Raw genomic sequence first — 57,671 nt, forward strand, 5'->3', positions numbered from 1 at the left:
ATTCAAGTCGTCGAACGCGGAGGCGGTAGAGGAGGAGTGCGATGGTGGTGATTAGAAGAAGAAGCAGCAGGAGAAACCAGAGGGTGCGATAGAAGGGGGGACGCACCGAGAAGGCAATCTGTGCGCCGGTTTCGTTCCATACGCCATCGTTGTTTGCTGCCTGCACGCGAAAGCGATAGTGGCGCGGAGGGAGGTTGGTGTAGTAGGCGATACGGCGTGAACCGGCTTCGGTCCATTGCTTGTCGAATCCCTCGAGGATGTAGCGGTAGCGGATCTTAGCGGGAGCTACGTAACTGAGGCCGGCGTATTCGAACGCAAACCTGGTGTGGCCGGGGGTGATATTGTTCTTTGTTGCTTGCAGTGGAATGTTGACGCCGTCTACCGTGAATTGTTCGAGGACGACTGGAGGAGGAATGAGGTTCTCTATGAGGTGGCTGGGATCGGTGACGACGACCCCTTTGCGGGTGGCGAACAGGAGTAGTCCTTCTGTGGTTTTCCACGTAGAGGGATGACCTGCGCCGAAGGCTTCCTCGGTTGGCATGCCATCGGCGCGGCCATACGAGACGGGATGAGGGTCGCAGGTTGACGACGAACCGCATTTGATAAGAGCTGAAGCTGAGACGCGCGTGATGCCTCGACCTGAAGTTAGCCAGAGGTCGCCTCGGTTGTCTTCGAGGATGGAGTCGATGGTCTGGGGTAGATCGTCTCGATGCAGCGACGTGAAGTCCGTGGTGGACATGACGCTGAGTCCCGCGGCTTTGGTTCCGATCCACAGTGTGCCGTGTGGGTCTTCTGCGAGAGAGGTGATGGTGTTGCCGGAGAGCCCATCTTTTGTGGTGAAGGTGGTGATGGTGCTGCCTCGAAGGCGCGAGAGTCCATTGAGGGTTCCGATCCAAAGATCATGTTCGGGGGAGGCATGAGAGCGGAGAAGAGCGCCTACAAGGTCACTTCCTAGACCGTCCGATTCGGTGAGAGTGACGAACTGATTGTTCTGCCAGTGCGCAAGGCCGCGGCGGGTGCCGATCCAGAGTGCACCGTCATCGTCGCTCAGGAGAGAACGAACGAGGTCGTCAGGTAGCCCGTCGGCAGAGGTGTAGGTTCGGACCTTCGCGCCGTTGATGTTGTTCAGGCCATCTGGGGTACCGACCCACATGCTACCGTTTTCTCCTGGGGCTAAGGCCAGGATCGTTTCGCTGAGAAGGCCGGTGTGGGTGGAAAGATGCTGAACGTTTCCCGCTTGCCAGCGGTCGAGGCCGTCGCTGCTCGTGCCTGCCCATAGAGCGCCGTCCGATGCCTGTGTGATGGCTGTAACGGGGAGATCGGAGAGGGCAGGAATGGCGCGGAAGTTTTTGCGCCTCAGGATTTGGAGGCCGCTGGTCTCGGTTCCTACCCAGAGATTGCCCTCTTCATCCTGCATGAGGGAGAGGATGCTGTCGGAGCTGAAGGCCGGGACGGGTTGTGGATGGCTGTTGATTTTGTCGAGCGTGAAGAGCCCTTTGCTGGTGCCTATCCATAGTTGCCCTTGCGAGTCGACGAGAGAAGACTGGATGCGTGCAGCTGGCAGGTCGCGGCCTATCGGAAGAGTGTGGTTCTGGCCATTTTGCAGGACTGTGATGCTGGTTCCGGTGCGCAACCAGAGGCTGCGGTCGGGGAAGAATCCGATGCCTGTAACGTCTTTTTGCGTAGGGGTAGAGCTGAGTGGTTGAGGAAGAACTCGGCCGCTTTGATAGTGAAAGATTCCGGAGTTTGATGCGATCCAGACGCTGCCGTCAGGGGCCATGGCGATTGCAGATGGGGCGGCGGAGGGCGGAAGGGGGAGGGTGGTGAAATGCTGGCCGTCAAAGCTACCGAGGCCATCTGTGGTGAGAATCAGGAGTGTGCCATCTTCTGCTGCGGCGAGGTTGGTGATGCGGCTAGTGGGCAATCCATTCGCAGCGGAGTAACGGCGAAACGCTCCCGCCGAGTATTGAAGGAGACCGTCGGAGGTTGCGATCCAGAGTGGGTTGGTGTGACTCTGGGCAAAGCAGCAGATGTCGTCGCTGGTGATTTCGTCAGTGGTTTCGTGATTGAAGACTTTGAAGTCGATGCCGTTGAAGCGGGCTACCCCGCCTTCGGTTGCGATCCAGATGTAACCGTCGGTGGATTGGAAGACCTGATGGACGCTGTTTTGCGGGAGGCCGTTTTCTGTGGACCAGGATTGATAGCCGAAGTTATCCAGAGACTGCGAGTGGGCGGTGAGAGAGAGAGCGGCGATTCCGCATGAGATCCAGATGAGGGAAGAACACACGACGAGATGGAGGCGCGAGAGCAAGTTCATGCGGAGGGTCGATGAGTGCGAAGGCATGATGGCCGGGTCGCTTCAGCTTGGATGATACGTCTTCCTGATCCAGGAGTGGTTCTTGTTACTTTCTTTTGTCGCGGCAGGAGTGAAGGTAGGCGACGAGGTCATCTACTTCAGCTGTCTTCAGGATGTCGGCGAAAGATGGCATCTCGTGTCCACCCTGAACGATCTGCGTTCTGATCTGAATTTTGTTGAGCGTGCGTCCTACTCCGGAGAGATCGGGACCTTTTTCGCCGCCCACGTTGCGGATCGTGTGGCAGTGTTGACAGCCGTTATCTATAAACAATACTGCTCCGCGCTGCTTCGCGGACTCGGCGAATGCCGGGAGACAGGAAGCGGTTGCGAGGACAAAAAACAGTGCTGAGCGCAGCAAATTCATTGAGCAGATGTTCTGTTGTGGGCGGGCTCGGGGGCAAAATCTGTATGCGTGTGCCAGGGGACGGTCTCCGATGCGACTTCGTTGTGTTTGCGCAGAAACTCGAGCGCGTAGGTGCTGGCTGTGGGATCGTCTTTTTGATCTGCGAACATGGCGGCTTCGTGTGAGGCTTTTTCTTTCATGCCGAGACGGCGGTAGACGATGGAGAGAATGTAGTGGGCGGCGAGATCGTCGGGGTCGATGGATTGGAGCGTCTCATACTCCGCGCGAGCTTCGTCGTACTTGCGCTGCTGATAGAGGGAGAAGCCAAGCTCCCTGTGGGCGTCGCGTGAGTTTGGAAATTTTGCGATGACCTCGCGGAGATCGGCGATGGCGCTGTCGACCTGGCCCTGGTTCCGTTCGACTAATGCGAGGTAGTACAGCGCGCGCGAGTTGTGCGGGCTGAGAGCAAGAGCTTTGTTGAGGCTGACGCGGGAGGCTTCATAGCGCTCCCACTGGAAGTTGGCGACGGCGATGTTGGTGAAGGCGTCGGCGTAGTCGGGACGGAGGTGGGCGACCTGCTCGAAGGCGCGGACGCTCTCTGCGTACTGCTGCGCGTCCAGCAGGGCGATGCCGTAGTTGTTCCATCGCATCCAGAGTTTGTTGTCCTGAGGGTCGACCGCGGGGGGATTCTCGCCGAGGGTGAAGGTGCGTGTGCGCTCGGACATAGCAACGACCGGCATCTCGTAGTGCTTGCCCATTCCGAAGTCCATGAAGTGCTGATCGAATCGGCGATAGTTGACCCGTGCGGTGACGGTGAGGGGGCCGGTTGCGTCGGCGGGTACTTTGAATTGGTAGCGGACGAGCTGGGATCGGCCTGAAGCGATGGTGTTGTTGTAAGCCACAACGCGATTATCCCAGACCTGGTGGAGATCGTTGATGGTTCCTTTGGTGTTTACGAGGCGATTGGTGAAGCTGTGTGCGCGGGGGTCGAGGTCGCCATTGGGCTGGATCGCGCCGGAGTGCATCAGGGTGCGACCGGAGGCGTCCTCGGCTTCGAATTCGACCCAGCTCTCATACATGTCGCGCTGCTCGGGTACGTGGCTGTGTGCGATGCCTTTGTTCTGAATGATGATCGTGGCGGTGAGGAGGTCGCCGGGCGAGACGGTGAAGCTATCGTTGCCGAGAGGCGCGATGATCTTGCCACTGTTTTTCTCGAGGCCGAAGATATCGACGTTGAAGACGCCTGCTTTGAGGAAGGCTACGGTCTTCTCCATCTGGGTGTCGTAGTTGTAGAACTTGGGAAGGACGGTGTTCGCGCCTAGCCATCGGTGAGAGGCCAGCTTGCCCTCTTTCGCGCCAGAGTCGGAGGTGGTGAGATCTTCGCGGGTCATGTGGCAGGTCTGGCAGGTGGAGACTTGATCCTTTACGTAGAAGGGAAGCGGCGACTGTTTTGCGAAGGAGGAGAGCTGCCATTCGTCGGAGAGGAAGATTGCGCGCTGCCATTTGTAGTCGTTCAGTTGTTTTGGAAGAGCGGCCTTGTGACACGCAGCGCAAAAGTTGCTGGTGCGATAGAAGTCTTTCATGACGGCTTTGGAGTGGCGGTCGAGATGGGCGAGGATCTCCTTGTCGGAGACCTCGCCGTAGATGGGTTGACTGTTGTCGTCGAGCAGAGCTGCTGGCTGCGCGAGAACGTAGCTGCCTGTGCCGCGGGCGTCAACCTTCTGGATGGAGTGACAGACGGTGCAGGTGATTCCGTCTTCGTCGAACTTTCGATTTACTGGTGAGCCTTTGGTTAGTGCGCCTGAAACGAGGGCGATTGGATTGTGGCAGCCTTCGCAGTGGCGGGTATATTCAATGCCCTTTTCCGCGGTGAGCAGGTTTGTGTTTCGGATGTACCAGGGGGCGCGAAAGGAGTTGGCATGAGCGGACTGACGCCACTCGGCGTGCGCCTCCTGATGGCAGTGACTGCAGTATTTGGCAGTGGGGAAGGCTTTGGGGTTGATGAACTGGCCGGTGTCGGTGGTTGCATTCGACGGGAGGAAGGGCTGATCGGTGCCGAATCGAAAGTTGTAATGCTGTTTGACTGATTCGGTGTAAACCTCACGTTGCGTGGGGGTAGTGAGGGCGTCAGAGGCGTGGGTCCCGTCGCCTTTCAAGGCCAGGAAAAAGGAGGCGATTGCGCCGCACAGCACGGTACAGAAAAAAATGCGAACGATCCGGCTGTAAGGCAATTTCATAGCAATGGTGAATTCTATTGAAGCTGTACGACTATTAGCCATCGTCCTACGGGTGGGTAGAGATCTCAATCGAAAGGTTGAGTGGCGGGGAGATGGAAGCCGTTAGAATCTACTTCCTTTCCCTTCTGTCAGGGTGACGATCTGGTCAACCTTGGTGACTGCGAACTTTTCTTTGGTTCCGCTTGGCCAGTGAACTTCAACGGAGTCGATGGTTGCGATGTCGCCGAGGCCGAAGTGGACACGGGGGTCGTGGGTGGAGGCGAAGCTCCCGCCGGAGGTTACGTCTCCGCGTTGTTTCTGGCTTCCCGCGGTGAGATAGACCGTGGAGCCGATGGCGTCTCGAGGGCTCTTTGGACCGCCTATCAGTTTCAGTTCGATCCAATGATGATTGTCTCGCGAGACGTTGCGAAGCAGGCCGGGATGGCCGTCCAGGGCGTTGATGACAACATCCAGCCTGCCGTCGTTGAAGAGGTCTCCGACGGCTATGCCGCGGCCAACGTAGAGGCTTGCGAGCGCGGTGCCTTCTACCGCAGGTTCAACATCAAACTTCTTGCCGTCGATGTTGTGAAAGAGGAGTGGGCGTTCGGCCCAGGTGGTTCCCCAGGATGTGCGATCGACTTGAGGATACACGTGGCCGTTCGCGACCATCAGATCTTTCCAGCCATCGTTGTCGAAGTCGAGGAATGCGGTGCCCCAGCCGAGAAACGGAATTGTGGGTTCTGCGATGCCCATCTGGTAGCTGATGTCGGTGAAGTTGGCGTCGCCATCGTTGCGGTAGAGCGGGTTGTAGTCGTCGGAAAATGTGGTGTTGTAGATGTCTAGCAGGCCGTTGTTTCGGTAGTCGCCAGTGGCGATGCCCATGGAAGCTGTTTCGCGGCCATTCTCATTGAGCGCGTATCCGGAGGCGTAGCTTGCGTCCTCGAAGGTGCCGTCGCCCTTGTTGATGTAGAGGTAGTTCGGCGTTGAATCGTTCGCGACGAGAAGGTCGGGCTTGCCGTCGTTGTTGACATCGACGAAGACAGAGGCAAGACCATAGTAGCCGTTTTTGTCGGAGACACCGGCTTTCTCGCTGACGTCAGTAAAGGTGCCGTCGCCATTATTGTGAAAGAGGTGGTCTGACTCTCCTTTGAGACCTCGGGGACCGCACATTACCTTCTCGCCGCGAAACTGGCAGAAGCTGTAGGAGACTTCTTTGCCGCCAGATCCGGGCTGATTTGCGAGGTCATAGTGAACGTAGCCGGGAACGAAGAGATCGAGCCTGCCGTCGCCGTCGTAGTCGCCCCAGGTGGCGCCGGTGGACCAGTTGCCGAGAGTGACACCGGCTTTCTCGGCGACGTCGGTGAAGGTGCCGTCGTGGTTGTTGTGGTAGAGGCGGTTCTTGCCGAAGTTGGTGATGTAGATGTCGGGCCAGCCGTCATTGTCGTAGTCGGCTATGGCGACGCCGATTCCCCAGCGATCATTGGTGACGTGTGCCTTCGTGGTGACGTCAGTAAAAGTGCCGTCGTGGTTGTTGTGGAAGAGAGCAGCGTGGGGTGTTGTTGCTTTGCCGCTGATGGCGTCGTAGGTGGAGCCGTTGACGAGATAGATATCGAGCCAGCCGTCGTTGTCGTAGTCGATCAGTCCGACGCCAGAGCCGATTGTTTCGATGATGAATTTTTTTTCGGGCGTGCCCATGGTGTGGGTCCATGAGGCTAGTCCGGCTTTTGCGGCTATGTCCTGAAAGATGATGGGGCCACTCTTTACGAAGCCCCCGGCGGTGATGGGTCTCTTCTCTTCGTCGAGGACTGCGGGATGAGCGCCACCGGTGTTTGATCCTCCTGTTGCCGGCGCCTGGCCGCCCTCTTGAGGCTTGTCAGACTGTGTGTCGGTCGAATGGGAGTTTGGGGACGTGGACTGGGCGATTGATGCCGCTGCGCTCAAAAAAAGCGCGGTGTAGAGAGCAAAGGTGATGGAAGGTGAACCGTGGCGAGAACGATGGTGAACGGTCACGAGCGTGTCCTTATAGTCTTCATAGTCTTCCAGTTTCGAATTCGCGGGAGAAGCTAAGTCCCTCGTCTGTGCATCGGTTTGCCGGATGGTTGATGCAGCCTCATGTTTACCATAGACCCTGGAAGGGTGGTTGAGAGTGTTGTTTGCACTGTCGCTATTTTTAATTCGCCGATGGCACGCGGCCATCTCCCTCGGTCAGGTTAATGATGCGATCCAACGAAGCGGGAGGGTCAAAGATCTCCATTTGGCCGTTGGGCCAGCGAATTTGAATGCTCGTGAGGTGCGTCTCCGCGCCGAGGCCGAAGTGAAGACGGAGATCGCTTGACGAGTTGTAACTGGAGCCGCCACGAACCTCGTCTACCCAGAGGCGCTTTGCCGATTTCAAGGTGACGCGCGCGCCAATGGCATCGCGGTTGGAGGATGTACCTATGAGATGAAGGCCGAGCCAGTGGTTCTGATTCTTCGCCAGGTTGACTAGAAGCATTGGGCGATCGCTCAGGTTGTTAATTACGGCTTCGAGGCGGCCGTCGTTGAAGAGGTCCGCGATTGCGAGGCCTCGGCTGGAGCGTGGGTCGACGAGCCCGGGGCCGGAGGTCTTGCTGATGTCGCGGAACTTTCCGTTGCCCTGGTTGTAGTAGAGGAAGCGAGGCTCGCGATAGGAGGAACCTAGTTTGGCGGAGTCGACCTCGGGATAGACGTGGCCGTTCGCAACGAGAAGGTCGGGCCATCCATCGTTGTCGATATCGGCGAACATGGCGCCCCAGCCGAGGGCATCGGTGTTGATGCCAAGACCTGCGGCGAAGGTCATGTCGGTATAGGTGCCGTCGCCATTGTTGCGATAGAGGGTGGAGGTGTCGTCGGAGAAGTTGGTTTTGAAGAGGTCGAGTCTGCCGTCGCCGTCGTAGTCGGCCGCGGTGGATCCCATTCCGGCTTGTTCGCGGCCGTCTTCGTTGAAGGCTACGCCGGCGTCGGCGGCTGTGTCCTTGAAGGTCCCATCGTGGTTGTTTCGATAAAGGATGGCGGGTGTGGAGTCGCAGGCGACGTAGAGATCGGGCCAGCCATCGTCGTCGTAGTCGAGCGTGGTGATGGAGAAGCAGTAGTGGCCTTGTGTTCGCTCGAATCCACTGGACTTGCTGACGTCTGCGAATTTTCCGCCGCCGAGGTTGTGGTAGAGGATGTTCGGTGCGCTCTCGAGGCCGCGTGGGCCGCACATGACGGGCACCCCCTTCCAGATGCATCCAGAGGTTTGGCCGGGTGTTGGAGTGCGAGCAAGGTCGAAGTGCACGTAGTTGGCGACGGCCAGGTCCAGCTTGCCGTCGCGATCGTAGTCGATGAAGGCGCAGCCGGTGCCCCACTCCTTGCCTGTACCGGCGACGCCTGCTTGCTCCGCAACCTCCTTGAAGGTTCCATTGCCCTGATTGTGAAAGAGGCGATTTTTGCCGTAGCCGGTGACGTAGATGTCGTCGAATCCGTCGTTGTCATAGTCTCCAACGCATGCTCCCTGGCCCCATCCAGTGGAGACCAGGCCTGCCTTTACGGTGACATCGGTGAAGGTTCCGTCGTGATTGTTGTGGAAGAGATGATTGGTGGGCTTTGCCTGGCCAGCAGCGGAGGTGGTGCCAGGCAGGTTGGTGCCGTTGACGAGAAAGATGTCGGGCCAGCCGTCGTTGTCGTAGTCGAGGATGGCGACGCCCGAGCCGGTGGCCTCGATGATGTAACGTTTGGATTCAACGCTCCCGTTGACATCGCGGACGGTGATCCCAGCCTTCAAGGCGACATCCACAAACCACGCCGGGGGAGGATGATCGGTCGATGGTGGATAGGGCTGCTGCTCTCCGAATGCGGTCACCGCAAAGAGGATGATGGCCGCGGTTTGAAGAAGGAGCCGAAGCTTCATGGCTTTGAGGCCGTCGCTGGAGTGGTCAATGCTTTGGATTGCGATGAGGCTCCCATGGCAACTGTCTTCAGGATCTTTCCGCCCTCTTGAATGACATAAAGATGATTTGCCGCAAGGTCTGTGAGCTTGTCCGTTGTGCCGGAGGGCCACTTGATTTCGACTGAATCAGCTTTAGCGGAGTGATCGAGGCCGAAGTGGATTCGGAGATCGTTCTGTGAGTAGTAGCTGCCGCCGCTTCGCACTTCGTCGATTTGGATAAAAGGTTTGGCGCTGTCTGGTGTTGTGGTTGTGACGCTGATCTTTGCGCCGATGCCGGCGCGGTTCGACTTTGTGCCTACGGTGCGGATCTTGATCCAGTTGCGGCCAGTCGTCGATTCGCAGCGGAGCAGCTGAGGAAGGCTGTTGATGCAGTTGACGGCGACGTCCACTATGCCGTCGTTGTCGTAGTCGCCGAAGGCGCAACCTCGGCCGGGGGCGGGTGTGGTGATGCCGGGGCCTCCTTGCACTGTCACCTCTTCGAACTGCCCGTTGCGCAGATTGCGGTAGAGGTATTTGTGTTCGGCGTAAGGCGCGTCGATGGCTGTTCCGTCGACCTCGGGATAGACGTGGCCGTTGCAGATGAAGATGTCGGGCCAGCCGTCGTTGTCCATGTCGAAGAAGCCGACGCCCCAACCGAGATAGCGAGTGTTGACGCCCAGTCCGGACATGTAGGTATGGTCATCGAAGTTTCCGTCACCGAGATTGACGTAGAGGGAGTCGGTGTCGCCTGCGAAGTTTGTCTTGACGATGTCGAAGCGACCGTCGCGATTGAAATCGCCAATAGAGACGCCCATGCCGGCCTGTGGCTTGCCGTCAGGAGAGTATGCGATGCCGGCCTCGATGGCTACATCTTTAAAGGTTCCGTCTTTCTGATTCTGGTAGAAGGTGGCGGCGGTGGAGTCGTTGGCGACGTAGATGTCGGGCCAGCCGTCGCCATCGATGTCGGAGACAGCTACGGATAAGCCGTAGGTGCCGATGGTGTCCCACATGCCTGCTTTTTGTGAGACGTCGGTGAAGGTGCCGTCGCCGTTGTTGCGGTAGAGGATGTTCTTGCCGCCTTGTAGACCGGGAGGGCCGCAGGCTACCTGAATGCCTTTGTAGGCGCAGCCGGCTGCTTCGGGGAGGGGAGCTGTCTTGATGTCGAAGTCGATGTAGTTGGCGACAAAGAGGTCGAGATGGCCGTCGCGATCGTAATCGATAAAGGCACAGCCGGAGTTCCAGCGCGTCTTCGATTGGAGCAGGCCAGCCTTCTCGGTAACATCGGTGAAGGTGCCGTTGCCATTGTTGCGATAGAGAACATTTTGACCGTAGTAGCTGACGAAGAGGTCGTTCCAGCCGTCGTTGTTGTAGTCACCGACACAGCAGCTCTGTCCCCAGCCAGTTCGGCCGACCCCGGCTTTGAGGGTGACGTCAGTGAAGGTACCGTCGCGATTATTTTTGAAGAGGCGCGAGATGGGCTCCTGCCCCTTGGGAAAGCCTTCGAGCCGCGTGCCGTTGACCAGGAAGATATCGATCCAGTCATCATGATCGTAGTCGTAGAAGGCGACGCCGCAGCCGGTGGTTTCGAGGAGGTATCGATTTTTATGTTCGCCGCCGTAGATCGTCTTTGCGTTGAGTCCGGACTGGCGTGCGACGTCGATGAAGCTGATGCCGAGCGGAGTGCCTGCGACGGGAGAGGGAAGGGCTTTCGGGGCGGGACGGGGTACGGCGTCGTAGGTGGGGCGCGATCCCATCTGTTGGGCCGGCTGAGAGGTCTGCGGCGCGGCCAGAGCCAGTACATCTTCAAGCGAAAGAACCAGTGCGGTGGTCGAAAGCGAGGTAAGAAAGTTACGGCGAGACCAATTCAAATGGACGCTCCTGAGGCAATGGCCCGGCACTGGTGTTCGAGGTTCTTTTTGCCGTGGTAATTGTAATCACAAAATCGGAAGGGATTGAAAGAGTCTTGAAATCGGTACACGGTATAGAGAAGCCTAGTCTGCAGAGAGAAAAACGGTTTGATTGCACTGTAGTACCGCCTCTATGGATGAGGAGAAGGATCCTCACCCGCGGAAGAAGTATTCGCGAGAAGCTTCTTGGCTTTCTGTCGTTCGAGGGCGGCATCGGCGCTTCGTCCCTGTTTGTCGAGAGCGTCGGCCAACGCGGAGTGTGCCTCGCTGTAGTTTGGGTCTGCTTCGACTGCGGTTTGCAATTGAAATATGGCATCGGCGGTCTTGCCTTGCTTGAGGAGGGTCTTGCCGCTATCGAGGGCAAAGTTGGCACGTTGGCGGCTGACGGCGATGCGGCTGAGGGATGCGGCCTTTTTGCGTTCGACTGCTGCGCCTTCGGAGTCTCCCTGCTGACTGAGGATGGCGGCAAGGCTGATGTGTGGACTGGGCTGGTTGGGCAGAAGATCGATGGCGCGTCGTAAGGCGGCTGCAGCTTTTTCGGGATCGTTGTTACTTTTGTAAACATTACCAAGGAGCGCCCAGGCTTCGCCGTTGCCGGGGCGTAGCGCGGTGGCGTTCTCCAGTTCGACCTGCGATTCTGCGAAACGTCCGAGCTGCATGTAGAGAACGCCGAGAGTGTAGGGCGGATCAGGCAGCTTGGGATCGAGTTGCTCGGCGCGCACGAACTCCGCGGCCGCTGCGGTTGGATCGTCTTTCAACTTCAACGCCAGTCCGAGATCGTAGTGGAGATGTGAGTTGTCGGGTTCGACCAGAAGACCTGCACGAAACTGCTCGACGGCGTGGTTGAGATCGCTTTGTTGAAGATAGGCGACGCCGAGATCCTGGCGCAGGGTGGGACTTTTCTCATCCAGCGCGAGGGCTCGGAGGTAGAAGAGGATGGCTCCCTTTGCGTCGCCTGTCTGTACGAGCGCGAGTCCGAGGTTCGTGAGTACGGCGGAGTCCTGAGGTCGCGCCGCAACAACCTCTTGAAAGAGGGGTATAGCTTCGCGGGGGTTGTCGTTCGCTTGCAGGGTGAGGGCGAGTTCGTATTTGATGTCTGTCGATGCCGGATCAACGACCAGCGCATGTCGCAGTACGGTAAGTGCCTCGTCTTCCTGATCGTTCGCTCGTAGGGCACGACCAAGTTGGAGTGCATACTCGACATTTCCTTTGGACAGGTCATTCGCTTTGGTGAGTTCGCTGACTGCGTCTGCGAGGTTGCCTTGATTGAGAAAGATGGAGCCGAGGTGATAGTGCGCGGATGCCAGCGATGGCTCCAGCGAGATAGCACGCTGAAACTGAACTGTGGCATCACTGTAGGTCTGCTGTTGTGCGAGGATGGTGCCCAGACTATCGTGCAGAGCAGCGTTATCAGGCGAATTATTGAGAGCCGCCTCCAACTTTTTTTGAGCGGTGGCAGGTTGTCCCGTCGCTGCGAGGGCGGCGGCGTAGGCGATGGAGGCTTGCGGCGTGAGCGCCTGTACTGCATCGCTCTTCGTTTCGTCGAGGAGCTGAAACATCTGTACTGATCTCTGGTATTCGCGAAGCTGAGAGTAAGCGATCGCCAGGTTGAGTGTTGCATCCGAGTTCTGCGGATCGAGTTTGTGGGCCTGTTCGAGTTGATCCGCAGCGTATGCGAGGTCTCCCTCAGCAAGTAGGACTGTGCCAAAGGCACTATGGCCGGCGGCAACCTCAGGGGCTAATTTGACGACTTTGGCAAACTGAATGTGCGCGGAGAGCAGATCATTACGGAGATAGGCTGTGGACCCGGCACGAAACGCTTGTTCAGCTTCCTTCACTCTGTCGGTCGGAGAGGTCTGTGAAGAAGCTGCCGGCGTGGAGTTCGTTTGTGCCTGCGCTAGCTGAGTAGTCGCGACGATGATACATAACAGAAACGAGCGTGTCTGGAAGTGTTGCATCTGAGCCCGATTGTAATCACGGATGGAGAGGAGTGGGGTTGCTTCTCTCAAGGGAAGTCTGCGCAAAGTCGACATAGTCGCGACCGACGTAAAGGCGATATCCGGTACCGCTGGGTGCGGGCAAGATCTGCAGAGGAGTCGGACGACGGAGGGTGGCGTCTTTGGCGGCAGGGGCGGAGAAGAGATCGTGGCCGCCGATGTCCATGACGACGAAGGTATTGCCGGCAACAAATCCGCAGCCATAGGCTCCTGGCTTGAGCGAATGCCCTGCGATATCGATGGATGCCTCTGTGATTAGATATGCCTGATATTTCTCCTGGACCGAACTGGAGTAGCCTGCGGTGTCTACGAGGGCGACTAGAAGAAGCGCGTCCTTTGCGAATTGCACGCCGCCCGAGTTTCTGGATTGAATGGGCGCGCTCTGCCCACGGAAAAAGACTGTGGCGGGCAGGAGCTTCGCTGCTTCTGAGGCGGTAAGCATCTTGGTTCCAACCATGGCGGCTGAATCACTCTGGTAGCGACCGGCCGTTGGGGATGCGGCGTGCACAGAGGAGATCGCGATGGCCAGCAACGAGATGGAGAACAGGGATTTACAAACCATGTGCGGCATCTTATCAGTCGCATCGTACTTCGTCGTTAGAGAACACGGCAGCATGTAGACTGGTGGTCTTTTGAGGTGGAGGAGTCGATGAGAGCTGCTTTTGCAGGGGTGGTCATGCTTGGGGGGATTGCGGCCGCCCAGACGGGGGCTTTGCGGCCGGTCGATGCGTTTCCTATGAACGACAGTGCGCTGGCGATTCGACGTCATGTTGAAGCCGGAAAGCCGTTTACTGTGGCGGGGACACGCGGCGTCATGGTGGGTCAGCAGGAGGGGACGTTTGAGGCGTGGGTGTTGCCGGTCAAGCTGCTTAGCCACTTCGCGATTCGAGCGGATGTTGAGGGCTATTCGGTTCCGATCGACCTGAATGGGGATGCGGCGGAGATCGAAGTTTCTCCTGACCATACTGTGATTACGTATTCGCACATTGCCTTCGCGGTACGGCAGATCATGTTTGCGCAGGACGATGCGGAGGATGGGACGGGCGCGGTGGTGATGTTTCAGATCGACTCGACGCGGCCGATGGATTTGACCTTCAGCTTTACGCCGGAGATGCGGCCGATGTGGCCACAACGCAGCCAGGGGGTTCCGTCGGCGGAGTGGGTGAAGCAGTCGGATGGCGGGTTCTATGTGCTGCATACTGACTTCCCCAATCTCGCGGGAGCTGTGGCGATGCCGAATACGCAGCCGGGGATTCTGGCTCCTTATCAGGAGAAGCCGCGGTTTTACCCGCTGGAGCTGAAGCTGCACTTCGATCCGAAGCGGGATACGAATCGCTACTTCCCGTTGTTGATGGCGATGGGAGATACGGTGGAGACGGCGACGAGCGCCGCGCTTCAGGGGAAGCTGGAGCGGTTGAATGCTACTTTGCCGCAGGCGTATGCGAAGCACGCGGCGCGATATGCCGGGATGAGAGAGAGCCTGACGGCGATTCGCACCCCGGATGCTGGATTGGACGACGACTTCGCCTGGGCGGAGATGTCGATTGAGCAATTGAGGGCGAAAGCGCAACCGAGTGGGGAGATTGCATTGGTCGCGGGATATTACTCGTCGGGCGATTCGGCGAGGCCTGGATTTGGCTGGTTCTTTGGGCGCGACAGCTTGTACACGCTCTATGCGGTGAATGGCTTTGGCGACTTTGGGTTGGTTCGCGACGAGCTTGAGTTCCTGATGGAGCGGCAGCGTGATGATGGGAAGATTATGCACGAGTATCCGCAGACTGCGGCTTACTTTGACTGGAAGAACTTCTCTTACGCTTATGCTGCTGCTGATTCGACGCCGCTGTTTCTGACGGCGATGCTGGACTACGTGCGGACAAGCGGGGATTTAGATTTTCTTCGGCAGCATCGAGAGATCGTTGAGAAGGCGTGGCGTTTTGAGACGACGCATGACAGCGATGGAGACGGGATCTACGACAACTCTCAGGGGACCGGGTGGGTGGAGAGCTGGCCGACCGGGATGCCGCTCCAGGAGATCTATCTTGCGCTGCTGGATCAGCAGGCTTCGGCTGCGACGGCGAAGCTGGCTGGGCTGCTGGGGGATCAGGCGCTAGCTGATGCTGCCGATGCGCGTGGTGTTGAGTTGGCGAAGAAGATTGAGACGGAGTACTACGATGCTTCGCGGCAGGCCTATGCCTTCAGTCGGAACACTGATGGGTCGCTTGACCGCGCTGCTACGGTCTATCCGGCGATTGCGTGGTGGAACGGCGGAGAGGGGCTGGCTCATCCGCAGGCCAGCTTTCAGCGGTGGGCTTCGCATGATTTTGCTACCGACTGGGGGCTGAGGGATGTGGCCGAGAGCGATCCTATTTACGATCCGATCAGTTATCATCAGGGGTCGGTCTGGCCTTTGTTTACGGGGTGGGTGTCAGTTGCGGAGTACCGCGCGGGACATTCTCTGGCTGGCTACGCGCACTTGATGCAGAATGCGGATCTGACGACGACGCAGGATCTGGGCGCGGTGACGGAGTTGTTGTCGGGTGCGTTCTTCCAACCTTTCGGCCGGAGTACGAGTCATCAGCTCTGGTCTTCGGCGATGGTGATTACCCCGACGTTGCGTGGTTTGTTTGGCATTGATGTGGACGGGCTTTCGAGTTCGGTTCATCTTGATCCGCATCTTCCTGCTGACTGGGATCATGCTGCGGTTGAGAGGCTTCATGCGGGCGCGTCTGTGTGCTCACTTGAGTATCAGCGTGAGGCGCGTGGTCTTGTGGTGAAGGTGAGTACGCTCTCGGGTCCGGCGGTTCGGCTGGCCAGTGTGGTGAAGGATTCGCGGGCTTCGGCGGAGGGTTCGTCGGTGGTCTTTGCGTTGCCGGCGATTGAGGTTGCGGTGCCGCATGGGTTGCCGCTGCCGGGAGCGCGGACGGCGCAGATGAAGGTGCTGAGAGAGGTCTCGGAGGCGCACTCGTTGAAGCTGGAGCTTGAGGCAGAGGCGGGGACGGTCGTTGAGCTAATGGTTCGGCGAAATGCGGCAAAGCTGAATCTCCATGTTGAAGGCGGGACGATTGTGGGTGCGGCAGCCGGCAAAGGGGCCGGGCTGGAGAAGCTGGTGGTGAAGTTTCCGCAGGGTACCGGGTACCAGCAGAGTGCTGTGACTTTGAGTTGGTAGGGTATGCGTGCTGCCAGCGATCTCGACAGATCGAGCAGGTGGTGGCCGGAAGCTAAAACAGGATGGATGGCAGCCAGGCGCCGGCGGGATCGTTATACAGCCCGGTGCTCATCAGCGTCATGGGCTGAACCACGCGGAGACCATTCTGCAGGCACCAGCGCAGCAGCGCGCTGTTGCGGGAGGGGACGAGGATTCCGGGGCCGGCAAAAGAGTCTACGGAGGCGATCAACGCCTGCATATCCGGATTTGTCTCCGACGTGGAGTGGCCAAAGAAGCCAAGATGGGTTGTGTATCCGGTAACGCGGCCTGCTCGTTCGACGACCTGGGCTGTGCCACGCGAGATGGCCTGTTTCAGCTCGACGGCACGGTCAAAGCCATGAACGCGATGAGAGAGCGAGTTGCAGGCATCCTCGTCGGCCGGGGTAGCGGGCCGCACCTCGCATCCGAGAAAGCTGCGTTCGCGAGTCTGTCCCTGAAGGCAGCAGAGCGGCTCACGGACGTCGAAGCCGCAGGAGGTATAGAGGGAGAGGGAGCGATTGTGGAAGGCCGCCTGGACCAACCGTACTCCGGCGGCTCCGCGATCACGGGCGCGATTCAGCACGGCCTGCATCAGCAGACGGCCAACCCCCCTATTCTGTACTCGAGGGTGAATCGTTATGGGTCCGACGCCGCGGATGATGGAGCGCTCGTCAAGGACGTTGCTGCCGACGATCTGGCCGTCGATCTCTGCCACAACGCAATAACAGTCAGGGTCTGAAAACATCGAGGAGATTGCACGTATCGCCATCTCAGGTTGGGGGAAGTCGGGTGGAAAACCATGAGCAGAGCTGATGGCGGTGAAGGCGTCATAATCGATCTGCCCACAGGTTACGGCATCCTCGGCTCTGGCAGGCCTGATAACGACAGACGTAGCTTTCGATGGCATCGTGAAACGCCCCGCTGCTTGATGCGAGAAGTCTACCAGCGCGGCATTCAGCGTACCCGCAAGCAGAAGCAAGCTTAGTTGTTGCTCAATCGCCGATTTACACGCGAGATGGCCGACCTGAACGCACTACTTTAAACCTTCGCGGAGCGCATCGGCCTTTTGGCGTCAACTAGCGTCTTGCCCTAAGAGATACGGGCTTCCAGTAGACTCCGAAGTCGGATCTTCGTTGCAGGCCAGTCGTTCATCGTAAAGGAATAATTCATCGTGTCGCGAACGAAACCATCGCGCATAATCGTGTGGCAACGCAAGACTCCGTCGCACACCGCGCCGAGTCGCTCCATGGCACGTTGTGATCGAACATTTCTTGCGTCCGTATTCAGCTCGACCCTGTTTGCCAGAAGCGTTTCGAAAGCGTGGTTGAGCAATAAATATTTTGCGGCCGTGTTGATGTGTGTTCGCCGGTAAGCAGCTCCTAACCAGGACTTTCCCACTTCAAGTCTCTTATGCTCCGGTACGACCCGGTAAAAGCTCGTTGTTCCGACTGCGGATTGACTCGTTTCGTTGATAATCGCGAAGTTCATCTCAGTGCCGCGCTCATTGGCATCCATAGCAGTGCCTATCCAAGCCTGCAGTTCGTCTCTCGACTCAAGGCGCGCAAAAGTCATGTACCGCCATATGTCCTCCTCTCCCGACCAAAGAGAAAGCTGGTCGAGATGAGAGTAGTCGATGGGAGCAAGACGGACGGAATAGCCCTGCAGAACCACCTTTTCGAGGGGCCATTGAAAGTGTCGGTCAGAAGAACATTGCATCAGAATGTTGACGACCTCCTTTACCTTTTATCACTCCCGTTCTCGCGTTTCGCTGGACAAGACCGGAGCGTCCGTTAAGACGACAATGGATATTTGGGAAGTAGGTCATTCCTCCCGGAGATCGATACCCATCAAACGCCCACATCGCCTGGAACATTCTTGATTCAACCATAGTCGCCGATGCACTCACTGAACAATTCGGGCTCGCGACTGCACGAGTGCGTGCTGATGAGCATATCGGCCAGTGTTTATTGGACCTCTGCGATCCAGGTTGCGTAGGGGGCTAAGGTGATTGGCTTGGTGAGCGGTGGGTGGTTGAGGGATGGGTCGTTGGTTTCGAGGGTGGCGGTTGCGCCTTTGGTTAGGCCGAGGGCGGCGTAGTCGTAGTGGAGGGTTTGGGGTTTGCCGGAGAAGTTCAGCGCTACGAGGACGGAGGGTTTGCCGGGTGGGCCCTGACGCAGGTAGGAGAGGACCTCTTCGTTTGGATTGAGGACTGTCATGCTGCCTGCGTAGAGGGCTGGATTGGTGCGGCGAAGCTCAATGAGGCGCTTGTACCAGTTGAGCATGGACTCGTGGTCGGGTGACTCGATGGCGACGTTGACGGTCTTGTAGTTGGGAGCTACAGGTAGCCAGGTGGCGGCTGCGGTGCTGAAGCCTGCGTTCTTCGAGTCGTTCCACTGCATGGGAGTGCGTTCGCCGTCGCGGCCCTTTTGTTTGGGCCAGCCGGTGATGCCTTCGGGGTCTCTTACGTCTTCTACACGGGTCGGAGTTGTGGTGACCATGCCGATCTCGTCGCCGTAGTACATCTGCGGGGTTCCTCGCGAGGTGAGGAGCAGAGTTGCCATCATGCGGGCGATGCGGGCCTTCATGGCGGGGTCGGCGAAGCCGATGCTGTAGCGGTCCCAGATGCGGTCCTGATCGTGATTGCCGAAGAAGAAGTAAGGCTGGCCGTGGGCCGGGTTGTTCTCTACCTCTTTGAGGAGCTCGCGGAATTTCGATGCGTTGAGTTCGTTGACATCGGCGACCTGGAAGTCCATGGGAAGCTGGACCTCGTCGTTGTTGGCGCCGTACATCTTGGAGAGTTCGAAGATGTTGGGCTCGTCCGCTTCACTGATGAGGACAGGATTGCCGGGGTATTGGTCGACGACCTTGCGCATCTCGCGGAGCATGTCATGAACTTCGGGGAGGTTGTCGGTGTATTTGTGAACGATGTTGGGGTCGCCGAAGGCGTTGGTGCCGGGTAGGATGGGATCGTCGTGGAGGTTGGGATCTTCGAAGAGGCGCGAGACGGCATCGACGCGGAAGCCGTTGACGCCCTTGTCCATCCAGAAGCGGAGGACATCCATCATGGCCTTGACGACTTCGGGGTTGCGCCAGTTGAGGTCGGGCTGCTGGACGTAGAAGTGGTGGTAGTAGAACTGCTTCGTGGTGGAGTCATACTCCCATGCCGAGTGGCCAAACCAGCTCTGCCAGTTGTTGGGCGGGATGGGTTTGCCGTCGGCGGTGAAGCCCTTGGGGTCGCGCCAGATGTACCAGTCGCGTTTGGGATTGGTGCGCGAGGAGCGTGATTCCTTGAACCAGACGCTCTGGTCGGAGGTGTGGTTGGGAACGTAGTCCATGATGACGCGGATGTTGCGGCGCTTGGCTTCGGCGGTCATGTGCTCGAAGTCGGCCATGGTGCCGTACTGGGGATCGATGGCTGTGTAGTCGGCGATGTCGTAGCCGAAGTCGATCTGCGGCGAGGGGTACATGGGGGTGATCCAGATGGCGTCGATGCCGAGTTGCTTGATGTAGTCTAGGCGGGAGGTGATGCCTTTGATGTCGCCGATGCCGTCGCCGTCGGTGTCCTGAAAGCTGCGCGGGTAGATCTCGTAGATGACGCCGTGCTTCCACCAGGGGTCAGCGGTCGTGTTTTTTTGATCTGCTGCGGGCGGAACTTGTTGAGCGGCGCTCTGCGCACGTGCGCTCGGTATGAGAGTACCGAGCGCAAGGGCTGCACAGAGGAGATGGTTGGTGATGATTGAGGTGCGTAACCGCGTTTCGTTCACTAGCGACCCCTTTTGCCGTGCTGGTGCTATTTGTTGGAGCCGATCTGTCCAATCCATGAGGCGTACGGCGGCAGTGTGATGTTTTCGAGGCTGGTGGTTTGTTTGAGACCAGGTGCATTGGTGAGGAGCGTGTTCACCGTCTTGCCGGAGATCTTCGCTTTGCTGGGATCAAGTGAGATTGTCTGCGGCTGATCGGTGAAGTTGAGCGCCACGACGATTGAAGGATGGCCAGCGACGCCCTCGCGAACGTAGGAGAGGACCGAGGGGTTTGACTCATCGAGCATCACCTGTTTTCCATCGCGGAGTGTGGGGTCGTCTCTGCGCATCGCAATTAATTGTTTGTGCCAGTTAAGGAGCGAGTCGGGTTCGAGCTCTTCCGCCTTCACGTTGATGGTTGAGTAGGTGGCAGGGACGGGAAGCCAGGTGGTGGATGATTCGCTGAACCCGGCGTTCCTGGAGTCGTCCCATTGCATGGGTGTGCGTTCGCCGTCGCGGCCTTTTTCTTTGGGCCAGCCGGTGACGCCGATGGGATCCTTTACATCTTCTTTGCGTGTGGGCGTCGAGGTGACCATGCCTAGCTCTTCGCCGTAGTACATGAGAGCTGTGGCGCGTGAGGTGAGAAGCACGGTGGCGAGAAGCCTTGCGATGGCCTGATTGTGGTCGCCGTCGCTGTAGCGATCCCAGCTGCGGACGTTGTCGTGATTATCGAAGACGAAGAGCGGTTGAGAGCCATTGAGCTGGGTCTCGGCTTCGTTGATGAACTTGCGAAAGCTCGCGGCGTCGAGCTTGTCGTGGTCGCCGTGGAAGCCGAGGAGCATGTCCATGGGGAGTTGCAGCTCATCGTGCTCCGCGCCGCCGTACCACTCATTCAGCGCGGCAGTGTCGGGGAGATAGGTCTCGCCGATGAGGACGCGGTTGCCGGGGTACTTCTCTACCATCGCGCGCATGCGCCGGATGACGCCGTGGACCTCGGGGAGATTGCTGGTGTAGATGTCTTTGAGGTTGGGATCACCCTGGGCATTGATGCCGCCGGTCTCGGGTTCGTTGCGGAGTTTGGGATCTTCGAAGAGGGTGGGGATGGCGTCGAGGCGGAAGCCGGCTACACCGCGGTCGAGCCAGAAGCGCATGGCGTCGAAGCAGGCTTTCTCGACGGCGGGGTTGCGCCAGTTGAGGTCAGGCTGCTGCTTGTAGAACTTGTGATAATAGAACTGATGGACGGCCGGGACCCACTCCCATGCGGAGCCGCCGAAGCCGGACACCCAGTTGTTGGGCGGGACGCGGCCTTCATGCTCGAAGCGCTTTTGATAGGCGGTGACGTTGGGGCCGTTGGCGGGGACGCCGTCGTTCCAGACATACCAGTCATGCCTAGGGTTGGAGCGGGAGCTGGCGGAGTCGATAAACCACTGGTGCTTGTCTGAGGTGTGGTTGAGGACCATGTCGAGGATGACCCGAATGTTTCGCTGTTTGCCCTCGGCGATGAGGTGATCCATGTCGGCAACGGTGCCGTACTGTGGGTCTACGGACTCATAGTCGGAGATGTCGTAGCCGAAGTCGACCTGGGGCGAGGGGTACATGGGCGCGATCCAGATGGCGTCGACGCCGAGGCCTTTGAGGTAGTCGAGGCGCTGGGTGATGCCGTTGAGATCGCCGACGCCGTCGCCGTTGGAGTCCTGAAAGCTGCGGGGATAGATCTCGTAGAAGACGGCGTGCTTCCACCAGGGGCCGTCGTTGTGTGCGGCGGTGGCGACGGGCGAGGGCTGCGGTGTCTGACTGAGAGCGAGGCTGCCGGAGACCCAAAGAGCGCTGGTGGCAAGGATTGCGAAGAGACGCAGCCAGCCTGAAGAGGATGTGTTGGGATGGCGTAACTTGGTGGTCAAAACAAGCCTCCGGGAGTTCGCAACACTATAGCATTTGGGATGCGAGCCGCGACCGATGGTCATGTCATTTCGATGGCGGTTTGAGCGGGGAGAACCTTCGCGACGGGGTAAAACGCAGCGCGTTTCGTTGCGGCCGGCTAGGTGAGTTTGTGGTTTGTCGAGGGATGGGTTCCACAGGAGCGGCGAAGGACTGTCTTCGTCTGCACGAGGATGTCGCGCGTGGGCAGGTCGGGTTTTTCGAGTCGCTGCAGCATGGTTGCGATTGCCATGGCGCCGATGTCGGCACAGTTCTGATGTTGTGTGGTGAGCGGCACGGGGAGGAGGCTCGCGTATTTCACGTCGTCGATTCCGACGATGCGGATCTCATCCGGGACACGTATTCCGCGAGCGGCGAGGCCCTGCATGATGCGGGCTGCGGTGATGTCGTTGGCGCAGACGATGGCGTCGGGGTGGCAGTCGTTGAGGATCGTCTGTAGAAATTTGGGATCTTCCGGATCACCGATACGAACGAGGTCCTGTTGCAGGTTGACCCCTCGCGCCAGGAGAGCCTCTCGATAGCCGGCGATTCGTCCGTGAACGGTGGAGGCAGAGAGACGCCTGGCGACGAAGGCGATGCGTCTGGCTCCGTGAAGGAGCAGATGCTGGGTGATGAGAAATCCTGCGCTGCGATTGTCGATACCGACGAGGTCGTACTTAGAACGCAGAGGATAGGGGGCGTAGCACCTGTCGAGCAGCACGACGGGAATGCCTGCGCGATCGAATGCAGAGGCAATGCGGCGGTTGACGATGTCTTTTTCGGGAGTGAATTCGAGCGGCGCGAAGAAGACTCCGGAGACCTTTTGCGCGATGTACTTGTGGCAGAGCTGTTCGGCCTCCTTCTGCTGCTGGGCGAACTCGCCCATGGAGTGTCCCCACAGGAGGGAGTGGGGCCTTGAGAGAGGCGACTGCATCATGCCGTTGCAGATGGGCTCGAAGATCTCGGTTCGGCCGAGATCGGGAATTAGAAGCCCGAAGACGTGATCGGCCGATGCAATGGGCGCGAGAACGTGGGTGCCTGAGCCGGGACGTCGCGATACGAGGCCCTGCAACTGGAGTTCATGGACGGCTTTCGCCACGGTGATGCGTGAGGCGTTGTAGCGCTTTCCGAGTTCGGTTTCACTGGGCAGACGGTCTCCGCGACGAAGGGCTCCGGTCTTGATGCCAGAGTGAAGATCCTCGAAGATCTCGCGGTACTTCGGTGTGGCGGACGACTCTTTCCTGCTGCCGGAGCTGGTTTGCGAGTCGGCGGAGGCTGACGATTTGTTCTCGGTTCGCGAGATCCCGGTGTTCTTCATGCAAGTCAATTCGGTCGGTTGAAGTGTGTGGTTAATGTATAGACAAATCGACATCCAGGCGAGCCGCGATTGGACTGACAGATCGAAGGTGGTCAACCTTTTGGTGGATATCGTTCTGCAACGAGAAGTCGAAGCGACTCTGGGAATGGGAGCTAACTGTTTGTTTTCAGATGATTTGTAGAGAAAATTTCCAGCCGTCGTGAAGTAAAGTTCTCCAGAGAGGTACGACCAATTCTAGATTTTTGTTGGAAGTCCTTCCAAAGGGTTGGTTTGTCAATAACTTGCAAAATAATAACTGTTCAAACTTATTGACATTGTCCGGGCGGCGCGAGTATTTTTCGGATCGATTCAAAAGGCCAATAGTTTTGGTTGTGACAAGGCGTTGTTGGCCTGACTTCGCGGTCAGGTTTGTATTGGTTTCGACTTTTGAAGTGATATTCGGCAGCACTTAGAGATGATTGCCAAACAAGTAAGCAAACGTGAAGCATTTTTGGAGGCTTGCAATGAGATTTGTGACGCGCGCAATGGTCGGGTTGCTCTTTGCTGCATGTGTTCTGGTGTCTTCGCCAGTCGCGTATGGCCAGGCGGTCTATGGTTCGATCTTCGGATCGACCGTGGACAGCACGGGTGCTGCAGTTCCAGGCGCGACGATTACAGTTGTCGACAACGCGAAGGGGACGTCAGTTTCCGTGCAGTCTAATGGAAGCGGCGAATTTACTGTTGAACATCTGATCCCCGACGTCTACGACGTTAAGGTTAGCGCGTCGGGTTTCAAGGGGTTTGAGCAGAAGGGCATCCTGATTACTGCTGACACCTCGATCAAGGTGGAGGCAGCGCTGACGGTTGGAGGATCCGATCAGACGGTTGAGGTAAACGCTGATGCGATTCCCCAGTTGAAGACGGACCGTGCGGATGTATCGACGACATTTGGGGCGAAGGAGATTACAGACCTGCCTATTCCAGACAGGAATTTTACGAATCTGCAGTTGCTTTTACCAGGCGCGCAACTGCTCGGGTGGAGTCATGCGGCGAGTGAGAATCCGCAGGGATCGAAACAGATCGAAGTAGACGGGCAGGCGTTTGCGGGAGTTGCGTTCCAATTGGATGGAACCGACAACCAGGACCCGATTCTCGGAATTATCGTGGTCAACCCAAACTCCGATTCGTTGTCCGAGACGAAGATCACAACGCAGAACTTCGACGCGGAGTTTGGCAAGGCAGTATCGTCGGTGGTGACGGCGCAAACGAAGTCAGGGTCCAACAACTGGCATGGATCGGCGTTCGACTATCGCGAAAGCAACGCGAACCTTGCACGCGAACCATTCTCGCAGGGCTCCGGCCAGCTTTCGGCGACGAACCCGTTCCCTCAGGGCTTGAAGAATCAGTTTGGCGGATCGATTGGTGGAAAGATCATCAAGGATAAGTTGTTCTTCTTTGGAGACTATCAAGGAGTAAGACAGAAGGTTGGTATAGCTAACGTGCAGACTGTTCCGACGGCGCACCTTGTCTCGACCTGCATTGGACAGGCCACCACCGTAACTGGACAGCCCGGATGCGATTTCAGCGAATATACTCCGGCAGTCGGACAGCTCTACCACCAAGTGAATGGCCAGTCTGTTCCGTACGCGAGCAACGTTATCCCCGCGTCGGACGTGTCTGTGCCGGCGCGGAACTTCCTCAAGCTTCTAGTGCCTTACGCTCCGAATACGCCTGGCTCTCCGGTAGCTGGAGTCACCGGTATTAAGAATAACTATGCAGGTAGCGGGACGGGCGGCTTCAACAGCGATCAGTGGGACGTTCGAGGTGACTGGACGGTCAACGATAGAACCCACGTTTTTGGCAGGTTCAGCCGCTTCACGGATACACTTACCGGCAAGACGATCTTTGGCGATGCTGGAGGATCGGGGTTTGGCTTGGGTGGTTACGGTGGCACCTCGCAGGGCGCAAACGACAGCGCAGCGGCGGGCGTAGACATTGCCGTGAACTCGAAGTTGGTTACCGACGTTCGACTTGGGTACTTCCGGTACAACATTGGGACATCGAAGTACGACGCGGGTACAAATCTGGCGACGAACATTGGAGCGCCGGGTTTGAATCTGGGAGATTCCACCACGAGTGGTTCACCGTCGTTTCAGCTAACGGAAGTGGGCAGCTTCGGACCGCCGAACAATAGCCAAACTCAAGGCCCGCAGTACGGTGCCGGGTTAAACGTGGACCGTTGCAACTGTCCGCTGACCGAGCGTGAAGACCAGTATCAGCTTGCGAACAACTGGACCAGGACGATAGGCAATCACAGCGTGAAGTTCGGTGTTGACCTCCGTTATGCACGCAACCTGAGGGTGCCGAGCGACAACGACCGTACTGGCCTTTTGTTCTTCGGTACCGGTCCGTCGTCAAACGGGGCCAATGGAACGACTGGCTTGGGATTTGCATCGTTCGTACTTGGCAGCCCAACTCAGTTTGAGCGGTATGTGAGTACAACGACGAATGCCAAGGAGTTTCAGAAGCGGGACTTTTTCTATGCCCAGGATACGTGGCGCGTCACTCCGAAGCTGACGGTCAACCTGGGCTTACGCTATGAGCTGTACTTCCCAGAGACCGTGAATGGCAAGGGAAACGGAGCGCTATTGAACCTGAACACTGGTTTTCTCCAGGTGGCAGGTTACGGCAACATTGGCAGCAATATGAACTACAGCCTGCCGGGTAATGCGTATAACCCACGCATCGGAGTTGCGTATCAGGCCACTCCTGCGACCGTGATCCGGGCCGGATATGGACGAAGCTTCGACATTGGCGTATTCGGGTCGATCTTTGGACACGCAGCAACGCAGAACCTCCCGGTGCTGCAGAACCAGACGATCACGGCTAGCGACACTGCCTCAGCGTTCGACCTGGCAGTAGGACCACCTCTGGCGACACCGGTTGCAGTACCAGCGAGCGGTCTGTTGCCAAATCCGGGCTCCCAGGTAACCTCACGCGCACGGCCGACAACGCTTCGTCTGCCGACACTTGATGCCTGGAATTTGAGCGTTCAGCAGTCGTTCTCCCCCACTTTGTCGATGACGGTCGCCTACGTAGGCAATAAGGGTACCCATACTTTCGGGGACATATCTGGGAATACAACCAATCCCAATGAGGCCGCAATCTCCCTGTCGCCAAGCCAGACCTTCAACGGGCAGGCGCTTCACTGGAATCCGAATCTACCCAAGTTTCCGGATGGCACAAGCCAGTACGTCAATGGCATCGGTCCCGGAGGCGCGGTCAATAACCAGAATCTTCTACGGCGATATTACGGCGGTTCGCTGCCCGCGTGTAGCGGTCCTTGCCTATGGACGAACGATATTACGGATTTCTCTGACAATCTCGATACTCACTACAATGCGCTGCAGATATCGGTAGCAAAGACGTATGCGCATGGTATCTCACTAAATGCCAACTATGCCTGGCAGCAAGCACTAAGCGACTCGGTAAACTACTCGTCCTGGGACAAGCATATCGTTGCGGGCCGGGACGGGGCGCTACGTCAGCAACAGATTATCGTTTACGGATTGTTCGAGTTACCGTTTGGCAGGAACAAGCTGTTGCTCTCGAACGCGAACCGAGTGGTCAATCAGATCGTGAGCGGGATTCAGATCAGTCCGGTGATCAACTACTCTAGCGGCTTGCCGTTCACCTTGACCTATTCGACCTGCAGTCAGCAGGTCCCGTCTGATGCGCCCTGTCGAGTAAACGGCGACACTCGCCAATTCCACTCCCGGGAGACAGGAATCCCGGGTAATAACCTTTTGTTTTATCAGCCTTATAATATCGATAGTGGCAACGGGCCTTTCTCGCGGCCGGGTCTCGACCAGATCGGCAATGTGGGACGGAACACGGTCTTCGGCCCGCATTTCTTCAACGCCGATCTGTCGATCCAGAAAAACTTTCTTATTCGTGAGAAGCTAACCTTCCAGTTGCGAGCGGATGGCTTCAACGCCTTCAACCATATCAATTGGGGCGCACCTGTCGGCAATGTGGACCAGGGAGGCTCGATTACGAACGGACCCTTCCCGAACAATTCGGCTAATCCGAGGCAGTTGCAGTTCTCGGGGCGTTTTCAGTTCTAGAAATAACATGGGTATAACTAAAGGGGGAGCTACGGCTCTCCCTTTAGTTTCGGTTACACTCGGTCCTGATCTTCTATGCCTCGCCTGCTCAAAGTAGTGTTACCGTGCTGCCTGTCTTTCTTTGTAGCGCTACCCCTGCTATCTGGACTTGCACAGAGTCTGTCCCAAAATGTACCTAAAGTGCAGGCGCCGGAGCCACTGGTGGCCTCTCCAGGAGCTTCGGCTATTGAAGCAACGCCAAGTCTTGCGCGGCTACGGGCAATGATTGATCGCGGGCTTGCCGTAGATGCACTAAAGCAGTTGGATACGCTGGCTGCAGAAAAGCCGGTGCAGGCAGGGGTCTATCGGGTGCGGGGGCTGGCGCTGTATTCGCTGAATGATTTTACGGATGCAGATGTTGCGCTTGCGAGTGCGTTGAAGCAGGACCCTCATGATGAAGAGTCGACGCAACTGCGAGGCCTGACGCTGTTTCGCATGGGGCGGCCTGCGGATGCGATTCCTCTGCTCGAGTCCACGTCCAGCTGGACAGCGCTGACCAAAATCGATCCCAACTATGTGCTCGCACTTTGTTATGTCGACACCAATCAGTTTGACAAGGCGCGTGCGGCATTCGCGACACAGTATGGGTTTGCTGCTGATTCGGCAGCGGCCTATCTTCTGGCTGCGCGAATGCTGCTGCGGAGAGATGGCCTGCCGGTGGCGCAGCAGTTTGCTGCGAAGGCGCTGGAGTTAGACCCGCAGTTGCCGCTGGCCCATTTACTACTCGGCGAAGTTGCGCTGGCCGGAGAGCATCTGGATACGGCGATTGCGGAGTTTGAGAAAGAACGGAGCCGTAATCCGCTGGATGGGAGCATCTACGATAGGCTGGGGGACGCGTATAGCCGGTCAGGGGACTATACGAAGGCTCAACAATCGTTGCAGCGTGCGCTGTTGCTGGAGCCAAATTCGACGGGGCCCTATATTCTGCTTGGCAAGGTTTTATTGAAGCGACAGGATGCTGCCAGCGCGTTGATGTATTTGGAACGTGCTGAAAAGATGGACTCGAACAACTACATCACGCATAGTCTGTTGGGACAGGCTTATCGATCGCTGGGCAGGACAGATGACGCGAGTCGAGAGACCGAGATCTCTCACAAGATACAGTCAGCGAACGAACCCAAACTGGAAACGCTTCATTGAAGACGAGGGTACGCTTGTCGTGGTTTCCTCAGGACGAGCTCGTTGCGGTGAGGGCGGCATTGATTGCATGGATGGTGCTGTCGAACGTCGCTCTTTCGCAAGAGCCACCAGATGCGTTGAAGAAGGCGGATGCGGCGTAGAGGGCAGGTCAGGCTGCGTTAGCTCAAAAAGACTTGAACGCGCGCTCAGGCTGACTTTGAACAGGTAGTCAAGCTCGCTCCGCAGGCTGAGCAGGGGCACAGTGCGCTTGGGGCAGTTCTCGTAAATCGGGGGCTTGTAAAGGCATTTATGAGCGTCGAACGAGCGCTGGCGATAAAGAGCGACGAAAGTACTGCGCAGATGAATCTCGCGATGGCGTATGAACAGATCGGTTTGCAGGAAAGGCGATTCCGTTATTTTCCAAATATGAAGCAGAGGCGCAGCTGCAGAAGCGCACGCTGCCGTCGTACGTCCTCGCCCTATATGCACGTTCTCTTGCGGCAAATCGCCAGGTTGGGCTTGCCGTGACAAAGATGAAGGCAGCGCTTGCCACAGATTCGCAGAATGCTGAGCTTCACGACGAGCTTGGTTAGTTGTATGCGCAGCAAAAAAGATTGGACTCACGCACGAGAGGAGTTTGTAATAGCCATTGAACGTAATCCCAGTCTTGCGGTCGCGCATTTGCATCTTGGGTTGGCGATGCGAGCTCGGGATGAAAAGGAAGGGATCTCTGGGGGATGCGACGTTTGAAGACCACACCTATCCCAGCGGTCTCGGCGAGAATACGCGACTGCTTGGATGGGGCGTTGGCTTTTTTGATATGGATAACGACGGGTGGCTCGACATCCTGATGTCGAATGCGCATGTTTATCCTGAAGTGGATAAGTCAAAGGCCGATCTAAAATACGCAGAGCATAAGTGTCTGTATCGGAACCTGCATAACGGCCGCTTTCAGGACGTCACGAATAAAGGTGGTCCGGGGATACTGGAGGATGTGCCGGCTCGTGGCTGTGTCTTTGGCGGCTACGACAACGACGGGGATCCTGGATATCGTCGTGAACTGTATCAATGCAGGACCACAGCTTCTGCGCTGCGATTCGACACTGAATCGTAACTGGATCAAGATCAAACTGGTTGGTGTGAAGTCAAACCGTTCCGGGATTGGAAGCCGGGTGATTGTGACTGCTACAACGACACCCGATGCTGCAAAGCCTTCGAGGCAGCTTGATGAGCTACGAAGTGGAGGCAGCTATTTTTCGCAAAACGATATGCGAATGCACTTTGGACTCGACCGGACCAAGAAGGTGGATATGGTGGAGATACGATGGCTTAGCGGGCAGGTGGATCAACTCAAAAATCTTGAGGTCAACCAGCTTTATGTCGTTCAGGAAGGCGGGAAGATCTTGAGGGCTGGCCCGCTGAAGGCGGCGAAACGGAAAGGTTAGACGCGGGCTTTCTTTTTGTTTGACAGCAGGGTGGAGAGAGTTCAAACTCAAGCACCATGCGACTAGCTCTTCTCAGTCTTCTGACAATTGTCTTGCTGCCGACGCCAAGCAAGGCTCAAGTTCCCGTCTTCAAAACTACTCCAGAGGACAGCAGTATCAACTTTTACGTTAAAGCCTCGGTAGCTCTGGTCGGTAAATTCGATAAGTGGGATGCTTCTTTGAAGTTCACCTCTTCGGATGTGACGACGGGGGTTCTGGATATCCGGATTGCGGCGGCTACGGTGAATACCGGCAGTGGAATGAAGGACAAAAAGCTGAAGAGCAAGGATTTTTTCGACGCTGAACAATCACCGTCGATTACGTTCCACTCAACGAAGGTGGTGCAGACTGGCCCTGAATCTTTTGACGTCTTTGGGAATTTTTCCATAAGGGGCGTGTCTAAACCTGAGACTTTGAAGCTGACAGTTTCAGGTAAAGGCACGGGTACCGGCGTTATCAAAGGGGCTATGGCGTTTGATCGCAAGGACTATGGGATGACAAGCGGGATACCTTTTGTGAAGATCGCCGACCGCGTTGAAGTGGATGTGGACCTGAAAGTAGAGCAGGTCAGCGGGCCTCGACTGGTCTATAAGCAGTAGACTCCCAGCGTTTATCTCTGGCCTTGCCAGGGGGTAGACCTTATCCCAAGCAGATCTCGCACGCACGCAGGAAACGGAAGCCTGTTAGAGTTCTTAGTCGAGGTTTCTTCGAACGGACGACCTACGAAAAATCGCGCAGCAGAGGGCTCTTACGAGACGCGCATTTCTGCGCTCTGCGGCAGTGACCGGTGCCGGCAGTCGATTGCTTGGCTTTGCTCCATGCGCGCTGCGAGGATGCCTCGACTGCAGAAGACGGTCGTCGTCACCTTTGGAGGGGGAGCGCGTGACGGTAGCCGCTGAGCGCAACACGCTCTGGTATGCAACTGAGGCGAAACGGTGGCTGGAGGCGGTTCCCATTGGGAATGGCCGAATTGGCGGGATGGTCTTCGGGGGCGTTGGCAAAGAGCGTGTTGCCCTGACCGAAACGACTGCCTGGTCGGGAGCAGCGAGCGAATCGAACGTGAACCCTGGGGCACTCCAACATCTCGGCGAGATACGCCAGCTCCCTTTTTCGGGGCGAGTACGGTAAAGCGCGGAAGATGTGCGAAGAACACCTTCTAAGCCACACGACCTCGTTCGGAACGAATCTCCCTTTGTTTGATCTTCTTTTGGAGTTCGAGGAGCCGGGGCGTGAAACGGCTTATCGGCGAGCGTTAGACCTCGAGACCGGAATCTTAGGGATCGAATATCGAGTGGGGCCGCATCTCTTCACGCGTGAGTCGTTCTGCTCCAACCCCGATCAAGTGCTTGTCCTGCATCTTGCAAGTCCCATCGCCGGACAGATCAGTTTTGCGGCGACATTCGATGGAATCAAGATTCCTGGTGCGGTGAATTCTCTAGGAGACGACACCCTTATCTTTCGGGGGAATGCCTTCGAGGGGCTGCATAGCAATGGGAATCAGGGCGTCTCGATAGAGTGCTATCTCCGTCTCCTGCACCAAGGGGGGAGATTTCGGCGGGAAAGGATTCGCTGCAGGTAAAAGCCGCAGATGCAGTTACGTTGCTGGTCGCAATCGCGACGAACTATGGTGGCCGCAACCCAGGGAAGATCTGTGACGAGTCTTTGCAGGCCGCAGCCGCAAAATCCTACGCTGAGCTCCGGAGGAATCATGTTGCCGATTATCGAGAACTATTTAGCAGGGTTCGGATCGATCTGGGATCTCGGAGTGATGCTGCCAATATTCCAACGGATCAGCGGCGGAGGTTGTTGGAAAGGGGAGCCAGCGATCCAGAGCTATGTGCGCTCTTTTTCCAGTATGGACGGTATCTGACGATCGCTGGCTCGCGTTTAAACTCTCCGCTTCCTCTCGCTCTGCAGGGAATCTGGAATGACGGGCTGGCGTCCAGTATGGGCTGGACCGACGACTTTCACCTGGACATCAATACAGAACAAAACTACTGGCTCGCCGAGGTAGGGAACCTCTCGGAGTCGCAAGCTCCACTCTTTGTTTTGATCGAGAAGCTGCGTCAGTCAGGCGGGAACATCCGGTATCTGGATTGCGCTTCAGATGTGGGAACACTTTCGCTTTAATCGAGATATGGAGTTTCTTCGGGAGCGTTTGTATCCCGTATTCAAAGAGTCGGCCGAGTTTGGAAGCGGAGAGGCTGCTCTCAATTGATTCCGACACTCTCCCGACGGCGCCCGGAACGCATTCTCCGATGAATCGGATGGACCAGTCACAAGCCAGCCGTGTTTTGGATGCTCCACCATATATGTAAGAAAGAACCTCGCACCTCATTGCTCTTTATCCGGAGAACCAGATATCGTCGGAAAAGACTCCGGCGTTGGCAAATGCCGCGCGCGTCACTCTGGAGCGGCGTATCCATCATCCGAAGTGGGAGGATACTGAGTGGAGCCGCGCCAATCTTGTGAACTACTACGCCAGACTCTGGGACGACGAAGCAGCCCATCAACATCTCATAGGTCTGCTCTCGAAGGCTACTGGAGACAACCTGCTGACCTACTCGCGAGCTGGCGTGGCAGGCGCGTCCCAGAATATCTTCGCGATCGACGGCAACACTGCCGGCGCTGCGGGTATCGCTGAGATGCTGCTGCAATCGCAGGGGGACTCGATCCATCTTTTGCCTGCGCTGCCATCGGCGTGGCCCACTGGCCGTGTCAGTGGTCTTTGCGCACGAGGCGGATTTGAGGTTGATATGAACTGGCGATCGAACCGGCTTACATTTGCTGCGATTCGTAGCAAACGAGGAGGAGATTGCACGGTTCGCTATGGAAAAACTTTGAAGCCAATTCACGTAGAAGCAGGTCAAACAGTACGTCTTACGGCGAGGTCGTTTGTGGCGTAGCTAAGACGATCGAGTCATGAACAGCAGGACGGTTAGGCACTTTATACGCAGACTTGGCAGCGAGAAGAGAGGGAGCGAGTCGATGAAGATTTGGAACTGGGGAATGAGAGATCTACGAAGCGACAAGGTTTTTTTCTGTGCCGCGCATTTGCTTCGAACCCGTTTTAGCTTCGGTGTCTTGATCTGGATAGCCTCTGTCAACATCGTTGCCCCAAGATTTGTCCAGGCACAGTCGAACGATGCAGCGATTCGCTTCGATAGCCGGACCCAGGTCTTTCGTATCGACGCAGCGGATATGTCCTATGTGCTCGGTATCAACGATAAGAAGCAGGTGCAAACGTTGTATTGGGGAAAGCGGCTTAGTGCAGCGGATAACTTTGCGATGGCACACTCCGATCCCGGGATGTCTTCTTTTGATTCCTCGATCAACACTACCCGGCAGGAGTTTGTGGCCTGGGGTGGAGATCTTTACGTTGAGCCCGATCTGAAGGTAACTTTTCCGGACGGTAATCGAGATCTGGTTCTGCAATATGTCTCCCACAATGTCGATGGGAAACGGTTGAAGATTCTGCTCAAGGACATCTCACGCGAGGTCTACGTCGAGTTGCAGTATCAGGTAGACGCAGCGACGGGAGTTCTTCGTCGATCAGCCCAGGTGCAGAATAGGACTTCATCTTCGTTGACGATTGAACAGATCGCTGCGGGCACCTGGGATCTGCCGCGCGGGACCGACTATCGACTGCGTTATCTGACGGGCCGTTGGGCGGGAGAGTGGAGCCTGCACGAGCAGCTGATTCAACCCGGAAAGACGATCCTTGAGAGTCGCCGAGGATCTACTGGTGATCAGAACAATCCGTGGTTTGCGATCGACCGAAATGGCTCGAACGATCAAGACAGCGGCGATGTCTGGTTTGGGGCGCTGGGATGGAGCGGTTCCTGGCAGATGAGCATCGAGCAAGACGAGATTCAGCAGATCCGCATTACGGGAGGGCCTAACAGCTTTGATTTTGGGTATAGGCTGGCTGCAGGTGAGCACCTTCAGTCGCCTAACTTTTATGCTGGTTATTCGCACGACGGCATTGGCGGTGCGTCGAGGCTGCTGCATCGCTTCGAGATCTCCAGCATCCTTCCGCATGGGCCTGACGCGAAGCTGCGGCCGGTTCTCTATAACTCCTGGGAGGCCACGGAGTTCAAAGTGGATGAAGCTGGGCAGGATACGCTCGCTGAAAAGGCCGCAAGTATCGGGGTCGAGCGCTTCGTTGTTGACGATGGCTGGTTTGGTCAACGCGCCAGTGATCGTGCCGGGCTGGGAGACTGGTATGTGAACCCAGTGAAGTTTCCGCATGGCTTGAGGCCTCTGATCGACAAGGTGCATTCGCTTGGCATGGACTTCGGACTCTGGGTCGAACCTGAGATGGTGAACCCGGACAGTGATCTCTACCGCAAGCATCCCGACTGGGTTCTGAACTTCACTGGCCGGCCTCGCAGTGAGGGGCGCAATCAGTTGATGCTCAACCTGGCGAGGCCGGATGTGCGCGCGTATGTCTTTCAGTTTCTCGACAAGTTGCTTGACGAAAATGATATTGCCTTTCTCAAGTGGGACTATAACCGCAATTGGTCCGAACCGGGATGGCCTGCGGTAGCGCCCGACGATCAGAAGAAGGTCTACATCAACTACATCCAGAATCTTTATTCGATTCTTGACGAGTTGCGCGCCAAACACCCCAAAGTAGAGATTGAAAGCTGCTCCGGCGGCGGCAGCCGAGTCGATCTGGGCATCATGCGATATACCGATGAGGTGTGGCCTTCGGATAACACGGATGCGTTTGATCGGCTGCTGATTCAGGATGGCTTCACTTATGCCTATGCGCCTGGTGTGATGATGGCTTGGGTGACCGACTCCCCTACGTGGGTGAATCAACGATCTCTTTCTCTTGAATACCGTTTTCTCTCATCGATGCAGGGATCGCTGGGTATTGGCGCAAATCTCAACAACTGGAAGGCTGACGATTTTGAGACGGCAAAAAGAATGGTGGAACAGTACAAGCAGATTCGGCAGACGGTGCAGCGTGGCTCGCTCTACCGGCTAATTTCCCCGCAAAAGGGAAGCGAGCAATCTGTAACCGAGACTGTATCAGAAGATCAAAACCATGCCGTGGCGTTTGCGTTTCTGCACTCCAGTCAAATGCTTTATCCCTTTCCGCGCATTTACCTTCGTGGGTTGAGGCCGGACGCTATGTATCGGATTGCGTCGCTTGATGGCAAGCTTTCGGCGGATACTCCAGCGGTGGCGAGTGGGTCTTTCTGGATGCAGTATGGGGTGGATGTGGAGTTGCGGGGGGACTTCCAGGCCGCCGCCTTCACTCTGGAAAAATTTGAGAGGTGAGCTTTTGCCGGATGAGAGGTGCGATTGTTTCGTACATTTTTTTGTGGGCTGGTATGTGGACGTTTTTGCAGGGGTTTTTTGCGAAAAGCGGGTGTTTTGAAATGGTTTTTTGATGGTGAGAACGTGGTGGAATGCGTGGTAAACGTGGTGTCTTGGCAGTCACTTTTTCGGGGTGGAAAAATGTGCCAGGTTTTGGAGATTTATTTTCTTGGGCTTCCCGTTTTGGGAATGCCGGGATAGCAGGTCCGGTTGATCCTTTGAAAGTGGCTATGCTGAGCGGCGTTGAGGTGGTGCTGTTGCGGGGGGCTGCATCGTGAATGAATGGATGGTGGCTGGTGTTACGGCACATGCTGTCTGATGTCAGGACCTTTGAATGTCATGGATCTTGATGGCCACGATGATCGTGACGGAGGTTGCGATGTTCAACATTCGTACTATGCTTTCGGCGACGTTGATCCTGGACGCTGTCCTGCTGGTTGCTTTGCCGGGGCGAGGATTGCAGGACCAGGGCAGGAATAGCATGGCTGGGATGGACATGAGTGGCGGCAAGGGCAAGATGGGGGATATGGCTGACATGAAGGACATGGGGCCGAGCATGGCTGCCATGGCCGGGCATATGGCCGTCACTCCCGTGTGGCCGGGGCAGCCGGGCGATGAGGCAAAGGCTAAGGACGTAGTGGCCCAGGCCAAGGCGGCGATGGAGCGGTACAAGGACTACCGCAAGGCTCTGGCGGATGGATACGTGATTGCGAATCCGAAGCTGGAACAGCCGCAGTACCACTTCAACAACGAGGCCAACGCGCGTGCGTCCGATCTACATTTCGATCCAAGCAGGCCGACGTCCTTGCTCTACCGACACACGGAGTACAAGCAGTACAGGCTGGAGGGGGTGATGTACACGGCGCGGCCGAACTCGACGGAGGAGGAGCTGAACGAGCGGATCCCGCTCAGCGTGGCGCGGTGGCATGAGCACATCAACTTCTGCGAGGCCCCGGCAGATCGCGTGAGGGACTACCAGGCTGCGCGTCCAAAGTTCGGCATGTTTGGATCGATCCATACCAGAGAGGCGTGCGAGGCCGAGGGCGGAATCTTCCATCCTTATATGTTTACCTGGATGATCCACGTCTTTCCGTATGAGAGCAACTTCAAAGACGCCTTTTCGATGAACGACGACGTGGCGCATGTGCATTGAGGCGCAGTCAGGGCTATTCGTTGGCGATCATCTCGCGGACTTCGGCGAGATGCTGCTGGAGCTGGGCGATCTTGTGAGGCCAGGAGCCTTCGGGGTCGGGATAGGGTTCTCCGGAGGCGTAGCGACGCTCGGCTTCGGCGAGGCCCTGGGTGATGTGGGCAAGGCGGTCTTGCAGGGTGGGGCCGCTCATGAGGAAGAGCCTATCACTTTGGCTGACCGAGGATGAGAGAGTTCTATTTTGAAAGGACGAGGGATTTGAGGTGGCTTCCGTCGTAGTAGAACTGGTTTGCGGTGCCTACCAGTTTTTCGTAGACGAAGGACTCTCGTGAGATGGTCACTTTTTTAGAGCCGTAGAGGTTCTGGTAGCTTCCGGGGTGGAGCTTCCAGACGACCATCGGGGCTGCGACCTGGGTGGGAGGGATGACAGATACGAGGACTGGTCTGTCTTTTTTGAGGTAGACGAGGGTGAGTTGTTCGAGCTGGCTGGTCTGCTCGCTTCCCTGCGTGGGGTTGCGCTGGATGAGGGCGACGAGGTAGGAGGTCTTGCCTTTGGGGTAGAAGTTTCCGGAGGTTACTCCCGGGCATTCGCCGGGGTGGTTGCCCTTCCATCGTTGCGGGTCTGTTCCGGCGAGGTCCCGGGGTTGCAGGATGGTCCAGTTGTCCTGCTGGACTGCGGCGCGGATGGATGAAGGGAGGTTGTTCAGGCAGTCCTCTGCGCGGGCGTGCGCTGAGAGGGAGAGGAGGATTGCGAAGAGGATGCCTTTTGAGATGCTCATGGTACTAGCTTCGTCTGCCCTGAGAGGTTTTAGCGATACTACCTTTAGGGGAGGAGACGGTTCGCGCCTACGGACGAATGCCCACGTCTTTGGAATCGAGATCGAGACGTGAGCATGCGGATTGAGGAGAGCGGTTGAAGTTATCCGTTCGGCCGGCCGACTTAGAGGTTTCGAGCTCTGTTGCCGGTGACGAGGCGAAGGAGCAGGGTGAGAAGGACTGCGCCGACGATGGCGACGATGACGGTGTAGATAAGGCCGCCCGATCCTGCATAGCCGAGCTTCTGCATGATGAAGCCACCAACGACGGCTCCGATGATGCCGATGACGATGTCACCGATTGCGCCGTAGCCGCTGCCCTTCATGAGCTTGCCGGTGAGAAAACCAGCGATGAGGCCAACAATGATCCACCAGATGATAAACATTTCGAACTCTCCTGAGAATTGAGATAGGGGCCCGCGCAGCTGTGTCGGAGTGGCGTTCGGATCGATACCTGCGGCTCACATCCGGGGGGTGCAATCTTTCAGAGGACATTCCGTTCCGGCGAGTTGTTCGTATGCAGTATTTTGTGCTCAGATTTGTTTCGTAAGTTTCGGAGAAGCTTATCAGTATCGGGGCTGAAGGGGAAGATAGTTAGAGGCGACACGCTTTGGAAGAGCGGCTAGCTATTTATCAAAGCTGGTCATTTATCCAGGCTGGTTCTCTATCGAATTGAAGGGTGAAGAAGAGATTTGCGCCTCCGCTGGGTGAATGTGCAAAGCTATACGGGAGAGGGCGATAGGTAATTTATGACGAATCCCTGGCTCCATTGGTGGACGGATTCGGCGTCACTGCTGCACCAGGCGACGTTTCCGCGCCTGACGCTGGCGTTGGTTCTCGGCGCCTGCATTGGAACGGAACGACAGTGGCGGCAGCGTGCGGCCGGGCTGCGCACGAATACGCTGGTGTGCTTTGGGTCTGCGGCGTTTGTCGATCTGGGTTCGACGATCGCGCCGGGAACGACGCAGGTGATCGCATACGTGGTCTCCGGCGTGGGCTTTCTGGGTGCGGGGGCGATTATGAAAGACGGCGGCAATGTGCGCGGATTGAATACGGCTGCCACGCTGTGGTGCTCGGCGGCTGTGGGTGCATGTGCCGGTGCGGGTGAGTTGCTGGATGCGGTTTTTGTGGCGGTGCTGCTGGTGGCGATCAATTCGGTGCTGCGTCCGCTGTCGCGCTATATCGATCAGCGGTCACTGTCGGTGCTGGAGACTCACACGTTTTATCGGCTGAGGCTCTTCTGCGAGACGGAGTTTCAGGGGGAGGCGCTGTATCAATTGACCCGCGAGATCGCGGCGCGTTCGCTGGTGTTGAGAAAGACGATTTCGGAGCAGGTTGAAGATACAGACAACTCGGTGATCCAGGTCATTCTTGAGTCGCCTGCGCATGATGCCACTCTTCTGGATGGAATCGCTGAAGAGCTGCGGGAGTTTCCGTGGACTCAATCGGTAGAGTGGACCGAGACCGGGAGCGAGGCGGAGTAGCTGTTCCTCTGCCACGTTCTGATGCCTGTCACATTCTGATGTCTGTCACATTCTGATGTCGTGTTCGCCGACGATGGTGAAGGCGGGGAGGAGGTTGGTCATGATGAGGAGGTCTCGGACCTTTTTGCCGATATGGCGGAGCTCGAGCTCGCAGCCTTTGGTGCGGGAGGAGACGTAGAGGCGGACGAGTGCGCCCAGGCCCATGCTGTCCATGTGGGTGAGATGGGAGAGGTCGAGGATGAGGCGCTGGTGGGTGGGGAGGAGCTGGGAGACGGGAGCGTAGAGGAGCTCGGTGAAGCCCGCTAGCAGTTTACCGTGACAGTGTATGACGGCTGTGTTGCCGTGGTCTTCGATCTCGAGCGTGAAGGGCGGCGGGGTGGCGGATGCGGACATGGGCGCTCCTTTGGGAGCCTATTCTATCGTTTGGAGTGGGAGAGGGATCGTGTTTCTGCGCGAATGCCCGTTTGCGCGCGGCGGGCGGCTTGAAGTACGCACCCAGCTTTGACAACTCATTTGCAGAGTTGTAGGTTTCATCTTATTCACAGATCTACCTGGAATCACAGATCTATCTGGACCTGCAACGCAGTTATTCCGGGCCTTTCTCTTGCAGTCTCGAGTTACTCACGACTTTTTGGAGGCGAAGATGTACTTTTCCGGCTCGCGTGTTAAACGAGGTGTGTTTTGCTGCCAGACTCTGATTGCGTTCCTCGTTGCGGGCTGCTCTCATCCGACAATGATAGTGACTGGGCCAGGGCCTGCGGCAACTGCGCCCTCTTTACCGGGACTTCCTTTTTACACGAAACATGGCGTGTGCAAGAGGGAGACGGTGTGGGTGGAGCCGCAGTACACGCTTAGTATCTCCGTGACTGCTGACAAACAGCTTCCGGTTACGAAGACCATGACGGTGACGCGGCAGGCTTATCTGAACGATGAAGTTCAGACGCTTATAACGGCGATGAATGCTTTGTCGGGCGAACATAAGGTTGATGCGAACGACGCCAGGGAATGCCCATCGAGCGTGGGGGCTGTTTGGGATAGAGTGGCTGGCAACAAGTCGTACTCTCCTGTCGCTGGGTTGGAGACTAGTGGTGGGCTGGGAGCTGCGGAAGGGGCTGGGAATATTGTTCGGGTGGGAGATAGTGCAGCGGTTGTTACGGAGGTGGACTACAAGAATGTCTACTACCTGAATACGAAGTCTCCGTGGATTGGGACGGCGCAGGTGAATGCGAAGCTGGGTAGCGATGGGACACTCACAGAGGCAAGTGCACAGGTTGACGATGAGACCTGGTCTACGATTCTGAACGCCGCTACGTCTCTGGTGGGCGATTTTTTTGGTGCCGGGTCTGGTGCGAGCGCACCTGCGGCAGCGTCTGCTCCCGCGGCTGCTGCCGCGCATACTGCAGAAGTAGTCCCGGAGAGAAGAGGTTTCTCCTGTCCTGCGCTGGCGGGTTGGCCAACGCCTACGGGGTCGTTCAGTTATAAGTATGGTCTGACGACGACTGTCTATAAGCATGATCATACGGAGTTGTCGGAGTTAGATAAGCCTTGCGAGACGACCCGGGAGGGTGTTGTTGGTGGCAACTTTACGGTTGTCGCAGAGGCGCCGGATGCGAAGGAGAAGAAGGACGACTCGGATACCATCTCGGTCAAAGGAGCGATCAAGCTGCCTAAGAAGAGTTCGGATGATAAGGCCAAGGGGACAGCAGGGAAGCAGGAGCAGTAGCGTTGAAGGGAGTCGATCGGGAGGAAGCCGTGCAGAGACGCAAATTGGGAAGCAGCAATCTGGAAGTATCAGCCATTGGATTCAAGGTTCTCTTTGCGTTCGCGGCTGCCGTTTTTGCGTTCGGTGGATTTGCGCAGGCCCAGGCGGTGACGAAAGGAGGCGAGAGGAACTCAACGAAAGAGAGGCTGATTGGCGCATGGCATCTGGTGTATCTCGATGCACCTGGACCTGATGGAAGACCTGTGTCTATCCCGCAGCCGCAGGGGATGTTGATCTATACGCGCGATGGACATATGTCCGTGCAGCTGATGTATCCGAAGTCAGCGAACGCGCAATCCAACGAATACGTTCGGAACGGATATGAGGCGTCCTTCGGCAGGTTCGACGTGGATGAAGCGGCACATACCTTGACGCATCATGTTCAGGGATCGGTGACGCGCGAGTTATTGGTTGGAAGAGACTTGCCGCGCCACTATCAGTTCACGGATGACGGGCACCTGATCATCCGGTCTACACGGCCTGAGGAACACTGGTCGGTGACTTGGGAGCACTACTAGATAGGACTGCAAGAGAACTCTCTATCGAGCCGCAGCCAGTTCCATCGGATGGTCCTTGCCGGCTTCATGGGCGGTTGAAGAATGCGGCATGTGGCTAATCCCCTTGCTGTGTTGTCGCGGCGAACAGCCCATCGTCCTCCTGAAGGCTTTGCCGAAGGCTCTTTCGGATTCGTAACCAAGCGATGAGGCGATTGCGGAGATGGAATCATCTGAACTCTTGAGCCTGTCTCCGGCCAGCAGCATGCGCCAACGCGTCAGGTACTCCATGGGGGTCGCCCCGACTGTCTCTTTGAACCTTAGAGCAAAGATCGATCGCGACATACCGACACGCTCGGCTAGTTTCTGTAGTGTCCAGGGATGCCCGGGATCGTCGTGCATGCAGGTGATCGCTGCGCTCATCTGTTTATCTGCCAGTGCGAAGAGCCAGCCGACGCCCCGTGTGGTCCCATCTTTCAGGTGCAGCCGAAGGGCTTGAACGAGCATCATGCAGGCGAGTTGTTGCGCGATCAAAGAGCCACCCGGCTGCGGGTTGCGCACCTCCTCCTTCATGCGCTCCAGCGACCAACGCATCGTCGACTGGCCCTGGCCTGATTGCCGATCTCGAACAGATGCGCTACTTCTAAGCCTGAAACAGATTGCGCACCAGCAGTGACTTTGCGCTGCTGGTGGCCACCCGCCCTAAAAGTCCAGTGTGATGTGGGAGTAAACGGGGTCGCAGAAGGTGATTTTGAGCGCCTCATCGAGGGGTGTCGCCTGGACGCCAAAGATAGACGGCCAGTCGATGACCTCGAAGACATCCGGTGTTACGAGCGCCTTGAGTTGACCGACGGTGAATGCGGGATTGCGATCGAAGAGGGCGTTCAACGCCAGCAAAGACCAAAAGAGGCTATATGGGATACGCTGGATGCGGGTTTTGGCTCCTGTTGCTTTTTTGACCGCCCGGATGAGGTCGATGTAGTCGATGCGTTCCCGCCCGGTGATGTTATAGGCTCCGGTGGCCTCGGTGTTGATGGCTGATGCGATGATTTCGCAGAAGTCCCCAACGAAGAGAGGTTGGCGCAGATATCTTCCTGAACCCGGGATGGGGAAGACAGGGGTTCGCTGCATGAAGCGAGCCAACCAGCCAACATGCTTGCGGTCGAACCAACCAAACATGAGGGTGGGACGAACGATAATCTGCTTAATTCCGGATGCGTCGACAAGAGCCTCCTGGGCTTTCTTTGTCTCCGTGTAGTGATCCACGGCCATGGAGTTGACCACGGAAGAGGAGATACTGACGAGGTAGGGCACTTTGTGTCGCAGCGCCGCCTCCAGCAGTCTCTCCGTTGCCCGGATGTTATTGCGCACAAAGTCTTCGGGCAAAAGTCCTCCGATTTGCGCATGACCGATAACGAGCACGTCACAACCGGCGAGTTCGGTCTGCCAATCTGTGCTTTTCTCGTCGGAGGCCAGGTCGTACTCCAGCACCCGGAGCGCAGGATGGGATTTACGGAGAATCGCGGTGTTGACCGGATGCTTATCGATCGCAACGATATTGGTTAGTTCGCTCGAGAGGAGGCGTGGAATCAGATTTTGGCCGACGAGGCCCGCCGCGCCGGTGATTACGATCTTTTTGTTCATTGTCAGTTACTTGGATTTTATCGTGAGGGGAGGAGGGCGGTTCGTACTTTCGCACGAAATGCCACCCGAGATGTGGGTTGGGTTTTATGTATGGCTGCACGGCTAGATTTTTTTTGGGTGGTGAATTGTGGTTTTTTGCAGGGGATTTTGCGAAAAATGGGTGTTTTGTGGTGGTTTTTTGATGGTGCGAAGGTGGTGGAATGCGTGGTAAACGTGGTGTTTTGGCAGTCACTTTTTCGGGGTCGAAAGATGCGCCAGATTTTTGGGATTTATTCTAGGCGCTTCCCGTTTTGGGAAATGAGTGGTTGTTATTTGGGGCATGCGTCGGAGCAGTAAGACGCGGTCATTAGAAAGCCGACCGACGCGATGGCGCATCCGATTCCAACGGTTCCGCCGCAGATGATGAGAGCGCCGAGACCAGAGATTCCGTTGCACAGGGCGTGACAGTTGCGCTCGGCCCAAACGTGAGGGTGGTCCTCTTTTTCGGGGTGGATGCCAGTGGTCTTCTCCAAGCCTTGGACCTTGTCCTGGACCGGGCCATTGAGCGGGGCGAGTTGCTCCTTGAGGTTGCCGGGCAGGACAGAGTCGAGTGAGGGAGGATATTTTGTGTCGGGGTTTGACGAACTGCCGATTGAGCCGGAGAACTCCTGCTTCTTGCCTGCCTGCTGCTGGAGGACAACTCTGAAGGTGACCTGTGGGGGCTGGTCGGGTTGAGTGGGGGATTGTTTTGCGTTGACCTGGATGTAGTAGGTGAACCCGTGCCCATCGGTCAGGGTTTGAGAGGTGAATGCCTCGGTGGGCGAGGTATTGATGAGGGTTGTGCTGGTCTCGAAGAGCTTTGCGCCGTCTTTGGTGAGGACGATGTGGACGACGTCGCGGCCGTTCTGCCTGGTTTCGGTGATGTGCATGTCGACGCCGCCGGCGCTGATGGTCTGGGCGGTGGTCTGGTATGGGATGGGCTTGCTGGATGGTGTCTGCCCGAGGGCTTCCATGGTGGCGCTTGCGACGAGGGTAGAGATGACGAGGCGAAGGGCTTCGCGGCGGGTGAGTTTGACGGGGGACATTCTGTGCACACTCCTGAGCTCGGGGAGAGGTTGGCAGGGCCCGTTGTGCGAAGTGGAATTATTATCGCTCATTCTAATGTCGTGTCTCTCTGACGAGGCTCATTCTATCTTTCGGAGTGGCTCAGGAGTTGAGAGTGTTCACGGGCCGTCCAGTGGGATTCTATTTCGATTGGGCTGGGTTCCCCGGTGGCGTAGTGATTGAAGCTGCTCCAGCGGTAGTCTTCCGGACGGGCGACCAAACCTCTCGTTACCGGGTTGCGGTGGATGTAACGGACTTTCTCGACGAGTTTGGGTGTGGTGAAGACGTTGAAGTCGTAGTAGCGGGGCTGCCAGAATCGTTCGCCGGTGCCTTTGAGTAGCTTGGAAGATTCTCCTTTGAGTACTCGGATCGTTGAGAAGAGTTGGTGATGCTCGGGTTCGCTGAGGAGGAGATGGACGTGCTCGGGCATGAGGACGTAGGCGTAGATGGTGAAGTTATGGGAGCGGCGGGTTCGTTCGATGACTTGTTCGAGGATATCTTTGGATTTGGTGGATTCGAGGTAGGGAAGACGGTGGTAGCAGCTGAAGGTGATGAAGTGGAGTTGTCCTGTGTTCTGGCGTCGTTCTAAGCCTAAGGGCATGGATGGATTTTATCGGCTCGGGCAGGAAAGCGGTTCGTGCTTTCGCACGAATGCCCACTCATGCGGTGAGACTGCATGAATGGGGCACCCAAGGGTGTGGGTTGGTTTTATGTATGGGCCACCCGCCCACCCGCCACTGAGGGTACCGTTAGTTTTTAGCTATGGGCTAACCGTCGGCGGACAGCACCAGCAAACCCTAGTAGGCCTGTGCCCAAAAGAATCAAGCTTGAGGGTTCGGGTGTTGTCGTAACGATCATTTCTTGTGTCCAGGTGCCTCCGATTGAGGTGACGAATACTTCTCCGCCGTCTGTATCGAAGAACGGAGGGCATGGAGTGTAGATATCAACCACGCAGCCCACTCCGGGGTCAGTGTAGGGAAGAATACTAGTGACTGGACCGATGGATTGAGTGAAATTAGGGATATACAAGTCGTACGGCATGGACAGGTCCCCGATGTCGTCCTGCTCCGATATCTCGAAGGCAGAGTAATGGAAGATCCCTAAGTCAGTCACATACGTTCCAATTCCCTCGATACTCAATGTAGAGGTCGTGCCTGGATAGCCGGTTCCGAATTCAAATGTGTTAGGGCCGACAAAGTTTCCACCGGCGATGAAACCCGCTATGGTGTCGGCAGAGTATGAAAGGGTCAGTGTAATCAACTTGTTCGTAAAAGTTTGATTATTGAATGAGCCGCTGGCATCTTCAGAGACGATGAAGGTGACTCCATCAGCATGGGCAAGCGAGGATGTTCCGAGGATCGTAGCGGCGGCCAAGGCAAGGGTAAGTAAGCGCATATAAAGCTCCACTAGTGCTTGAAATTGTGGCTCGGATCTGGACAGACCCTATGCGCTATCGATGTGCAAAATCGAGGAAAAAATTAGGAAAGAGTTTAGTCAGCCCTAGACTCTGTGCCATACGAAGAACGGACAGTGGAGTTGTTCTGTGTTCTGGCGTCGTTCTAAAGCCTAAGGGCATGGTTGGATTTTATCGGTTGGGGAGGGAAGGCGGTTCGTGCTTCCGCACGAATGCCCACTCATGCGGTGAGACTGCATGAATGGGGCACCCGAGGTTGTGGCTGGTTTTATGTATGGGCCACCCGCCGTCGTTCTAAGCCTAAGGGCATGGTTGGATTTTATCGGGTGGGGAGGAAAGGCGGTTCGTGCTTCCGCACGAATGCCCACTCATGCGGTGAGACTGCATGAATGGGGCACCCGAGGTTGTGAATTGGTTTTATGTATGGGCCACCCGCCCACCCGAGGTGTGGCTTGGTTTTATGTATGGGCCACCCGCCTGAGGAGGAGATGGACGTGCTCGGGCATGAGGACGTAGGCGTAGATGGTGACGTTATCGGAGCGGCGGGTTCGTTCGATGACTTGTTCGAGGATGTCTTTGGATTTGGCGGATTCGAGGTAGGGAAGACGGTGGTAGCAGCTGAAGGTGATGAAGTGGAGTTGTCCTGTGTTCTGGCGTCGTTCTAAGCCTAAGGGCATGATTGGATTTTATCGGGTGGGGAGGGAGGCGGTTCGTGCTTCCGCACGAATGCCCACTCATGCGGTGAGACTGCATGAATGGGGCACCCAAGGGTGTGGGTGGTTTTATGTATGGGCCACCCGCCGTCGTTCTAAGCCTAAGGGCATCGTTGGATTTTATCGCTGGGGAGGGAAGGCGGTTCGTGCTTTCGCACGAATGCCCACTCATGCGGTGAGGCTGCATGAATGGGGCACCCAAGGTGGATTGGTTTTGTGTATGGGCCACCCGCCCTATCACTGCGGGCGGTTACTTCCCGAATTTTATCGGCTGGGGAGGGAGGGCGGTTCGTGCTTCAGCACGAATGCCCACTCATGCTGTGACTGCATGAGTGGAGCACCCAAGAGTGTGGGTAGGTTTTATGTATGGGCCACGCGCCCACCCGCCCCATCACCTCGTCCGCCACCAGACTTATGTCTACTTCTGGCGCATCAGCAACCAGACGATCAGAAACCCAGCTATGAAGATTGCGATCTCAACGAAGAGTACCCTTGGCGAGAAGAGGAGCACTCCGGTAACTCCTATAGTTCCATGTTTAGGCGCTAGCTTGCTGAGCCAAATGATAGAAATCACATAAGACAATAGCAACGCTGCGAAACCTCCGAAGATTGATTTCACATAGATCATTGTAGATTCCTTAATTACACGGACCGGGACCGCTCGCTTGCGTCTCGACGGTAACCCCAGGTAGGCATACTCCACCAATAACAACAGAACGTGCTTTTATATAGCTCGGACAACCCATCGAAAATAGAACCCCGACACTACTCGTGCAGGTCGGTGTACCTGTTGAGCAAGCGAGGAGAGTGTAATGGCAAAGACCATTTACTACTAGAGGAGGACCAGCCCAGTACGTATCTGCAATACGAAACAATGCTGAGGTGAGGACAACGGTTCCATAACCATCACAGCCGGGCCAGTTCAGTTCATGGCTGGAACTTATCGTAACGATTCCGCTGCTAGTAGAACTACTTCGGTGGATAAGTGCAAATGTTTTCGATGGTTGGATAGTCAACCGAGTCACTGGCTTCGAACCAATCTCGATTAAGCGGATCGCACTGTCCCCATTGTGCAAAAGCATGGCTAGTTGAAGCAAGCAATATAACAATGAAGATTGCATACTTGATCATTTGCTACTCCTCATACGGACCTCCATTTTCGACTTCTTGTTTTCTAGATAATTTCGAAACGCAACCAAGCCATCTGGAGATAGTTCGGTCCGAAGCCTTTGAATAACATGTACATAAAGCTTCACTTCGCCTCGTTGCAAAGCGGAAGGTGTCATGTTCTTCTTGTTTGGATCGTGAAGATTACGAAGGGATGTAGCATACTCATGAAAGATGTTTTGGAGAATTTCGCGGTCTTTCAGATCAAGTCCCGTATGAAGTATCAGCGCCTTGCTTCTGGCTTGATCGATAGCAGGTGCCGAGCTATCCGTTGCGGCTACGCGTAAGAATGCGTACAGCGCTATGTTGGTCGAGACAACAAGGTTGGGTTTAGCAGACTGGCCTACTTGTGCTGGGGTACTCGCTTGGCTCAGTAGAAGGTTGGATTGAGCATCAAAGGCAACAACGCATAAGATCGCAATCGATATGTGTCGCATTCTTCCCATTTGATTCTCCGCGTTGCTGGGATGAGGGCTCGTAGATGCGCAAAATTCACGATAAGCCTGGACTGAATTGTGGTATTTGTCAAGAAAAAATATCGTCGAATTGTCGATTACGAAGCTTAATTCAAGCTTGTTAAATACGCTTATCAAACAAGACAAGCTGGCTATTCGACGGTAACGCTCTTTGCTAGGTTTCTGGGTTGGTCTACGTCGCAGCCTCGGCGTACGGCTATGTGGTAGGCGAGGAGTTGGAGGGGGACTACTTCGAGGATGGGGAGGAGTAGTTCGGGGGCCTGGGGGATGTAGATGGTCTGCTCGACGAGCTGGCTGATCTCGGTGTCGCCTTCGATGGCGATGGCGATGACGCGGCCAGAGCGGGCGGTGACCTCTTGAATGTTGCTGAGGGTTTTTTCGTACTTGAGGACGCTGGAGGGATCGTTGGGGTCCTTGGTGGCGATGCAGACGACGGGGAGGGATTCGTCGATGAGGGCGTTGGGGCCGTGCTTCATCTCGCCGGCGGGGTAGCCTTCGGCGTGGATGTAGGAGATCTCCTTGAGCTTGAGTGCGCCTTCGAGGGCGATGGGGTAGTGGATGCCGCGGCCGAGGAAGAGGAAGTCGTCGGAGGTGTGGAAGAGGCGGGCGAGCTCTTCGCACTGGGCGGAGAGAGGAAGGCGGACGGTGGAGCGGCGTTCTGTATCAGATGCCGCGGCGCGTGTGGCGTGGCGGATGGGGGCGGCGACGCCTTCGGAGGAGCCGGGAGCGTCGGGGGAGTTGATGTTGAGCATGGAGGCGAGCTTGCCGGGGAGTTTGGAGAGCTCGGTGACGAGGTGGAGGGATTCTTCGTCGGAGATGGTGCCGCGGACCTGGGCGAGGTGGAGGGCGAGGACGAAGAGGGCGGTGAGCTGGGCGGTGAAGGCCTTGGTGGAGGCGACGCCGATCTCGGGGCCGGCGTTGGTGGTGAGGGTGCCCTGGGCTTTGCGGGTGACGGCGGCGCCGACGACGTTGCAGATGGCGAGGGTCTTGGAGCCTTTGGCGATGAGCTCGGCCTGGGCGGCGAGGGTGTCGGCGGTTTCGCCGGACTGGGTGATGAGGAGGCCGATGGCGCGTGGGTCGGCGATGGGGTCGCGGTAGCGGTACTCGGAGGCGTAGTCGACTTCGACGGGGAGGCGGGCGAGGCGCTCGATCATGAACTTGCCAGCGAGGCCAGCGTGCCAGGAGGTTCCGCAGGCGGCGATGGTGATCTGGCTGGCGTTGCGGAGGTCGTCGTCGGAGATCTGCATGGCTTCGAGGAAGACTTTTCCGGTTTCGAGGGAGACGCGGCCGAGGGTGGTGTCGCGGATGGCGCGGGGCTGCTCGTTGATCTCCTTGAGCATGAAGTGCTTGTAGCCGGCTTTTTCGGCCTGGATGGGGTCCCAGGTGATGCGCTGGACTTTCAGGGGGAGTGGGTTGGCGTCGAAGTCGGTGAGGGTGACGCCGTCTTTGGTGAGGATGGCGAGTTCGCCGTCGGCGAGGAAGTGGATGTTGCGGGTGTGGTGGAGGATGCCGGGGACGTCGGAGGCGAGGAAGAATTCGCCGTCGCCGATGCCGATGACGGCGGGCGGGCCCATGCGGGCGGCGACGAGCTTGTTGGGTTCGAGCGCGGAGAGGACGCCGATGGCGAAGGCTCCGGTGATGCGTTTGACTGCGCGGCGGACGGCTTCTTCGAGGGAGATGGTGGGCTTGTTGGGGAGGGTGAGGACGGCTTCGGACTCGTTGGCCTCGGGTGGTGCTTGCCGCACGGGCGCCGAGCCTTCGGCGTGATTTTCCCGACCACCTTTGGCGGCCAGGTTGAACTCGTCCTCGATGAGGTGGGCGATGATCTCGGTGTCGGTTTCGGAGACGAATTTGTGGCCTTTGGCGATGAGGGCGTTCTTGAGGGAGAGATAGTTTTCGACGATGCCGTTGTGGACGACGACGAGGGTGCCTGAGCCGTCGCGGTGCGGGTGGGCGTTTTCTTCGGTGGGGCGGCCGTGGGTGGCCCACCGGGTGTGGCCGATGCCGAAGGTGCCGTCGATGGGGGAGTCGCGGATGACGGTTTCGAGGTTGCGGAGCTTGCCGGGGGCGCGGCGGAGTTCGAGGCCGGAGTGGCCTCCGGCTACGGCGATGCCGGCGGAGTCGTAACCGCGGTACTCGAGGCGGCGAAGACCTTCAATGATGACGGGGACGACAGACTGAGGACCAATGTATCCAACGATTCCACACATGGAATGAGTTTAGATGGGTGGGGCGGATTTTGCGCGAGGAAGCGGGTGGGACTTTTGGGGGAGGTGCGCTTGCGGGGAGAATTTACGGGTCTGTGATGGGCTGGGTGTAGCGTAGAGAGGTGTTTGCGACAGGGGTGCTGTGCACATACTCGTTATCAATAGCGGATCTTCGTCGATAAAGTTTTCCCTGTTTGAAGCTGAGGGGGAGGAGACTCGGTCGCTGTTTGAGGGTGAGGTGACCGGCATTGGCGGGGCCAAGGGGAGCTTTAAATTTCGCGACGCTGGGGGGCGGGATTTAAGTGGGGGACGCAGCGAGGTAAAGGCTCAGACTGCGGTGGAGGCGATTGGGCTGGTAGTTGAAGCGGTGAGCGGGCAGGGTTTGCCGACTGTGGATGCGGTGGGATACCGGGTGGTGCATCCGGGAGCGAAGCTGGATCGGCATCAGCGGATTACCGAGGAGGTGCTGAAGGATCTTGAGGAGGCGGTGGTGTTTGCGCCGCTGCATGATCCTGCGGTGATTGTGGTGATCAAAGACATGATGGCGAAGTTTTCAGGGGTGGCGCACTACGCCTGCTTTGACACGGTGTTTCACGAGACGATGCCTGAGGCCGCGACGACGTATCCGATCCCGGTGGAGTATCGCGAGCGGGGAGTTCGACGGTACGGGTTTCATGGCTTGAGCTGCGAGTCGATTGTGCAGCAGTTGCGAGCGGAGAAGGAGATTTCGTTTCCGAAGCGGATGGCGATTGCGCATCTGGGGAGCGGGTGCAGCGTTACGGCGTTGGTGGATGGGTGCTCGATCGACACGACGATGGGGCTTACGCCTACGGGTGGAGTGGTGATGGGGACTCGGCCGGGAGATCTTGATCCGGGGCTGGTGCTTTATCTGCTGCGGCAGATGAAGGGCGATCAGGTCGGGGCGCTGGAGAAGATGCTGAATCATGATGCGGGGATGGTGGCGCTTTCGGGAATGCCGAACGATATGAAGGCTGTGCGGGAAGCTGTGGCGAAGGGCGATGCCGCGGCGAGCCTGGCGGTGGAGATCTTTACGCGAAGTGTGAAGAAGGCGTTGGGAGGGTTTATTGCGCTGATGGGTGGCGTCGATGCGGTGGTGTTTGCAGGTGGAATCGGGGAGCATGATACGCGGTCTCGGTGGGAGATATTGGCTGGAATGGACGGTTTAGGTATTTCTATTAATTCTGAGTTGAACGAGGCTAAGGGCGATGCCGTCCGACAGATAAGTGCATCTGACTCAATGACGACAGTACTTGTCGTTCCGGCTAAAGAGGATTGGATGATCGCGATGCATGTTCATCGAATGGCCCAATCTGCTAAATAGTTCTTTTTCCGGTTACAAATTTTCCAGGATTACTTCCGGCTCTACTGATTACTGACGGAGTTATTTATGAGCAATGTATCCAAGGAACAGGTTAAAGATAAGAGTCAGGGTGGTAAGCCGCTTTCGGCTGATGAGCTGCGAAAGATGGATGCCTATTGGCGCGCGTGTAACTATCTTTGCGTGGGGATGCTCTATCTGCGTGCGAATCCACTGCTGCGGGAGCCTTTGAAGCCGGAGCACATCAAGAACCGGTTGCTTGGGCATTGGGGATCGGACCCTGGGCAGACATTTGTGTGGGTGCATTTGAACCGGCTGATTAAGAAGTACGATCTGGATTTGATTTACCTTTCGGGGCCGGGTCATGGGGCGCCTGCGACGCTTTCGAACAGTTATCTGGAGGGTGTGTATTCGGAGGTGTATCCGGATAAGAGCGAAGACGTGGCAGGAATGCAGAAGTTCTTTAGACAGTTTTCGTTTCCTGGCGGGATTGGTAGCCACTGCACGCCGGAGACTCCGGGGTCGATCCATGAGGGCGGTGAGCTTGGGTACAGCCTTTCGCATGGGTTTGGGGCAGCGTTCGATAATCCTGACTTGATTGTGACGGTGGTTGTGGGAGATGGAGAGGCCGAGACCGGGCCGCTGGCTACTTCGTGGCATTCGAATAAATTTCTGAATCCTGTGCGCGATGGTGCGGTGCTGCCAATACTGCACCTTAACGGTTACAAAATTGCGAACCCCACGGTGCTGGCGCGCATTACGCCTGAAGAGCTGGAGTGGATGTTCAAGGGATATGGGTGGGAGCCGCATGTTGTCGAAGGAGACGATCCGGCAACGATGCATCAGTTGATGGCGGGAGTGATGGAGGATTGCGTGAAGGAGATTCGCGCGATTCAGAAGAAAGCCAGGAGTGCGCCTAAGGGGACAGAGCCGGAGCGGCCGCGGTGGCCGATGATTATTCTGCGCTCGCCGAAGGGATGGACTTGCCCGAAGGAGATTGATGGGCACAAGTTGGAGGGCTCGTGGAGGGCGCACCAGATGCCAATTCTCGATCCGGTGACGAATCCGAAGCACTTAAAGCTGGTTGAGAAGTGGATGAAGAGCTATAAGCCGGAGGAGTTGTTTGATGATTCGGGCAGGCTGGTCGCGGAGCTGAGGGAGACGGCACCTGTCGGACAACGAAGGATCACTGCGAATCCGCATGCGAATGGGGGGCTGCTGCGGAAGCCGATGGAGCTGCCGGACTTTCGCGACTATGCGGTGAAGGTAGAGAAGCCCGGGCAGGTTGAGGTTTCGCCGACCGATGTGCTGGCGCATTTTTTGCGGGATGCGATGAAGAGGAATATGACGAGCTTTCGTGTGTTTGGGCCTGATGAGACGGCGTCGAATAAGCTGCAGGCGATCTACGAAGGCAGCCACGGCAAGACGTGGATGGCGAAGCTGCTACCGGAGGATGCGGATGGCGGAGACCTCTCGCGAGAGGGCCGCGTGATGGAGATTCTGAGCGAGCATACGCTTGAGGGATGGTTCGAAGGCTATGTGCTGACGGGGCGGCATGGCTTCTTTTCGACGTATGAATCGTTTGTGCACATTATCGATTCGATGTTCAACCAACATGCGAAGTGGCTGGAGAAGAGCAAGCTGGAGCTGAGATGGCGGGCGCCGATCTCGTCTATCAATCTGCTGATTACTTCGTTGGTGTGGCGGCAGGATCATAACGGATTTACGCATCAGGATCCGGGATTTTTAGATGTGGTGACGAATAAGAGTCCGGAGGTGACGCGAATCTATCTGCCGCCGGATGCGAACTGCCTGTTGAGCGTGGGGGATCACTGTCTGCGGAGTTCAAACTATGTGAATGTGATCGTCGCGGATAAGGCACCGCATCTGCAGTATCTGAATATGGAAGATGCGGTAACGCACTGCACGAAAGGGATTGGGATCTGGGACTTTGCGAGCAACGATGCGGGGGATGAGCCGGATGTTGTGATTGCGTGTGCGGGGGATATTCCGACGGAAGAGGCGCTGGCTGCTGTTGCGATTCTGCGGGAGCGGTGTGCGGATCTGAAGATTCGGTTTGTGAACGTGGTGGATCTGTTCCGGTTGATGCCGGAGACGGAGCATCCGCATGGGCTATCGGAGAAGGAGTTCGATAGCCTGTTTACGAAGAACAAGCCGGTGATCTTCAACTTCCATGCCTATGCTTCGCTGGTCCATAAGTTGACGTATAAGCGGACGAATCATGAGAACTTTCATGTGCGCGGGTACAAGGAGAAGGGGAATATCAATACTCCGTTAGAGCTGGCGATTCTGAATCAGATCGACCGGTTTGACCTGGCGATCGATGTGATCGATCGAGTGCCGAAGCTGCAGATGACGGCGGCGCATACGAAGGAGTGGTTGAAGGGGCAGATTATCGAAGCGGTGAACTACGCGCATGCGAACGGAATTGATAGCAAGGAGATTCGGGAGTGGAAGTGGCCTTTGTAGATTGATTGCTCCGACGTGAAAAAGCCCCATCCGGCGATGCTCTGCTGAATGGGGCTTTTTGTTGCGGTTTGGGTTAGAAGATGATCTTTCCACCGAATTGAGTGTTGAAGGCTTCGCCGGCGCCGATGCCAGGTGCGCCGTTGTAGTCTCCGATGGTGTCGCTGAGTCGTGAGCTGCCGCCGACGGAGGGGGAAGGAGGAGCGAAGTTATTACGGTTGAGGAGGTTGAACATCTCTGCGCGTAACTGGATGGTGAGCCGCTCGCCGATCCTCGTGTTTTTGAAGACGGAAAGATCGACGTCACTGTAGCCAGGTGCGTAGAACGAGTTACGGCGAACGGTGCCGAAGGTGCCCGGAGTCGGATCCTGGAACGCGCTGAGATCGATCCAGCTTGCGGTTGTGGACTGGCCTTGATAGCCGACGCGTGCGGGAGCGATTTGAACTGCGCGGTCGTTGCCTTCGTTGGTTCCGCTCAGGTCCCCGGAGGCGTGAACGGTGAAGGGTTGGCCACCATGGAAGGTAAGCAGACCGTTGACCTGCCAACCGCCGGTGAGGCCCTTCAGATGCTGCGAGCCAGGAACTTCATAGCTCATGAAGCTGACGAAGGTGTTCCTGGTGTCGAAGTCTGAGTTGCCGTAGTCGCCTTTGAAGTTGGTGCTGTCTTGAGGGAGAGCACCGCGATAGGCGCTGACTTCGTCAAGGGAGTGAGACCAGGTGTAGATGGTTTGTGTGGAGAAGTGATGCCAGTTGGTGATGCGAATTTGTGCCTGAAGTGAGTTGTAGTTCGCGGTGCCGATGCTTTCGATCTGGTTGATGTTGCCGTACTGCTGATAGGGGCCGTAGAAGGGACGATGTTGCTGGCGTTTGAAGTCAGCGGACTCAGGATTTGGTACCGTTGGTGGATCGCTGACATAGACGCCGGGAGTGGCCTGGTTGATGTCGAGGAGGCTGAGGAGATGACGGGCTGACGAGCCTACATATCCCAGTTGAAAGATTACGCTGGGTGCCAGGGTGTGCTCGAGGTTGACGTTGTAGTTCTCATTGTAGGAGGGGCGGAAGTTGGGGTTGACGGAGAAGACGCCGCAGGGAGAGGTTGCTTTGCAAGGGTAGCCTACGGATGAGGGAAAGATGGGAACGCCCTGCACGATGGTGGTGTTCGATCCGCCATTAGCGGCCGAGACTGAGTAGACAGGATTCGGACCGCCTGGATTGCCTTCGACTCCGTTGGGAGCCTGATTGCCAGGACGATTGTCGAGGAAGGGATTGAGGTTTGGGGTGTCGGCGTACCATCCGTAGCCGGCACGGAAGACGGTGTTGGAATCGAGAGCATAGCTGAGGCCGACGCGCGGGCTGAAGTTCTTGTAGTACTTGGGATAAAGAGAGTCGATCTCGCTACCCTGGAAGGCGAGGCCTTCGGTTGCGGTAAGAGCCGGACGGAAGGTTGACATATCCTTGTACGAGTTGTGGAGCGGCCCTTCATAGTCGTAGCGGATTCCGTAGTTGACGTTGAGTTTTGGCGTAAGTTGCCATGAATCACCGGCGTTGAGGAACCAGGTGTTGACGAAGACCTGACGCTCGGGGTCGCCGATGGTGATGCTGGCGGCGGATGTTGTTCCGGCCAAAAAGTCAGCGAGGGAGTAACGGTATCCGTCCAGACCATCTGGATTCGGTGTTGGCGCGTTGCCGCCGTTCCTTTGGGTGGCGACGGCAGTGGTTTGAGTTCCGTCGAAGGTGAAACTGCCGGTTGCATGGCGATGATAGAACTCATCCAACTGTGCCTGGCGGTATTCTCCACCGAAGCGCATCTGGTGTTTGCCTTTGGTCCAGGAGAGCTGATCGGTGAGGTGACCTGTGATGTCGTTGCGGCCCTCGGGAGGGGTCAGGCCGACGGGGTCGAAGTTGCTGCTTGCGGCGCTTGTGCCGCCGCCTGTGGTGGCGGGCCTGCCGATGGTGATGTTCGGCGCGTTGGGGAAGGTGGCGCCAGTGATGAAGCCGAGGCTTTGAACGTCCTGTCCGGTCTGGTTATCGTTGAAGACCTGATTGAAGTAGTTGACTCCGGCGAGAACCTGGTTGGAGATGCTGGACGAGATGACACGGTTGTAGACGATGGCGATGTTTTGTACGTGAATGGGTGCGACTTCGTAGTAAGCGAGGAGCTGCGAGCCGACGGGTGCAACCTGACTTCCTTGACCGACGAACCAGTGAGCGCTGAGGTTGTCTTTGTCGCTGAGGCGATAGTCAACCTTGCCGAGACCGTTCCAGCTGTAGCCATACTCGGGATCGCTGGAATGGAAGTTGTTTACGGTTCCTACGGTGTCTTGCGCAAGGACACTTGAACCCCAGAGTCTGTTGAGGACGCTCTGCATGACGGGGTTGACCGCAATTCCGTTCTGCGCAAGGATTGCAGTGGCTTGACTCTGCCAGCCTACGGAGGGTTCGGTTGCGTTCCCGGATTGGCCGATGACGAAGCGCTGATGTTCAAAGGTGGCGAAGCCGAAGAGTTTGTCCTTGAGGAAGGGGCCGCCGACAGAGAAGCCAGTGTTGTAGTTGCGAACCTTCTGCTTGGTGGAGGAGAAGGGGCTCTTGGCTCCGAAGACTTCGTTGCGATTGAAGTAGTATGCGGTGCCGTGAAGCTGATTGGTACCGGAACGAAGAGTGAGGTTGACGGTGCCACCTGGGTTGCGGCCGCCTTCGGGACCGGACTGTGTCTGGGCAGAGAACTGGTCGACTGCGTCGAGTGGGAGGATGATTCCTGCGATGCCGGAGACGCCGCCTTGATTGACCGCGGGGATGTTGTGCCAGAGATCGTTGTTGTCCACGCCATCGATCTGCCAGTTCATCTGATTGGCGCGGGTGCCGTTGAGCGAGCCGTAACCACCACCGCTGTAGCCGGCGTAGCCAGGGGTGAGGGAGATCATCTGGGTGAAGTCGCGGCCGTTGAGCGGGAGGTCTGCGACAACCTTGGCGTCAAGCACAGTGGTTTGCGTGGTGGTTGTTGTGTCGAGAGCTACGGCTGCTGCATCGACTTCTACAGTGGTGGCGGAGCTGGAGAGTGGAAGAGAGACTGGGAGAGTGAAGATGACTCCGGCCTGAACGGAGATCTTGTCGGTTTTCACGGTCTGGAAGCCTGAGAAGCTGACGGTGACGCTGTAGCTTCCGAGAGGAAGATCCTGGAAGAGGAACTCTCCGCCGCTGGAACTGGTGGTGGTGTGCTTGACGTCGGTGTCGGTTTGGACGGCGATGACGGTTGCGTTGGCGATGGCGGCGCCGGTGCGGTCGGTGACGGTACCGTTGATTCCGCCGCGGAAGGTCTGGGCGTTCGCAAACGATGTTCCGAGAGTGGTTAGCAGAATGGCGGCGAGACTGTAGAGCACAGCCTGTAGGGGGCTTACCGATTGCCTATGCATAGGACCTCCGAAAAAAGACAAAGAATCTCCCTTATCGCTCTCAAGCGATTTTTTAAGTTCGTTTTAGACAACAAGCCGGCGTCGCAGCGGAATGCTGCGGGTGCGTCACTGTGTTCCAAGGGCCAAGCGGCTGCTAGAAGTGTGGCGAAAACGGCAAATTAAGAAAGAGTGAGCCAACCCTAAATGGCTTTCACGAATATTGCAAGAATTTTTTTGAGATATTACACAACGAATTTAACGGTCTGGAAGGCAGGGATCGCAGATGGGGAGCAAAAGATTTGTAACTTTGAGAGTCGAGAGGAAGTCTCACTGCGAGGCGTTGCCGACGGGTTTTGCAGGGCTGTCTGGCAGGAGCTTAACTTTGCGAAGTCGATTCCAGTTTCGGGCGACGCATCGCTTTTTGGGGAGTCTTTTTTCAGACAGATGATTGCAAGTTGTTGGGGCGATTTCGAGTTGGAGTCTCGGCGACTTCGCTTTCAAGGTTCTGTCTAGATTTGGTGGAAATAAATTATGATTATCATGTAAATTAAAATGTTTTTCGAGACAGATGTTTGTCTTTGAAGGACAGGCGTTCGACGTGGCGAGGCGATGGCTGCCCGTTGCGAAAAGAGGAGTTGGATGACTTCGAAGACAGAGATGAGAGAGCAGTTTCGCGTTGTGGTGACGGGGGTTGGGCTGGTGAGTCCGGTAGGGGTTGGCACGGAAGCGACCTGGGCTGCGCTGCAAAGCGGAGATTCCGGTATCGACAGAATCACGCTCTTCGATCCAGAGAGATTCAGCTGCCAGTTTGCCGGAGAGGTAAAGGGATTTGTTGCTGAGAACTTTGTTGATCGCAAGGATGTGAAGAAGATGGGGCGCTTCATTCAGTTTGCGATGGCTGCGGCGCAGTTTGCGATGGAGCAGTCGGGGCTGGATATGTCGGCTGAGGACCCGGAGCGCGTGGGCGTGTACGTCGGCAGCGGGATTGGAGCGTTCGAGGTGATCGAGCGAGAGCATACGAAGCTGCAGAGCGGCGGCCCCGATAGGATTTCGCCGTTCTTTATTA

The 57,671-nt window shown here is 56.9% G+C and carries 47 protein-coding genes (2 of these 47 running past the window's edge); 20 read left to right on the top strand and 27 right to left on the bottom strand.

Annotation, left to right across the window (positions count from 1 at the left end; genetic code table 11):
* The 8 genes from HDF10_RS01805 to HDF10_RS01840 form a co-directional block, all read right to left on the bottom strand.
* Window positions 1–2,317 carry the 5' portion of a sensor histidine kinase gene (locus HDF10_RS01805; protein ID WP_183809899.1) on the bottom strand. Its footprint begins 653 nt before the window's first position, so only the first 2,317 of its 2,970 coding nucleotides appear in the window; its start codon is at window positions 2,315–2,317; its stop codon lies beyond the left edge, outside the window.
* Between the two features lie 85 nt (window positions 2,318–2,402).
* Entirely contained in the window at window positions 2,403–2,720 is a 318-nt protein-coding gene (locus HDF10_RS01810; RefSeq protein ID WP_183809900.1) for a c-type cytochrome, read from the bottom strand.
* The gene (locus tag HDF10_RS01815; protein WP_183809902.1) at window positions 2,717–4,936 is read right to left on the bottom strand and encodes a tetratricopeptide repeat protein; all 2,220 of its coding nucleotides are present in this window, start codon (window positions 4,934–4,936) and stop codon (window positions 2,717–2,719) included. The genes HDF10_RS01810 and HDF10_RS01815 overlap by 4 nt, the downstream gene beginning before the upstream one ends.
* A gap of 102 nt (window positions 4,937–5,038) precedes the next feature.
* On the bottom strand, window positions 5,039–6,925 hold the full coding sequence (locus HDF10_RS01820; protein WP_311732630.1) for a CRTAC1 family protein: 1,887 nt from the start codon (window positions 6,923–6,925) through the stop codon (window positions 5,039–5,041).
* A 160-nt stretch (window positions 6,926–7,085) separates the two neighbouring features.
* A complete protein-coding gene (locus tag HDF10_RS01825; RefSeq protein ID WP_183809904.1) occupies window positions 7,086–8,822 on the bottom strand; it encodes a CRTAC1 family protein in 1,737 nt (578 codons plus the stop codon).
* Window positions 8,819–10,708, bottom strand: coding sequence for a CRTAC1 family protein (locus HDF10_RS01830; protein ID WP_183809906.1), 1,890 nt, complete (start codon window positions 10,706–10,708; stop codon window positions 8,819–8,821). The genes HDF10_RS01825 and HDF10_RS01830 overlap by 4 nt, the downstream gene beginning before the upstream one ends.
* A 170-nt stretch (window positions 10,709–10,878) precedes the next feature.
* Window positions 10,879–12,756 (bottom strand): tetratricopeptide repeat protein, encoded by a 1,878-nt coding sequence (locus HDF10_RS01835; RefSeq protein ID WP_183809908.1) that lies wholly within the window; start codon window positions 12,754–12,756, stop codon window positions 10,879–10,881.
* The gene (locus HDF10_RS01840) at window positions 12,722–13,306 is read right to left on the bottom strand and encodes a hypothetical protein (protein ID WP_183809910.1); all 585 of its coding nucleotides are present in this window, start codon (window positions 13,304–13,306) and stop codon (window positions 12,722–12,724) included. Before HDF10_RS01840 ends, HDF10_RS01835 begins: the two co-directional genes overlap by 35 nt.
* A gap of 87 nt (window positions 13,307–13,393) precedes the next feature.
* On the opposite strand from HDF10_RS01840, the gene HDF10_RS01845 reads away from it, so the two are divergent.
* Window positions 13,394–15,910, top strand: coding sequence for an amylo-alpha-1,6-glucosidase (locus HDF10_RS01845; RefSeq protein WP_183809912.1), 2,517 nt, complete (start codon window positions 13,394–13,396; stop codon window positions 15,908–15,910).
* Window positions 15,911–15,962: 52 nt separating this feature from the next.
* Here HDF10_RS01845 and HDF10_RS01850 read toward each other — a convergent pair whose 3' ends face one another.
* The 5 genes from HDF10_RS01850 to HDF10_RS01870 all read right to left on the bottom strand — a co-directional run bounded on the left by HDF10_RS01850 (window position 15,963) and on the right by HDF10_RS01870 (window position 22,903).
* Window positions 15,963–16,907 (bottom strand): GNAT family N-acetyltransferase, encoded by a 945-nt coding sequence (locus HDF10_RS01850; RefSeq protein ID WP_260177544.1) that lies wholly within the window; start codon window positions 16,905–16,907, stop codon window positions 15,963–15,965.
* Window positions 16,908–17,017: 110 nt separating this feature from the next.
* Window positions 17,018–17,644 carry a GNAT family N-acetyltransferase gene (locus tag HDF10_RS01855; RefSeq protein ID WP_183809914.1) on the bottom strand — a complete coding sequence of 209 codons (627 nt, stop codon included), beginning with the start codon at window positions 17,642–17,644 and terminating at the stop codon, window positions 17,018–17,020.
* Window positions 17,645–17,892: 248 nt separating this feature from the next.
* Entirely contained in the window at window positions 17,893–19,692 is a 1,800-nt protein-coding gene (locus HDF10_RS01860) for a glycoside hydrolase family 13 protein (RefSeq protein ID WP_311732631.1), read from the bottom strand.
* Window positions 19,693–19,718: 26 nt separating this feature from the next.
* Window positions 19,719–21,569 (bottom strand): glycoside hydrolase family 13 protein, encoded by a 1,851-nt coding sequence (locus HDF10_RS01865; protein WP_260177545.1) that lies wholly within the window; start codon window positions 21,567–21,569, stop codon window positions 19,719–19,721.
* Window positions 21,570–21,706: 137 nt separating this feature from the next.
* A complete protein-coding gene (locus HDF10_RS01870; protein WP_183809920.1) occupies window positions 21,707–22,903 on the bottom strand; it encodes a LacI family DNA-binding transcriptional regulator in 1,197 nt (398 codons plus the stop codon).
* Window positions 22,904–23,406: 503 nt separating this feature from the next.
* Here HDF10_RS01870 and HDF10_RS01875 point away from each other — a divergent pair.
* From HDF10_RS01875 to HDF10_RS01915, 12 genes are all read left to right on the top strand, one after another.
* Window positions 23,407–27,009 carry a TonB-dependent receptor gene (locus tag HDF10_RS01875; RefSeq protein WP_183809922.1) on the top strand — a complete coding sequence of 1,201 codons (3,603 nt, stop codon included), beginning with the start codon at window positions 23,407–23,409 and terminating at the stop codon, window positions 27,007–27,009.
* Window positions 27,010–27,210: 201 nt separating this feature from the next.
* On the top strand, window positions 27,211–28,188 hold the full coding sequence (locus HDF10_RS01880; RefSeq protein WP_311732632.1) for a tetratricopeptide repeat protein: 978 nt from the start codon (window positions 27,211–27,213) through the stop codon (window positions 28,186–28,188).
* A gap of 14 nt (window positions 28,189–28,202) precedes the next feature.
* On the top strand, window positions 28,203–28,328 hold the full coding sequence (locus HDF10_RS20705) for a hypothetical protein (protein WP_260177546.1): 126 nt from the start codon (window positions 28,203–28,205) through the stop codon (window positions 28,326–28,328).
* Between the two features lie 551 nt (window positions 28,329–28,879).
* The gene (locus tag HDF10_RS20710; RefSeq protein ID WP_260177547.1) at window positions 28,880–29,281 is read left to right on the top strand and encodes an FG-GAP repeat domain-containing protein; all 402 of its coding nucleotides are present in this window, start codon (window positions 28,880–28,882) and stop codon (window positions 29,279–29,281) included.
* Window positions 29,282–29,306: 25 nt separating this feature from the next.
* Window positions 29,307–29,612, top strand: a complete 306-nt coding sequence (locus HDF10_RS20715) for an ASPIC/UnbV domain-containing protein (RefSeq protein ID WP_311732633.1) — start codon at window positions 29,307–29,309, stop codon at window positions 29,610–29,612.
* Window positions 29,613–29,668: 56 nt separating this feature from the next.
* Window positions 29,669–30,250, top strand: a complete 582-nt coding sequence (locus tag HDF10_RS01890; RefSeq protein WP_183809926.1) for a YceI family protein — start codon at window positions 29,669–29,671, stop codon at window positions 30,248–30,250.
* Window positions 30,251–30,533: 283 nt separating this feature from the next.
* On the top strand, window positions 30,534–30,779 hold the full coding sequence (locus HDF10_RS01895) for a glycoside hydrolase N-terminal domain-containing protein (protein ID WP_183809928.1): 246 nt from the start codon (window positions 30,534–30,536) through the stop codon (window positions 30,777–30,779).
* A gap of 10 nt (window positions 30,780–30,789) precedes the next feature.
* Window positions 30,790–31,230 carry a glycoside hydrolase N-terminal domain-containing protein gene (locus tag HDF10_RS01900; RefSeq protein ID WP_183809930.1) on the top strand — a complete coding sequence of 147 codons (441 nt, stop codon included), beginning with the start codon at window positions 30,790–30,792 and terminating at the stop codon, window positions 31,228–31,230.
* The gene (locus HDF10_RS21315) at window positions 31,167–31,781 is read left to right on the top strand and encodes a glycosyl hydrolase family 95 catalytic domain-containing protein (protein WP_406705527.1); all 615 of its coding nucleotides are present in this window, start codon (window positions 31,167–31,169) and stop codon (window positions 31,779–31,781) included. Before HDF10_RS01900 ends, HDF10_RS21315 begins: the two co-directional genes overlap by 64 nt.
* Window positions 31,759–31,869, top strand: coding sequence for a glycosyl hydrolase family 95 catalytic domain-containing protein (locus tag HDF10_RS21320; RefSeq protein WP_406705528.1), 111 nt, complete (start codon window positions 31,759–31,761; stop codon window positions 31,867–31,869). The genes HDF10_RS21315 and HDF10_RS21320 overlap by 23 nt, the downstream gene beginning before the upstream one ends.
* Before the next feature lie 166 nt (window positions 31,870–32,035).
* Window positions 32,036–32,557 carry a glycoside hydrolase family 95-like protein gene (locus HDF10_RS01910; RefSeq protein WP_183809934.1) on the top strand — a complete coding sequence of 174 codons (522 nt, stop codon included), beginning with the start codon at window positions 32,036–32,038 and terminating at the stop codon, window positions 32,555–32,557.
* Between the two features lie 103 nt (window positions 32,558–32,660).
* Entirely contained in the window at window positions 32,661–34,943 is a 2,283-nt protein-coding gene (locus HDF10_RS01915) for an alpha-galactosidase (protein ID WP_183809936.1), read from the top strand.
* Here HDF10_RS01915 and HDF10_RS01920 read toward each other — a convergent pair.
* Window positions 34,918–35,292: a hypothetical protein gene (locus HDF10_RS01920; protein ID WP_183809938.1), complete on the bottom strand. Its 375-nt coding sequence runs from the start codon at window positions 35,290–35,292 to the stop codon at window positions 34,918–34,920. The genes HDF10_RS01915 and HDF10_RS01920 overlap by 26 nt on opposite strands.
* A gap of 39 nt (window positions 35,293–35,331) precedes the next feature.
* On the opposite strand from HDF10_RS01920, the gene HDF10_RS01925 reads away from it, so the two are divergent.
* The gene (locus tag HDF10_RS01925) at window positions 35,332–36,135 is read left to right on the top strand and encodes a C2 domain-containing protein (protein ID WP_183809940.1); all 804 of its coding nucleotides are present in this window, start codon (window positions 35,332–35,334) and stop codon (window positions 36,133–36,135) included.
* Between the two features lie 13 nt (window positions 36,136–36,148).
* Here the strand turns inward: HDF10_RS01925 and HDF10_RS01930 are convergent, their stop codons facing one another.
* The 3 genes from HDF10_RS01930 to HDF10_RS01940 form a co-directional block, all read right to left on the bottom strand.
* Window positions 36,149–36,325: a hypothetical protein gene (locus HDF10_RS01930; RefSeq protein ID WP_183809942.1), complete on the bottom strand. Its 177-nt coding sequence runs from the start codon at window positions 36,323–36,325 to the stop codon at window positions 36,149–36,151.
* Window positions 36,326–36,368: 43 nt separating this feature from the next.
* The gene (locus HDF10_RS01935; RefSeq protein WP_183809944.1) at window positions 36,369–36,911 is read right to left on the bottom strand and encodes a hypothetical protein; all 543 of its coding nucleotides are present in this window, start codon (window positions 36,909–36,911) and stop codon (window positions 36,369–36,371) included.
* A gap of 161 nt (window positions 36,912–37,072) precedes the next feature.
* Window positions 37,073–37,333 (bottom strand): GlsB/YeaQ/YmgE family stress response membrane protein, encoded by a 261-nt coding sequence (locus HDF10_RS01940; RefSeq protein WP_179639430.1) that lies wholly within the window; start codon window positions 37,331–37,333, stop codon window positions 37,073–37,075.
* A gap of 363 nt (window positions 37,334–37,696) precedes the next feature.
* On the opposite strand from HDF10_RS01940, the gene HDF10_RS01945 reads away from it, so the two are divergent.
* Window positions 37,697–38,431, top strand: a complete 735-nt coding sequence (locus tag HDF10_RS01945; protein ID WP_183809946.1) for an MgtC/SapB family protein — start codon at window positions 37,697–37,699, stop codon at window positions 38,429–38,431.
* Window positions 38,432–38,476: 45 nt separating this feature from the next.
* Here HDF10_RS01945 and HDF10_RS01950 read toward each other — a convergent pair whose 3' ends face one another.
* Complete coding sequence (locus tag HDF10_RS01950) at window positions 38,477–38,824, bottom strand: STAS domain-containing protein (protein ID WP_183809948.1); 348 nt, start codon at window positions 38,822–38,824, stop codon at window positions 38,477–38,479.
* A gap of 415 nt (window positions 38,825–39,239) precedes the next feature.
* Between HDF10_RS01950 and HDF10_RS01955 the strand changes: the two genes are divergently transcribed.
* Together HDF10_RS01955 and HDF10_RS01960 are read left to right on the top strand one after the other, a co-directional pair.
* Window positions 39,240–40,154 carry a hypothetical protein gene (locus tag HDF10_RS01955; protein ID WP_183809950.1) on the top strand — a complete coding sequence of 305 codons (915 nt, stop codon included), beginning with the start codon at window positions 39,240–39,242 and terminating at the stop codon, window positions 40,152–40,154.
* A 29-nt stretch (window positions 40,155–40,183) separates the two neighbouring features.
* Complete coding sequence (locus tag HDF10_RS01960; protein WP_183809959.1) at window positions 40,184–40,711, top strand: lipocalin-like domain-containing protein; 528 nt, start codon at window positions 40,184–40,186, stop codon at window positions 40,709–40,711.
* 21 nt (window positions 40,712–40,732) lie between these two features.
* Here HDF10_RS01960 and HDF10_RS21150 read toward each other — a convergent pair whose 3' ends face one another.
* The 8 genes from HDF10_RS21150 to HDF10_RS02000 form a co-directional block, all read right to left on the bottom strand.
* Complete coding sequence (locus HDF10_RS21150) at window positions 40,733–41,347, bottom strand: AraC family transcriptional regulator (RefSeq protein WP_311732677.1); 615 nt, start codon at window positions 41,345–41,347, stop codon at window positions 40,733–40,735.
* A 42-nt stretch (window positions 41,348–41,389) separates the two neighbouring features.
* Complete coding sequence (locus HDF10_RS01970) at window positions 41,390–42,331, bottom strand: NAD-dependent epimerase/dehydratase family protein (RefSeq protein WP_183809961.1); 942 nt, start codon at window positions 42,329–42,331, stop codon at window positions 41,390–41,392.
* A 308-nt stretch (window positions 42,332–42,639) separates the two neighbouring features.
* Window positions 42,640–43,395: a hypothetical protein gene (locus HDF10_RS01975; protein ID WP_183809963.1), complete on the bottom strand. Its 756-nt coding sequence runs from the start codon at window positions 43,393–43,395 to the stop codon at window positions 42,640–42,642.
* A 104-nt stretch (window positions 43,396–43,499) separates the two neighbouring features.
* Window positions 43,500–44,015: an REP-associated tyrosine transposase gene (locus HDF10_RS01980; RefSeq protein ID WP_183809965.1), complete on the bottom strand. Its 516-nt coding sequence runs from the start codon at window positions 44,013–44,015 to the stop codon at window positions 43,500–43,502.
* Window positions 44,016–44,170: 155 nt separating this feature from the next.
* Window positions 44,171–44,809 (bottom strand): PEP-CTERM sorting domain-containing protein, encoded by a 639-nt coding sequence (locus tag HDF10_RS01985; RefSeq protein WP_183809967.1) that lies wholly within the window; start codon window positions 44,807–44,809, stop codon window positions 44,171–44,173.
* 477 nt (window positions 44,810–45,286) lie between these two features.
* A complete protein-coding gene (locus HDF10_RS01990) occupies window positions 45,287–45,505 on the bottom strand; it encodes a transposase (protein ID WP_183809969.1) in 219 nt (72 codons plus the stop codon).
* Between the two features lie 1,163 nt (window positions 45,506–46,668).
* Window positions 46,669–47,154, bottom strand: a complete 486-nt coding sequence (locus tag HDF10_RS01995) for a hypothetical protein (protein WP_183809971.1) — start codon at window positions 47,152–47,154, stop codon at window positions 46,669–46,671.
* 161 nt (window positions 47,155–47,315) lie between these two features.
* Entirely contained in the window at window positions 47,316–49,394 is a 2,079-nt protein-coding gene (locus tag HDF10_RS02000; RefSeq protein ID WP_183809973.1) for a glutamine--fructose-6-phosphate aminotransferase, read from the bottom strand.
* A 139-nt stretch (window positions 49,395–49,533) separates the two neighbouring features.
* On the opposite strand from HDF10_RS02000, the gene HDF10_RS02005 reads away from it, so the two are divergent.
* Entirely contained in the window at window positions 49,534–50,733 is a 1,200-nt protein-coding gene (locus HDF10_RS02005) for an acetate/propionate family kinase (protein WP_183809976.1), read from the top strand.
* A 66-nt stretch (window positions 50,734–50,799) separates the two neighbouring features.
* The gene (locus tag HDF10_RS02010) at window positions 50,800–53,220 is read left to right on the top strand and encodes a phosphoketolase family protein (protein ID WP_183809978.1); all 2,421 of its coding nucleotides are present in this window, start codon (window positions 50,800–50,802) and stop codon (window positions 53,218–53,220) included.
* Between the two features lie 73 nt (window positions 53,221–53,293).
* Here the strand turns inward: HDF10_RS02010 and HDF10_RS02015 are convergent, their stop codons facing one another.
* On the bottom strand, window positions 53,294–56,626 hold the full coding sequence (locus HDF10_RS02015; RefSeq protein ID WP_183809980.1) for a TonB-dependent receptor: 3,333 nt from the start codon (window positions 56,624–56,626) through the stop codon (window positions 53,294–53,296).
* 636 nt (window positions 56,627–57,262) lie between these two features.
* Here HDF10_RS02015 and fabF point away from each other — a divergent pair.
* Window positions 57,263–57,671, top strand: partial view of a beta-ketoacyl-ACP synthase II gene (gene fabF, locus HDF10_RS02020; RefSeq protein ID WP_183811460.1) — the 5' portion only. It continues 845 nt past the right edge of the window; the window shows 409 of its 1,254 coding nt (coding positions 1–409); the start codon lies at window positions 57,263–57,265; its stop codon lies off the right edge, out of view.

The organism is Tunturiibacter empetritectus (genome assembly GCF_014201375.1).
GTDB classification, from domain to species: Bacteria; Acidobacteriota; Terriglobia; order Terriglobales; family Acidobacteriaceae; genus Edaphobacter; species Edaphobacter lichenicola_D.

Bases quoted from the DNA above. Each gene is read 5' to 3' on its own strand.
- HDF10_RS01810 (WP_183809900.1), bottom strand. From the start codon at position 2,720: ATGAATTTGCTGCGCTCAGCACTGTTTTTTGTCCTCGCAACCGCTTCC.
- HDF10_RS01815 (WP_183809902.1), bottom strand. From the start codon at position 4,936: ATGAAATTGCCTTACAGCCGGATCGTTCGCATTTTTTTCTGTACCGTG.
- HDF10_RS01825 (WP_183809904.1), bottom strand. From the start codon at position 8,822: ATGAAGCTTCGGCTCCTTCTTCAAACCGCGGCCATCATCCTCTTTGCG.
- HDF10_RS01840 (WP_183809910.1), bottom strand. From the start codon at position 13,306: ATGGTTTGTAAATCCCTGTTCTCCATCTCGTTGCTGGCCATCGCGATC.
- HDF10_RS01845 (WP_183809912.1), top strand. From the start codon at position 13,394: ATGAGAGCTGCTTTTGCAGGGGTGGTCATGCTTGGGGGGATTGCGGCC.
- HDF10_RS01855 (WP_183809914.1), bottom strand. From the start codon at position 17,644: ATGCAATGTTCTTCTGACCGACACTTTCAATGGCCCCTCGAAAAGGTG.
- HDF10_RS01870 (WP_183809920.1), bottom strand. From the start codon at position 22,903: ATGAAGAACACCGGGATCTCGCGAACCGAGAACAAATCGTCAGCCTCC.
- HDF10_RS01875 (WP_183809922.1), top strand. From the start codon at position 23,407: ATGAGATTTGTGACGCGCGCAATGGTCGGGTTGCTCTTTGCTGCATGT.
- HDF10_RS20710 (WP_260177547.1), top strand. From the start codon at position 28,880: ATGAAAAGGAAGGGATCTCTGGGGGATGCGACGTTTGAAGACCACACC.
- HDF10_RS01890 (WP_183809926.1), top strand. From the start codon at position 29,669: ATGCGACTAGCTCTTCTCAGTCTTCTGACAATTGTCTTGCTGCCGACG.
- HDF10_RS01900 (WP_183809930.1), top strand. From the start codon at position 30,790: ATGTGCGAAGAACACCTTCTAAGCCACACGACCTCGTTCGGAACGAAT.
- HDF10_RS21320 (WP_406705528.1), top strand. From the start codon at position 31,759: ATGTGGGAACACTTTCGCTTTAATCGAGATATGGAGTTTCTTCGGGAG.
- HDF10_RS01915 (WP_183809936.1), top strand. From the start codon at position 32,661: ATGAGAGATCTACGAAGCGACAAGGTTTTTTTCTGTGCCGCGCATTTG.
- HDF10_RS01920 (WP_183809938.1), bottom strand. From the start codon at position 35,292: ATGTGCCGTAACACCAGCCACCATCCATTCATTCACGATGCAGCCCCC.
- HDF10_RS01925 (WP_183809940.1), top strand. From the start codon at position 35,332: ATGGCCACGATGATCGTGACGGAGGTTGCGATGTTCAACATTCGTACT.
- HDF10_RS01930 (WP_183809942.1), bottom strand. From the start codon at position 36,325: ATGAGCGGCCCCACCCTGCAAGACCGCCTTGCCCACATCACCCAGGGC.
- HDF10_RS01935 (WP_183809944.1), bottom strand. From the start codon at position 36,911: ATGAGCATCTCAAAAGGCATCCTCTTCGCAATCCTCCTCTCCCTCTCA.
- HDF10_RS01940 (WP_179639430.1), bottom strand. From the start codon at position 37,333: ATGTTTATCATCTGGTGGATCATTGTTGGCCTCATCGCTGGTTTTCTC.
- HDF10_RS01945 (WP_183809946.1), top strand. From the start codon at position 37,697: ATGACGAATCCCTGGCTCCATTGGTGGACGGATTCGGCGTCACTGCTG.
- HDF10_RS01950 (WP_183809948.1), bottom strand. From the start codon at position 38,824: ATGTCCGCATCCGCCACCCCGCCGCCCTTCACGCTCGAGATCGAAGAC.
- HDF10_RS01970 (WP_183809961.1), bottom strand. From the start codon at position 42,331: ATGAACAAAAAGATCGTAATCACCGGCGCGGCGGGCCTCGTCGGCCAA.
- HDF10_RS01975 (WP_183809963.1), bottom strand. From the start codon at position 43,395: ATGTCCCCCGTCAAACTCACCCGCCGCGAAGCCCTTCGCCTCGTCATC.
- HDF10_RS01980 (WP_183809965.1), bottom strand. From the start codon at position 44,015: ATGCCCTTAGGCTTAGAACGACGCCAGAACACAGGACAACTCCACTTC.
- HDF10_RS01985 (WP_183809967.1), bottom strand. From the start codon at position 44,809: ATGCGCTTACTTACCCTTGCCTTGGCCGCCGCTACGATCCTCGGAACA.
- HDF10_RS01990 (WP_183809969.1), bottom strand. From the start codon at position 45,505: ATGCCCTTAGGCTTAGAACGACGCCAGAACACAGGACAACTCCACTTC.
- HDF10_RS01995 (WP_183809971.1), bottom strand. From the start codon at position 47,154: ATGGGAAGAATGCGACACATATCGATTGCGATCTTATGCGTTGTTGCC.
- HDF10_RS02000 (WP_183809973.1), bottom strand. From the start codon at position 49,394: ATGTGTGGAATCGTTGGATACATTGGTCCTCAGTCTGTCGTCCCCGTC.
- HDF10_RS02010 (WP_183809978.1), top strand. From the start codon at position 50,800: ATGAGCAATGTATCCAAGGAACAGGTTAAAGATAAGAGTCAGGGTGGT.
- HDF10_RS02015 (WP_183809980.1), bottom strand. From the start codon at position 56,626: ATGCATAGGCAATCGGTAAGCCCCCTACAGGCTGTGCTCTACAGTCTC.